This window comes from Pantoea sp. S61, from assembly GCF_016625145.1.
Taxonomy (GTDB): Bacteria; Pseudomonadota; Gammaproteobacteria; order Enterobacterales; family Enterobacteriaceae; genus Pantoea; species Pantoea rwandensis_B.
In genome coordinates, this window is sequence record NZ_JACVUO010000027.1 from 1 (window position 1) to 46,572 (window position 46,572).

A 46,572-nucleotide genomic window follows, 5' to 3' on the forward strand; every position below is an offset into this window, starting at 1 on the left:
CATCAATGCGGGCTATGTTAATGACATCGCCGTTTTTGGTCCGCTTTATATCCCGGGAAAAACCGGCTGTTATGCCTGCCATTCCTCCGTTGGCGATCTGCCAGAAATAAAAGACAACACTATACACGATGCATGCAGGGCAATTAATAACAACTTCAAGGTTGCGACTTTTCCACCGGTGAATGCTCTCTCTGCTGCCCTGTGCGCAAATGATGTCCTAAAATTTCTTGGCGGCTATGGCCAACCTCTGTCAGTCAATCGTCGCATCGGGATCTGGAGTGACCGGCTTTTTACCGAGGAACGGGCGCTTGATAAGAATCCACACTGTGCCATCTGTGGTGAGCATTCATGAATGTCCCGAAAACTCTGGCAGTGACTTACGGTTCATATAATGCCGTACGTATGCTGATAGGTGTTTACCACGCTGTATTTCTGTTATCCACCGGTGTCAGTCTGCCGCAGCTTGCCTTGCTGCAGGTCATTTTTTCAGTAACAATCCTCACCCTCGATTTTCCGTGTGCGGTTCTGGCGGATAAATATCACAGAAAATACTCTGTCGTTGGAGGGGTTGTTCTCACGGCTTTATTCTATCCCCTTTGCCTCCAGTCGCCGGATATGGTTTACCTGGCTGTCTCTGAGGTAGTATATGCGGCGGGGATCTGCCTTATCACGGGGGCAATCGACGGATGGGTATACCATTCTCTTGAAAATGAAAAAGACCGTTTTTCTCACTACGCTCATCTCTGTCAGAAGGTTAACTCCTTCGGAAGCGTTATAACAGGCATCGCCGGCATTGCCACAATTTATTTTTCAGGGAATTTTGCCACCGGATATACAATTTCCGGGTTAATGATGATTGTCATTGCGTTTGCCTTTATTGCCACTCCGGAAAAAAACAACATCATAAATGAGGGAAATAAGAATAAAAGTTTCATTCAGAATGCTCAGGAAACATTATGGATATTTAAAAATACCGCCGGCGGCTCCCTGTTTATTCTTCTGACCTGTTTTTTCAGCGCTGGTATCCAGATCATTTTTCATTTCTGGCAGCCAATCATACTGTCAAGGCAAAACACCGGACACCTGGATACCACACAGTTGCTGGTTCTCATGCTCTGTCACATAGGCGCATTCTCAGCGCAGTACGTTGCTAACGCATTTATGTCCCGGCATCACGTATCGGATCATAAGTATACAAAGCTGATTAAGCACTTTTCATTTATAGCTTGCATTATGTGCATTGCTTTATACGGACTGGTCATTGCCGGGCAGACCTATTTAGCCGTCATCGCGTTCTCCCTGATTCATGGCTTTATCTGCACCGTACCGGTCGGTGCCAAAAGCCTTTTCTTTTCCGAGCTCAATGACCAGCAGACGTCGTATGTCTCGGGAATTGTCGGCGCGGTCTCATTCAGTGGCCGCATTTTTTCAGTCATCGTACTGAGTATCATTTCATTTCTGCCTGAAGAAATCCCGCCAGTCAGCTATCTCATCTTACCGACCGTTGCCTTTTTACTCTGTGGCCTGGTAATGGTTCGCTGGTTATCCGTCATCAAGAAGCAATTCAATGAGGAAGTGACATGAACGAACAAGCTCATAAAGCTATTACCCCTGAATTTCTCCGCTCCATGAGCTATCCGGATTTTGTGGCCCTAATGAAGCAGGATAATACGCCTCCGGGTAGCGCCTACACCGTTGATTACTGGATCGAACATGCGGGCATCAGCAATAATTCGGTCCTGCTGGATCTTGCCTGTTCAACCGGTTACAGCTCCCGGTACTGTTTCAGCAAGACGAGCTCTTCTGCTGAGGGAATTGATATTTCTGAAATAGCCATCAGCACCGCCCGTGAAAAAGCAGCCGCGATGGGCGCCCAGGATAAATTACGCTATCAGGTGTCTGACGCTTGCAGTCTTCCTTTCAGCGACGACACCTTTACGCATATTCTCGGTGGATGTAACTTCGCGTTTATTCAGGAAAGAAGTAAAGCGCTGGCTGAAGTGGCACGGGTGCTGAGACCACAAGGCGTAATCTGTACGTCAAATTTTTACTACAGGAAACAACCCGGCCAAGAAATCATCAACAGTGTTTACAATGCGATAGGGTTCAGACCCGACCCTGACTGGACACTTAAATACTGGCATGATTTTTTTGCACGAGAAGACCTTGAGTTATATCACGAAAAAAATCACGAGTTGTCGTCTCAGCCCCAGGAGGAGCTAAAAGAAAACCTGCTGCGCTATGTCTCCGCTGAGAATGAATTTACCCGTGAGTTAGACGAAACCACTCAAAATGCTTTTTATGAGCGCTATCTTGCTATCCGCGAACCTCTCAACGATCAACGCGACTATCAGGGGGTAACCATACAGTTATGGCGCAAAAAATAGTTAACCAGCGCATCATTGCGGCAGCTCACGCGCTTGCCGCACGACCGTCCCATGCGGAACGCCCTTTTTTTATTTTTGATGCTGATACGGCCCTGAAACAAGCCCGGCATATGACTGCGGCCTGTAAAGCGTATTTCCCGGATGCCGTTATTGCAGTTTCGGTTAAGTCATGTTCTCTGGGGATATTTCTTCGCCTGATTGCAGAAGAGGGACTGAGCGCAGAAGTCTGCTCTTCAGACGAGTTTAAGCTGGCCCTGAAGGCCGGCTTTACCGGCGATCGAATCATTCTTGACGGCCCATATAAAAACTCAGAGGATCTTAATCTGGCACTGGATAAGGAAGCCCTGATCCATGTCGACAGCGCCCATGAGTTAAGTGAAATTAATCAAGTACTGTGCGGTCAAAACCGGAAGGTCGGCATTGGCATAAGGCTGTCACACTTCTACAGTGACTCACAGCGCTCCCGCTTCGGTGTAACCGCTGAAGAGTTCAGGAATGAAATCATTCCTCTCCTGACCACCTGTCCTGATATCAGCATCAGGGGATTTCATCTGCACGCCGGGTCCAACCTTGAGAACCCATCAAAAGTTGCGGACAGCCTCCGGGAATGGCTGCCGTTTCTGATAGAAAACATGCCAGAGGGGGGCCATCTTGATATGGGCAGCGGATTCCCGGCGGACTCGTTTTCACCGGATCCGGATGCAGCAACTGCGCAACCTGAAGAGTTTTTCAGGGCTATTTTTAACGTTCTGGCTGAGTATGATCCTGCTTTACCTGCGAAGTGGAAACTTATTTTCGAACCCGGAAGAGCCCTCAGCGAAGACCACGGATATGCGGTTGGGAAAACGGTCAGTATGAAAAACCGCTATGACTCAGAGGTCATCCAGACAAATCTCGGGATCAACTGGATACCTTCCGTGCATAACTGGCACCATTCCCTGTTGCCGTTAGGCAACAGGGAGTGCTCCTCGAATGATACTGCGCAGATACTTGCCGGTTTCAACTGTTTTGAGAACGACTGCCTTTTCCCCAGAGGGGCGCTTCATCTTGGTGAGAAGCAGTTATTTATTATCCGCGGTTGCGGTGCATATGATTTACAGACGGCTAACGAATGGACCCGGACTAAGCCTCCGGTTTATGCCCTGCTGAACGAAGAAATCATCACTGCAAGGCTTCCGTCGCCAGCCTTACCTTCTGCCATACTGGATCTTATGCATGCTGAACAGTCCATCTGCGTTGATAAGAATATACAACTGGCCCCGGCCTCTTCCCGCTTTGCCGCAGAGCTTTTCAGCGTGGTTGATAACAACCGGGAAGAATTCAGCAAATTTATGGCATGGCCCCGGTTTGTTAAAACGGTAGATGATGAGTCCTGCTTTCTTGACGCCTGTCTTTTGGCTCATCAGAAAAATGAGGGAAAAACGTATGTTATTTTATACAACGATGCGGCAGTGGGCTTACTGTCATTCAACAGTATCGACAGCGCCAATAAAACCGCATATATCGGATACTGGCTCGATATGAGGGTGCAAGGTCAGGGGGTAATAACCAGAGCCCTGAACGCGCTGGTAAAATATTATTCTGACCGAAAATTAATGAACCGGTACGTAATAAAGTGCTCAGTGAATAACAAAAAAAGTAATGAAGTCGCCAGACGCTGCGGTTTTGTCCTGGAAGGAAAAATGCGGAAGGCCGAGTTACTTAACGGAACTTTTCACGATCAGAATATATACGGTCATATAGCGCCGTGACGGGGCCCCCATAAAGGTCTCTTTAACCCTCCGGTCGCGAATAAATGAGTTTTTCAGAGCGGGTTAACCGGTGCCGGTGCCCGGGCATAACCTTATTGTCCTGATTGGAGTGATTCTTCCCGGGCGAACCTCGCCCGGAAAGGGTATCGCGCGGGGTAATCTTAAATTTTTTGGGCATTTTGCCCGTAGGATTTTAATGTCCGGGTGGTTGAGTTGCTCGTGACCATCTGATGATACCGCTCAGAGCTTAATATCTACTCTGGAATCAGCACCCTGATGCGGATTGGTTCACCTCAGGTCCATGTAAGGCCTGTATAAGGAGAGACTCTGAAAACTACATATTGTTTCACAAATAATCGCTTCAAAAGGGTTTTAGAGGTCTCGTGCAGTATGAATTTCAGGCCTGTTCAATAAAAGCACCTTCTGTTTCGGCCTGTAAGTAGTGTTACCAGGCTTCCGAAAACTTCACAACACATGTAGGGCATGCATCAAAATCACCTTAATATACTGATTTAAATATATATTTTATAAAATGGCATTTTTAACTTCTTGCCTCTGAATTTTTCCTTTGGGGCCACTTTCCGGATCCCATAATGAGTATGTAAGGTGCTAAGCCGTCCTCAATCCTCCATAAATTCATAAACATGGGCTCTACACCGCTTCCGCCTTTTTCCGGATCTAAGCAGAAGAAGTGAGCAAATTGTTAGTACATTATTAATTCTATGGAAAATTAACAGCGCTTCCAAAATGTTCGCCGTGCTTTTGTTCAGCTATGTTCAAAACGGGCCACTAATGGCCCGGTAATATCCATCTCCATTTCCCAGAGCGTTTTCATAACACCTTCAAGTGGATCGGCGCTGCTGCGGTAGAAGGTGTTGAAAAGGGTTCCATCCGGATACTTGAACAGCCTGAGTTCACCAAAGGATTCAGCTCTGACCATGAGCGAAAATTCCTTTTCAGAATTGTGGACAAGGTAAATAAGGCAGTTATTTATTCTGACTGGCAGAGAACCGATACCTCTGGCGTGAACATCTACATGTATGCTTAATGCCTCATGCCTTTCCGGCTGATAGACCAGCTCCCTCAGCTCTTCGTTGAAGCGGGAACCATAGATCACCAGAAAGTAATTATTCTGCTCTGCGGAAAGTTTCGCCACTTCCATTAACAGCTTTTCGAGGGCATTAACCTGCATCGTTAATTCGGTCCTTGATTGCCACAGTAAATAATGCAGTCTATGGAGAATATTTCTCTTCACCTCAGATACAGAGGGGAACTCTCCGTATACATTCTGATTAATTTCTCTGGCAACATAGTCTTTGGGAACAGTCACAGGAATATATCTCATGATCCAGTTGCGATCACATTCTGAACTTTGAGAAAAGATTATATTTTTAAGTAAAGTATCATCGGATAGTGCTTCCGGAAGTTCTCTTGTCAGACGATTGTCGATATTTCTGAGTCGTTCAAGGTCAACCTCAGCAGCAACGATATCTGCCGATTTGCTACGATTGAAGACTTCAATATATTTATCCAGAACATCATTAAAGAAAACCACATTCGTTGCATATTCTGCTTCTGAAATGATGTAGCCTTCATAAGGGATTGATGGGTCCCGCTTCAGTCTTTCAAGAATAAAAATAATTCTTTCTTTACCGGAATAGGAAAACAACCCCTCCGCAAGGGCTTCATTAAGCCGCTGTGTAACATGTTCAGCAGGTTGGGCCAGCTTGATAGCAAGCAAGGAAAACGCTCCGTAGAGGCTTCCAAAATCCTCAATATTAGATGTATAAATACGCCCATGAATGTAAGGTCTTTCATTATAAGAGTTCATAACCTCTATTGATTGTGATAACCCGCCATACCAATTTTTTTCAGTTTTAAGGCGACAGTGTTCAATTCTCAGTATCATGTCAATGATATCGACAGACCTTCTGAACGCAGGTGTCAACGTATCATGGGTGTCTCTGTCTTCATATAATTCAGACGTAATGAGATGATTAACAAGATCAGCTAAATCTATTTTCTCTTGTAGTTGGAAATGCGCAATCAGATAGCCTGCCATCAGCAGGCGTAAGTCAGATAAGGCATTTGCAAACATAATGGATAAGGCGGCCTCTCTGCTATAAGGAGTTCCCCTGAGTAGAACTGCCCACTGCGGTTCTGTTTCCTCCAAAGACAGATAATCGGGAGTCAGGAAGAAACTGTGCCAGCGGTATTCTTCCTGCCAGTGTCGTGAGAACCGGCTCTGGTTCAACCACAGACAGAGAACGTCGTTAGCGTGTCGTGCGGAGTAAGCATTATCTGCAACCACAGATGGGATGAGCAACCGTGCTGTGTTATGCAGATGATAGACAAGGCGGCCTGTATAATCTTCGTTTCCGGGTTTGCCAATGATCGAGCCCATACTCCAGCCCTCCCAAAGGCCAATAAAATTGCGGACTAGTTCCTGATGCGTCTGCTCCTGGCTGGCAGAAAGGGTGACGCCTAGTCCTGATTTCCACTCGTTTAACACATGCCACACTCTGAAAAGCGAGAGTAAAAATTGTCTAAAATCGGTAAAACGCGTGCTCTGTGTTTGTATGTATACATGCAGTGGTATTTTCATTGATTCATGAAAATATTCGCCTGAAAACTCTGTTGATTTTACGGATTCACTAACAAACCTTCTCAAATCATAATGGAAGGAATCACTGAATGTATGGCTCACTCCCGATTCTTTTACTTCATCCAGATAATTTTTATCGATCCCGTAATTGTAACTTCTTTTGATAGAGGTATAGGTATCTGTTAATCGCTCAATTCCTGCTCTGAAGACGCTAATATTTTTATCGTTAAGTGCATCGTATACCTCACCAAAGAAATCAAAGGTAATATTATCCAGATTACTTTTTTTCTCAGAATACCCCATCACAAAACAATGCCTATATAACCAGCGCCATAAACTTGAAACAGGCATGACTCCTTTCGATGATAGCAGAGTTATTTTACCAGAATTTCGCCCAAAGGAAGGAAGAAGAATAATCGACGCATCATATCCACTCATCGATTTAAGTCGTCTTAACAGGAATAAAAGAGGTTTTAAATAGATATCTTTGACAACCTCGTTATTGCGTATAGCAAATATAACATGGGTCATCTCTTCTTTTTCAGGGAAAGAGTATGGAAGTATTTTAATACTACGCAGGTAATTTTCACCTATGTAACCCCCCGGATAGCGGAGCCATTGAGTAATATATTCATCCTTAATGTAATTATCGACCACCTGTGACAAGAAATACTTATTCATAAGACGATCACGTTTTCTCTCATCCAGAACATTTAAACTGGTGACGAAAAACCAGATTGACAGGAAAATGTTTAATAACATCCACAAAAAAGCTGTTACGGCGAAAGAAGTATTAAGATATCTGTCTCCGAGAGATAACGTCATACCGCCTAACACAATAAACGCTGCAAGTGAAAGGCCACTCAGGCCAGAAAACATATACCCGGAATGAAGCTGATATGCGGCTTGGATATGGATCCTTGCTGATTTCTTTTGAAACAGAACGCTTATAAGACCTACGACCAGCGGAAAAACAATACCGATAATAGTCAGCTGGCTCCCCAGTAAATTAGACATCCAGTCCGAAAGCTTGGTAATGTCCTTAAAATGCTGCTGAGCGAAAGGTTGCAATACAGGGCGAAAATACTGCACCACTCCAACCGACCCGAAGGCTGCAGACCAGAGAACCAGCATGGCGCGGATGTAGTGGGTGGAGCAGGCAATAAGTACTTTCTCCGCCGGGTTCCAGCGGAGCTTTTTGTAATCACGATTCGACTTCAGGCTCCGGCGGAATTCAGTTCTGACCTGCCATGAGATACTTTTCAGAATTTTTCCAAACATAGTTATCCTGCGTCTTCCATAAGAAATTCCATGAATAATATGCGTTAGGTACTATTTTTCCAAGATAATGTGCCCCGATGCCCTTTATGTAAAGTTAGTCACCCTATTATCAAATATACCCTTTTCCGGATCCTGTGGCGGGAAACATCTAAGTTGTTATTTAGGTTCATAAAAAGAGGGTTATTTTCTGCATGAATCACATATAAGTCATTGTGAGCTTGACGAGTTAATGAAAAGGCGTACAATGTACACCATGATTAAGCAGGAGGCTCAATTGAGTAACGCGATCGAATTTATTGAAACACCAATGTTTACGCGCCAGATAAAGGATATCGCCACCGATGATGAACTCAGGGAACTACAATGCGCTTTGATTGAGCATCCCGATAGTGGAGACCTGATTCAGAAGACCGGAGGGCTTAGAAAAATCCGGATGGCAACAGGAAATCAGGGAAAGAGTGGCAGTGCTCGTGTCATTTACTTTCTGGCTAGTGCAGAAGTGATTTTTCTGGTTTTAGCATATCCTAAAACTGTTAAAGACAGTTTGACTGAATCAGAAAAGGTGGTTTTGAAAAAGCTTACTAAACAGTTGAAAGGCGAGGTATAAAATGAATTTTTTTGAAGATCTTAAAGCTTCGCTCGAGGAAGCGGTGGAAATACGCAATGGAAAGAAAGCTCCATCCCGGACGGTTAGATTTGAGCTGGCTGACGTAAAAGCTCTCAGGGCCAAGCTTAATGTTTCACAAAGTGAGATGGCCACTGTATTAGGAACCAGCGTTGACACAATCAAAAGCTGGGAGGCCGGGCGAAGGAATCCGACAGGTTTGGCGGCTAAAGTTCTGGCCACAATTCAGGCAAACCCAGAATTTTTCAGAGAACTGGCAGCCCACTGAAAATCATCTACCAGATAGATTAATATACACAGCGGCCTATAGTCATAAATAGATGAGTATAGGCCACTGCACTTGTCATTTTTTAGAATTATCAAACCTTCTTTTTTTCAGTCTTTGACAATGCGTATCCAAGTTTCATTTTCAGAGGATTTGCAGTCTCAGTAAGTAGGCGATGGAAATTTTCGTTATTTAATCCCGCAATAGTATAGAGATGAAATAGAATTACAATTTCAAGAACAAATATCAGCTTTACTAATGCTTCACCATTTACCGCCTCTCGTTTACTTAATGGACTATAGTGAGTTAGATAATTTCTTGTTGCGGTAGTTTTCCTGGCTATTTTTTCAACCCCTCTTTTTCCGCCTAAGTGTTCATGAAAAGGCATAAAAAGATTAATTAGCCGATTATTGAGACTTAACTCATTACCAGTCAAAAGCCTTCCCATTAACCATTTCCTGTGCGTCTCCGGACAGTTTTCAATAAGCGTGTTTACTAGTTCATCGTACTTTCCCTCGTCAATATACTTCTCTGATGTTGTGTTTCGGTGCAATATCTCAAGTGACTGAGCTAAAGTCAGAAATCTGGCCTCAATTAAAGTCTGCCGACCCGCAATATATGAAAAATACAATTGTATTGCTGACTCGATTTGAGTGTAGGAATTAATCCACTTATTAAGAATGCAATTAAAGGAAGCGGCAATGTTTTTATATTTAAAAAGCATGTCATTTGCATTTATTTTTCTTTTATTTACACTCGATAAACTTTTATAAAATACATTAACGCATATTGAATTTTTACTTTCTTTATTTCCCATAATGCAAGAAAAGCTGGTTATCTCGCTTAATCCATTGTCTGGCAGAGATAGCGTTATGAAGTTAGATAACTTTGCAGCAAAAGAAGTGAAGTATGATAACTCCATACTTTTAATCGGTATTATCTTAATAAAAGCTTGTTGTGTGTAGCCTGCCTCTTTCAAAACTGGATATCCAGGCAAAGTGTATTCATAATCAATTTGGACTATCGTTCCATCTTCTAAACTGGACGAAATAGCTTTAGGCTTCGAGTAAGATATTGTATGTTTCTCATCAGGATATTTTGTATCTACTGTAATACCTGGTGTATCCATCCACTCATCAAGATAATCGCATTTTAATCGACATTCTTTGAAAAAGTTTTTTTCCGGCTCAGTTAAATGAACGCCTGAATAAATCATATTTGTGATAATTTTTGAACGATTAACACCCGAGAAAGATATGTTGAAAACAGATACGAATGAATTTAAAAGAGTCAGTTCACCGAGTTTCTCTACAACTCCGAGTATTACAGGATATCTCTTTGATTCAGAAGAAAAATTACCTCGTTCAAGAAATCCATATAAGTCAACACGCATAGCTTCTTCATTGTTGATTATAATTTTACCAATAACACGGTAGTCATCACTATCAGGAAGCCAGAATTCTCCCTCACAAATAATTTCTTCCTCAATTCTCATCTTTAACACGTCCTTTAATATTGTAATCAGGCTTAATGTGGCTGAAAGACGGTTTACTTTTTAAGTAACACGCTTTAAAACCAACCTTGCTCTTTTCAGGCCCAGCGGTCGGGAACGCCGCCTCGCACTCCCGCGTGCCCCAAAGCCCGGCGAACCGGACGGGGTATATTTTCTTTGCCGCCATAAGCTGAGCCTCCCCGCGCCGCAGTCATGCGATTGTCTTTTCACCCCGGTTGATCCGGAAGAGTACAGCGGTCAGCAGCACCAGTCCCGCACACAGGGAGAGAGTCAGCACGTCTGGCTGAGTAACGCTGGCAAGCCCGCGATACGCAATGGCGGCCAACGGGCCTGCTATAATCTGAAGAATAATCGTCCTGCTTCCACCGCTGTAAGTGGACAGTATAAAAGGGAAGATGCCGGAGACAATACCGGCTATCAGGAATAATGCTGTTTCATACGTTGTCATATTATTTTCCCTCTCCTGTTGATTTATTTCATTCAGTCCGCGGACAGGTGACCGGCACGGATTCATTCCAGAGCCGGTTAAATTCTTCCTGATACTCACGGGCGATACCGGGTTCATCCTGAATGACCAGCGCGTTCTCCGCATTTCTTTTTTCGGCAGAAAACGTGTAATTAAATGAGCCGGTTTCCACCGCGCTGCCGTCGGTTATCATGAACTTATTATGCATGATGCTGTACATGCCATTAAGGCGGACGTCCACGCCAGCGCACGCGAGCTGTCCCACCAGAGACCAGCGGTCACGACTTTTCTTTTCGTCGGCGACCAGACGGACCTTCACGCCGCGCGCGACCGCGTCGGACAGCGCCTGCGCGACCGGACGGCTCGTGAAGTCATAGGCCGCCACGTCGGCGCTCTGCCGCGCGCTGCCGGTAAACTGCAGTATCAGGTCCAGCGCCGTCCCTCCGGGTGAAAAGCCGGCCGTTACGGAAGCCTGCGCACCCTGAATAACGGAAACGGTGACGGATAAAGCCATGAATAACGCATATTTATTTAACATCATCTGTCGCTCTGAAATAAGCTTATACGATTTTACTATCCTGCATGATTTTATATAAACCGGTTTATGTTAATCCATTATAAACTTTCAATTACCGCTGAAGAATCCCCGAAAAATGACGATAACAGTTAAGTATCAGAGAGCAGGTTATATGAACGAATTTCACGAATTAAATATCATGACCTCACGCGGCGATATTCTCGGCGCCTTTTCGCTCATCCGAAACTGGCATGAAAACGTCGCCCGGAAAATCATGAAAAAAGCGGGCTACACGGTGGCGCCGCACACGGGCCGTGCGTTCTGGACGTGGGTGCAGGAGACCCTGACCCGGGCGGCCCGCGAGCGTCGCTGCGGTTACCAGGCGCGCGCTGAACGTCGGGCACCGGTGCGCCGCTGGCGGGAGCAGGCTGCGGAAGACTTTGAAGCGTACGCGCGGATGATGGCGTCAGACGCCGCGCCGCAGACTGAGACTGCCCCGGAGGGAAATATAGCGGCCCTCGATGCTGCTCCTGAAAAAAACGTCGCCGTCCGCGGCCGCGCAGAACGCCTGATACACCTTTGCCGGCACCGCGAGCCAGCGCCGGCACGCGCCGTTCCGGTACTCCAGCTCCAGCACGCCGGTGGTCGGATCGTAGCCCGCGCTGCGAAACAGCTGCGACGTCACTTCATGCCTTTTCATGGTGTACATCCTGTCGGGGCCATCGCTCACGTGGCCGCTAAAAAAAGTGGGGTGCCGCCAGGCAGCGCCCCGTTCAGGGAATGAAAACAAACGATTTATTATTCTGCTTACGCGGGTGTTATCGGCCGGCCGCCCCGAAACCTGAGCTAGTGCGTAGGTTCACTGTAGCCTGTAACGTCCGTGACCATTCCAGCCCGCGCATCACGCTGCGCTGAATCCGTCCGCAAGCAGGTGGTGCAGATGCTCACCAGCCCCGCCGGCCGCTTCCCGGCGCCACCCCGAGCGCTGCAGCAGCTTATCGAGCGCGGGCAGCTCGCCGGTAATGCGCGCAGGCAGGGGAATGCGCTGACGCCCGCGTTCGTCAAAGCCTGCGTCCAGCGCGTGACGGTTCAGGTAAATGCCCGATACCGACGGGGTCAGGCGCAGCTGCCGGCGGCCACTCCATTCGCTCTCTGCCAGCACCATGTAAATCCACCCGGTCAGCTTCACCGCGTGCAGGGCGTGCTGTAACCGGAACAGGTCGTTCTGCGCCTGCAGATGGCCACTACTGGCGCGCCACAGGTAGTCGAGCTTGCCGGGCAGGTCGGCGCGCAGGCCCTTTTCCCGCCCTTCTTTCAGCAGCCAGCTGATGTCGCTGGCGAGCGCACGCGGAAACCGGCGCTGCTTTTCGGCGGTGGCCAGCCAGCGGGTCAGAAACAGGTTGTCCTGCGCGGGCGAGGTCGTAATACCGTCCTGCCGGGCGGTATTCAGCGCAATCAGCCCGCACCAGGCGAGGTGACTGACGTTCAGGTTGTCGTTATCCATAAGCCGCGTCCTTCATGCCGGACCACAGGAAAAAGTGGCCCTGAAATCCGGCATTTTATGACATCACCCGCCCTCAGAGAACCCTGCCATCTTCGTCGCGGTGAAATTCCACCTTATCCCTGTCCGGAAGGATTTCCAGCATATCGATCACATTCTGCATGGCCCGCATGATGCCCGGCGACCATTTACCCGATATGGCCAGCTCCTCGCGAAAGTAACCGGCAATCCGTAGCCGGGTGGTTTCAAGACCACAGTCGGCCAGCGCGAGCACGACCGCTCCCGTCATCCGGTAAACCTCTTCCGAATCCGAATCCGAATCCGGATCCTGGTGCTGCTGTTCAGTATTCTGCATAGCATTAACCTCTCAGACGTAGCCGGACGGGCGAGCAGTGCGCAGCCTGTCCTGTGAATGCCGCGTGAGCGGCATGGAGGCGCCAGAAACCGTTCAGGACGGCACCGATGCCATCGGGCGCCGTGAGCCCGGCGGAGCCGGTTACAGGGCCAATGGTGGCAAAAGCCCAACCCCGCCCTGACTGACGCCGTTTAAGCAGCAGCCTGTCAGCAGCTTATCAGTCTGATGGTCGCAGACGAAAGAAAGAAACCGCAGGCCTCTGGCCATACAGCAACTCAGACTCCGTAGTTACAGCATCCATTTATCAGCCACTGCAGTTCCGGCCCGTAGGGCCGGGCGGCGGCGGCTGGTCAGTGGGGGCAACCGGGCTTCAGGCCCGGCACGGTTCTGGGCTGAGAGGGGCGGGGTGGTGCAGAACTGGCTGACTGCAGTGAATTCTTTGTCTGTTGTAACTAACTGCACGGTCCGGGGCCCGCGTGAGCGGGAGCTGCTTAAAGATTCTGAGCGGCGCGGACGCCTGCGGCCGCTGCAAGCGAAGGCCTTATTTATCTCCGCAGAATGCCTGCATGAACACCTTATTTATCTTTTTGATTATTTCTTTCTGACGTAAGTCAGGAATGTCTTGCGGGTAATTTCAGGTCTGTTTGCAGGTAAGTCACGCTTTACGATTGCGGGTAAGTGTGGATAAAAAAATCCGCGACCGGAGAGCGGCGCGGATGGGGGATATCTTGCGGGAAAATCAATGCCGCGGCGGGCCGGAAACGCGCGGTTTACTCTGCGGCACAAACGCCTTTACCGCCAGTCAAGGCGGTAAAAGTCGGAGGGATACGTCAGTGAACGACGTCGGGCGGGGCGGGCTCGTAGCCGAGACCGAGCTCCAGCTGGTTGAGGTTCTGCCACACCAGGCGGTCAAAGGCGTCCGCGTCGGTGTTCATCAGCTCGTGGTTCGGCAGCGTGCGGATAAGCCAGCTGGCCATCGCCGTACGGCGCTCGTCGAGCGGCAGTTTGCGCAGCTTTTTGCGGCGCTTCTCCTTCACGGCCTTCTCACGCCGCTTCAGCAGCGTGGCCATGCGCATGTTCTCATACCAGCGCCGGCGCGCAGCGCGCACCGACTCGTGCGTGCCCGGCTCAGTGATGCCTTCCGCTTCCGCCTCAAGACGCTGATTGCGCTGGACGTAAAGTTTGTCCATGTTGACGCCACACAGCTGCCAGAATCTGTCGGTGAGTACGATATGGCGCGGCATCCAGTACGCTTCGACCGGATCCCACTCAAGGTCCGGGAGCTCAACCAGCCCGAAGCGCTGCAGCTCGGGCAGCAGGCGCGACAGCCGGGCCGGCTCTACCCGTGTGCCGGGGATGACGTCGCCGTTCTCATCTTTCGGGCTGAGTTCGGCGGCCAGACGCCCCACGTTCATGGTGACCACCCAGGTGGCCATGTCGGCGCGCTGGACCAGCAGCGGGATCAGGGCGTCGATGAGTGCGCGGCGCTCCGGCCGGAAGTCTCGCTCGCGGCCGGCCGCGTGGCGCAGCCTGACGAAATAGGGATTACGCGAGAGCCGCTGGCTCAGGCGAAGCTGACCGGTTGATTTGTCCCTGGCGACGAGCCGGCGCATGGCGTGACCGAACTCACCCGGCAGCGGGCGATAGGACTGAGGCGCAAACCACACGGGTTCAGGGCACTTGCAGAGGACGGAGTGATCGCCGCGATGGCGCCCGTCGGATTTGGGGTTCGGGCCGTTTAACCCGATTAAAGTCTGGTCATTCACCCTGTCCCGTACTTATGGCGGACAGGGGTTGTCTTATGAACTGCATGCGTTATAATCCTTTGCAGGCGCAGCGCCTGCTTTTGGACCCCCTGATTTCTGAATCCTCCGCCAAGATGATGACAGATTTCGGGGGGTTTTTGCATTCAGAGCCCGGTCAATCCCGCGCTCCGTACCCTGGACGTTTTTACGGATACGTCCCATCCGGTTGATTCTTCCCCGCGCCGCGCATGTCCGGCCACAGGTTTTCGCACGTCCTCATCGTCGACCACCACAGTACTCAGATAAGGATCAAAATAAGATCGCCGCCCGGCGAATTCTGAAAAGAATACCCATCTCAACCGGTTAAATCCAGCACAGATTGCACATAGCACGAATCGTATGGATAAAAAAAGTTCACCGATAAATTTTACCGTGATCCTCTTCACATCTGCGGGCTGACCTGACTCCGTTCTGCGCCTGGCGGGGCGTAGGAAAACATCAGCAGGCACGGGAAGGGGATAAGGTTTCGTTACTCAGCGAAACGATCGCGGACGATCTCTGTTCAGGCGACGGGCAGGGCGGTCAGGCTGAGGCGTACCGCAGCGGCGCGAGGAACGAACAGCCTGAATGACGTGGCCGTCATGAAGTAAAGGTTCTGGCGGAACGGCCGATACTTCACATAAGGCCGGCGACTCCACTCGCAGGACCGCATTGATGAATCCATTTTCCCGGCACACGTGCCGGGATTTTTTTGGACATCTGAAAGGGTTACTGAGCGTTGCCGGACGCACGCGCAATGGCCTGCTGCAGCACCTGCTCACTGACCACGCCCGGGATGACGGTGGTGTTGTCTGCCGTGGCATTTTCAGCGGGCATCACGATAATGCCCGGCGTGCCCGTCAGCCCCAGCATCTCCGCCAGCGCGTCGTTGTTTTCGATGAGCCTGTCAGAAGCGGCACTGTCATCACCGGAAGCCGCTCCTGCGCCGGCGGCGGTGGCCACCTTTTCAATATCCTCTGCCGTGAGTTTCCCCTCGTTGTGCCCGGTCCGGTAAATGCCGTTGTGGTAGTTCATATACGCCTCAGCCCCCTGCCTGCGGTAAATGCCCAGCCCGCGGTGAGAAGCCTGCGTCGATTCAGGATAGCGGGCGGCAAAGATGGTCCAGTCGCGGAACGCAAAGCGCACGCCGGCGTTCGCGGCCATGACCTTTTCCATCACCGGCGCCATCATGCTGCAGGCAATGCATTCGTAGTCAAAGAACTCCGTCACGATAACTTTTGAATCCCTGGGCCCGCTGACGGGCACGCCGTCGAGCTGCATCAGCAGACGGTGGGCCTTCAGCGCGGACTGGACGTAAGCCTGCTGCTGCATCGCCTGCTGGCGCGCCTGCAGCTTTTTGCTTACCTCGATCAGTACGTCAGGGTGTGCCACCAGGTAGTCTGCGGCAATTTCCCCGATGCGGGCCTGCTGTGCGGGGGTAAAGTCTGCTGTGTCAGCCGCATCCGATGCGGCTGAGGGCAATGCGGTGCTCATGGCCAGCACGACGGCGGCCAGTTTCAGGAATGGTTTCATGATTTCTCTCATAAGCCTGCACGGGCAGGTGGAAGGTGAGGTGGCCGCACAGGGCGTGCAGCAGTAATTAACGTTCTTTCTGGATATGACGGGTGATTTCTGGCGCCGGCAGCTCTCTGTCCGGCTCCCGCCCGCGGGGTTCCGGCGGCAGGCTGAGTTGAGTCTGGCGCTCAATTTCGCGGGCAGTATTCGCCAGGACCGCGGGCGTAACAGCCGGTTGCCTTTCCCGGGTTGCAGGCGTGACGCTGACGTTGGCAAACGGGTTGAAGCGCAGCGTCTCGCCGTCCAGGTAGGACCCGCCCGCCTGACGGCAGTAGTTTTTATAGCTGCCCCCCATGTCGATAACCCAGGCGAAACCCTGCGCGTTCAGGACCTCGCGCAGGATCCCCTGTATCAGGAAGCTCTTGCCCGCCCCCGACGTGCCCGTCACGCCGATGTTGAAGTTGGTCGAGCCGTTCTCCTCATCGAACATGTCAAAGAAGGCCAGCTGATTGCGGTAGGTGGCCAGCGGTATGCCGCGCGGCGACATCTGACGCTCGGCCACCACCGGCATCAGGTTCACCGCGTTAAAGCTCTTGCAGCGCAGGGTGGCGTTCATGTGCTTCATGTCGTCCCACAGCCCCTCCTGCATCAGGAACGGCAGCGACGTCAGCCAGTTCCGGAGCTGCTGGTAGCGCGGCGTGGACATCTCCAGGTCATTTTTGCGGAACACGTTAATGGCCGAGAGCTCACAGCGCTGCTGCTCGCTGTCGCTGTCGGGCGTGAACAGCGTCAGGTTGAGGTTAAAGCTGCACATGGCAATTTCGTTGCTGGCCAGCCCCATACGCAGGTCACGCCACTCTTCGTAGGTGCGCTGCGTGTTGGGGAACAGCTTGCCGTAGGAGGAGTTGGCCTTCTTGCCCATGTCCTGCTCCTTACGGAATGCCTCATTCTGGCTGCTGACCTGGTCTTCCACGCAGATGGTCCAGCTCAGCAGGAAAGGACAGGGGATGCCTAGGTCCGGAAAGCGCATGTTCTGCAGGTTGTCGGCCGCCTGCCAGAGTGCGAACTGCTTCGGCGCTTTGGTCAGCTGCATGTTCACGATGCGCGTGCTGGCCACCGCGGATGCCGTGCCATCATCAACGGCCCGGTCGCCGGGCTGACGTGCGGTGGTGAGCCGCAGGTGGTCCGGATGCACCTCCATCTCGGTACTGGTGTCGACGCACTGGCGGTGCAGCTCCTGCTCCGGGTTCCAGTGCTCGCTGGCCGCGCTGACCTGCCCGGGTCGGTAGTTCAGCTGCTCACGGATGACGGACAGAAACTCCGTCGGCCCCACGCGACGGGTATCCATAGACGCCGACATCAGGGACACACGGACGGTCTCACGCAGATGCGTCACGGCGTCCATCGACTTAATGCCGCCGGTGCCGGGGTGCGCATACACCAGGAACACCCGGTAGTTGCGCAGATAGAGCGGATACTCGCGCTCGTTGGCGAGCCCCTTCAGCGCCGAGCGCTCCCAGAAGGCTTTAGTGATGGCGTTCAGGCGCGGCGCCATGTCGCCTTTCCACATATCGCGGCTCAGGCCATTTTCCAGCATGTCGCCCACGCACTTGCTGGCCACCATCAACACCGTTATCGGTGTCTTACGCGGGAGCTTTTTGCGCAGCAGGTCGTCCAGCGCCTGCACCACCTGCTGATTGGCGCCGGCGAGCGGCGCCACTTCCATAATGAAGCCCACCGAGCGGGTATTGATGAAGAGATCGGTCTTCTCATCAAACTCGCGCCACGGCAGGAGGCTGGTCAGCGAGGGGTAGTTAAAGCTTTCCTGCAGCTTCCGGCGGGCAAGCTTTGCGCCGCCCTCGTCCCGGCTGCTGCTGAGAATGCCGGCGAGGTGATCGATAACGTTACTGATCATGCTGACCTCCCGCGCGCTCTGTTTTAAGCGCCGCGTTTATCAGGGTATGGAACCACGCGGATTTTCCGGCGCCGGGCCGACTCAACGCAAAGACGTGTCCATAAGGGGGTTCATCCACGAACGTCAGTCCGGGCCTGACCCGGTGGTGCAGTGCGGCCGCAGACGCTGCGGACGCCGGCTGCTCATGCCCATCGCAGAAAGAGAATCGTTTTTTCATTATTCCCCCTCGCTGATGACGCGGAAGTCTTCATCCCAGCGCGATTTTTGCTTCACAAACTCGACCACGGCGGGCTGATGGAAGCTGTCCTGCTCGTCGACCCACGGCGCAATCCACAGGCGCTGCGTCGCGTCCGGAATGCGGCGGGCGTCCACCTGTCCCGGACCGCTGTAGTCTCCCGGCACCACCGGTGCCGCTGCGCGAACCGGCACCGTGGAGGCCCGGAGGCTGTCTGCGCTCAGCGTCTGACCGGAGACAGGACGGGGTGTAAGCGTCGCCACGCTCACGGGGCGGTAAGGGTTAACGGCGGGCTTCACGTTGCCGGGCGTCGCCAGCGCCTCAGCGGCAGGCTTTGGGCCGGCCTCCTTCTGGGCGATCAGGTCGTCCAGGCTTTGCCCTTTCGATGCCAGCTTGCTGGCATCAGACATCGACAGGCACTGGTCGGTGGCGGTTTTGTTGCAGTCAAAGTCAGAGTTCATGCCGGCGCAGCCGGTGAGCGCAGCGCACAGCAGTGCGCACGCAAAGAGTTTTTGCATGGGGATGTCCTCAGTTGCGGCCGGGCCGCGATGGATGATGGTTGAGAGTAAAAAGTCTTGATGAAGCGAACCGGAACTGCGCAGAATTGCCGTGCCACCCCGATGTTCAACAGTTCAGGAGTTTACCTGTGACGCTGATGCGCATTATCAGAGATAAGAATGCACTCGAAATCGTAAGAAACATCATCAGAGAGACTGCGCTGGGCAACGTGACGGGCGGCCTGCTTTTTTCACTGGCACTGCCCATGCTGAAATATTCAGCCCCCGTCGTGCTGTTCGCCCTGATACTGATAACAGCCGCCCTGATCATTTTTATCTGGATGACGTGTTATGTGTTGATTTACTTCCGTGAGCTTGAAGCCATATATCCCCGCCTCAGCAAAGCCATCATGTTTTTCTGGGCCGTCATCTTTGAGATATCAGTGATTGTCGGGGTCTGGAAAATATCCCCCCTGATACACTTATCCCGTTAGCAGAACCCACCAGAGGAGTCCGACGCACAGGAAGGGTGTGACACACCCGGCTAATGTTCGCCCGACAAATCCGAACCGGGGCTGCCCGTTGCTGATGTCATAGCTCAGCCCGGGGCCGATCATGGCAAAGTACATACTGAACACGCCCATAGAGATGAGTCTGAAAGACGGTTCAGGTTCTGCAGGGTAAACATAAAATCCCAGCGTATTCATAAGCGTAATTATCAGCACATTGGCCGTCAGCATTTTTCGGCTGAAAAATATCCTACCTGCAATCAGGGTTATCAGTGCGGGTACCAGATACGCGACTGAAAACCAGATAAGCGGTGGGTGACCCGTTTCGCTGCAAGCCGTCAGCAGGCTACACAGCACTACGCACGCAAAGCGTTTTGGCATGGGGATGTCCTCACTTGCAGCCGGGGCGCTGAATAAACTGGAGCATGCTCACCCTCGCACGCCATGCTGCAACGATCCTCAATAGATAAGGTTAAAGAACGACGCCTGACAGGTGGAGCAGCAGTGCCGCGCCAGCCAGAAAGGCGCTGGCGGCACTTGCAATGGCCAGCCGCTGAAAGCTCATCTGCATACGGCCTCCTTCTGAGTACTGTCCGCGGCCAGACAATGCTGAATCGCCTCAATTTCAGTGAGCAGCGCCGCGAGACTGCAGCTGCTCGCCTGCGTCTTCCACGCCTTCCGGTAGCGGAGCTGCAGCGCGCAGAGGCGGATACGCTGTTCCCTGCGGGTACGTTTATTCATGGCTGCTCCCGTTACCCACATAAGGTGAATGACTGCCCGTCCGGTACGCGGCCATCATGCGCATCCGCCTCAGCTGGCGACGGCGGCGCTTTTCCGTTGAAGCGTGCATACCTCCTCCTAAAATATCAGGACCATTAAGGTCATCAGGCAGCAGAAGAACGTGGATACCACGCACGGGAAAATCAACCAGGCGGGGTCCATAACCGGAAAATGCCCGTTCCACAGTGCAACCGCGAGCCAGCCTGCGGGCAACAGTGCCCAGCAAAACGTCATGATGCAGGCAATGATGACCGTATCGATACGGTCAGCGGCCCAGTGTAATCTGAGGAGTACGGGCGAAATCACCAGTGACAGACGCCAGGGTGACCAGCCCGGCCAGTCTGATATCCCCGCATGCATCAGCCAGGCAACGGTGGCCGTATTGATCACCAGCAGCAGGGCGATGGCATAAAACCCCGGGCGCTGACATGTTTTCATTCGGCCTTTAAATATCCTGATCATGCTGCCTCCCCGCGCGCGGTGATGTGAAAGCGCATAGGGCTTTCCACCGGCACGCGCACCTGCCGGTTCATCAGGGTCAGCAGCAGGATGGCGCGCTTCATACCGTCGGGTTCACACCACACCGCTTCCAGCCCTTCAAAGGCCCCGTCCTCAATCATCACGCGGTCACCGTCCTGCGGCGCGTCCGTGGTGAGCGGCACGCCTTCCCAGCCGGCCTCCAGCTGCGCGATGACGCGGTCGGGCACTACCGACGGCAGGCCGCCGAAGCTGATGAGAGTGGAAATCCCCCGCGTGCCCTTGATGGCGGTGGTGTGCACCACCTCCGGATCGAAGCGCACAAACAGGTAGCCCGGAAAGAGCGGCTGCGGCGTCACGCCGCGCACCCTGCCGTTGCGCAGGCGGACGCGGGAGAATACCGGCAGCAGGCAGGTGACGCCCTGTTCGGTAAGATGCTGCTGCGCGTTTTTCTCCTGCGCCCACTTCGTCTGTGCCACGTACCAGTTTTCCATCTCTCACTCCTGTCAGTTAATGGTGTCGCCCAGGCGCAGCTGGCTGGCCTGACGCAGAACTTCGTCGGGGTTTAACACCGGGGCGCTGTTGCCGCCGCCGCTGGTGACCGGCTGGTTCGCCGCGGTCTGCTGCACCACCGGCTGCGGCGCCTCTTTCTTCGCCTTCTCGGCCTCGGCGTCCTCAAGCGTCTCCAGGCGGAAGCCATCCTGGAACACCACGGTCACGGCGTTGCCGGCCCCGATATCTATCACCGGGTGATACTGCTCGGCGCGCTTGATCCAGTACTGACTCAGCGTGTCCGCCGCCTTGCTCGCCCCACCACCAAGCCCCTGCTTAAAGATGTCGCCCGCGCCGACCGACGCGCTGCCGCCGAGTCCTACCGTCGGCGTAGCCGCGGACTTGATGCCCTCACCGAAGCCGGACAGCAGGCCTGCCGCCCCGGCGTTGGCGATGATGGCGCCGTTACGCATCACCGGCTTGCCGCGTATGCCTTCTTTACCCTGGTAGGCAACATGCCCTTTAAACGGCATGTCGATGTGCTTCCCGTTCTTCAGGATGCAGCTGATGTTTCTGGTGCGCACCTCGCCGCGCTCGCTGGAGATGTCACCCCAGATTTCCCCGGTGACGCGACACTGGTCCATGCTGTACGTTTTGCCGTTTGGCATCGAGACATCACCAACCAGCGTAATCACCACTGCGGCGGTATTCTGCTGACCAGTCACGCTGGCGTTGGCGTCCGCGCCCTCAATCATCACCGCCTCGGAGAAGGAGCCGGAGGGTATCCAGGGCAGCTTCGTTTTCTTGTCGGTGAGCGAGGCGTAGGTGAAGGTGTCGCGGCTCAGGCCGCCCGGGCGCACCGTGCCGGCGCCGGGATAGAACCCCTGCCCCTGCGGCTGTCCCTGCGAGGGATAGAACTGTGCGCCCTGCCCGGCGGCCGGGCCGCTGCCGGGGTTATTAATGTTCCACTGCGCCGGTCCGGACGGGCCGCCGGAAACCGGACCGCTGGCGGGCGGCGTCGCGGCCGGGCCGTTTGCGGGCGCTTTATTGCCCTGCGCCTGCTGCGTCTGCAGCGCCGCGATGGCATCAGCCATCGTGCTGAGCTGCTTTTTCAGATCGTCGTTCTGACTCTTCAGCGAGCTGGTCAGCGTGCCGAGGTCGCGCTCAAGGCCGGCGGTCTTGTTCTGCTGCTGCTGCAGCGCCGCGGTGGCCACGCCCTCGGTAAAGGAGGTGTTAATCAGGCCGCCGGTCAGGTTCGGCGCGGCCTTCGGTGCGGGCCTGTTCAGCTCCGCCTGATGGTGCGAGTACGCCCAGATGCCGCCGCCCACCGCCAGCATGACCGCGGCAGAGACGCCTGCAATCACCCACTGGCGGCGGCGCGTGGCGGTGTTGATGTTGCTCATGACCCGCCCTCCGCGTCAGTGGAGAAAATCACCCACACGAACCCCTCGCCGTTTGCGTACAGGGTGCGGGTAGACAGCATCACGCCGCGCACGCCCTTCTGCCAGAACTGCTTTTCGCTGAGCGCGCGCGTGATGTAGCCGGTGTTTTTCATGCGGTAGCGCATCACCCTCAGGTGCGAGCCGGCCAGCTGGCGCTCCGGCGTCAGCTGCACGCCCGCGGGCGGGTTATACGCCGGACCGCGCGAAGCTTTCACCTCGGTGTAGTTCTCCGGCACGTCGCCGTTCACGACGCTGCGGGCCACGCTCACCAGCGTTTTCTGGAAGGGCTGGCTCTCCTCCCACACCTTCGCGTCCGGGTTGGGCTTCAGCGGCACGTCCGCCGGGATGAGATGCAGCGTGCGGCCGTTGCCGGGTTTGGGGGAAACGTCGATCGAGACGCCGACGCCGCCGGCGGTTTCCAGGAAGATGGTGAAGTCCTGCCCGGTGAGCGGCGTGATGAGCAGCGCGCCGTCGGCGGTGTTGGCCTTTGTATAGGCGTTGTCCGGTCCGGTGATGCCGGTGATCAGCTCGCCGTCGATGATGATTTTGTTGGGGCTGGTGTTGCTCATCTGCGCCTTCAGGTGCGCATTGTTCTCAAACGGCGTGCCGGCCGGACCGGGCACGGCGGCGTGCGCGGCGGGCAGCAGCGCCAGCGCGCCGGCAGCGGCGATGGCAGAAAGGGTTATTTTCATGGGTTCAGTCCTGTTGCGGGCGGCGTTCAGGTTGGGTCCAGGGCACCTCGGGGAAGGCCGTCAGGCGGATAAGGCCGTCCACGTAGTGCACGCTGAGCCGGTAGGCTTTATGCGCATCCGGAAGCGAAGTCTTCAGGTTGCCGTTGATGGTGCTGGCGCTCAGCGTGCCCTGCGCGATGACGTCGCCGGTGGTGGTGTCGGTCATTTCGTCATCGATGCGGAACACGGAGGAGACGCCGTTCTTTTTGATGTACTCAGCTTCGGCGGCAAGCTGCTTTTTCATGTCGTCACGGTTTTCTGCGGGAACGAAGCGCAGCAGGGCGGCGTGCTGGCTGTCCACGGTTTCCGGCGTGACGGAGAGGCGGAGGTTAATGAAAGAGCGCACCAGCATGCCGTTTAAGGCCGCGTCTCCGGAGGCGGAGTCCGAGGTGTACGGGCGGTCAAACATCATCGGAATGGTCTGCGTCCTCTGCGTTTTTGCAAAGTGCCACGCCAGCGCGCCGGTCACGACGTTGCTGGCGGCGAGAATAAACACGAGCAGCGAAAGCGCGCACAGGGCCAGAATGATTACCCGGTTGCGCCCCTCCCGGACCTGATACTTCATAGCGTTATCCTTTTAATAAGCGCCACCCGGGGGCGGCGCGCGGGTTACTGCATCCAGTGCCGGTTGCCCGAGTCGGGCACGCGGCGGAACTGCAGCCGGAGCAGCGCGGTGGGCAGGTACCAGTAAAGAAGGTTCAGGAGCCACCAGGTGCCCTGCCCCTTCTTCAGGTGGCGGACTAACAGCCAGAGCGCGCCGGCCACAATCAGCATCACGATGAACATGTCGCACACAAAGCCGATGATGCCGCACGCAATAATAAGCACGGCTTCCTCCGTGGGGAGTCCGGCGAGGCGTTTCTGCTGATTGAGGGTTTCCGGGAACTGGTACTGAAGCGATTCCCTGTCCATGACGGGGTCAGCCGGCGAGGCTGAAGAACACGCGGGTGATAACGATAAGGAACGGAATGCCACCAACAAGAATCATCGGGTTGCGCACCTTGATGTAGGCGCCAAGTGAAAGAATGATTTCGGCGATGTACAACCCCCATTCGACGGTGCTGCCATGGCCAAACGTATCCTTGGCGTCCCCCTTCTGACTGGCGAGCAGGTCTTCGGCGCGTACCAGGTGCGGCAGCGCAAAGGCCAGCACCGCAAGGCAAATCAGCAGGGCGTTCGCACGGTGACGGTAAAGGTGGTTGTAAATAAGCCTGAAGGCGACGCGGGCAGTGCCGATAAGTCCCTGTGGCGCCGCCTCGCTGAGCGCCGGGCAGGCTCCCGCAGACCCCTGCACCGGCGCAGGGTGTGACGTGACAACTTTCATGTGTAAAACCCTCGATTTGAGTTAAAGAAATGTCAGTGTGCGTAAACAGACGTAACGCGCCGTAAGTGTACATTTTCTCAAAAAAAAAAAATCTGTGACGCATGTCACACTTTTAATGACTCTCATGCATTTTTTTAGGATTAATCCTGAAAGGGGGTGGCGTACGCTTGCTGCCTGTCCAGGGTGAGCCTCGTAAGGAGGTGATAACGCATGAAAGTAAAAGAAAAGATGGGCGACGGTCGCGGACGACCGCGTAAATATGCCCGCGGGGAAATGCAGTACCGGAAACTGTGGCTACCGGAAAATCTTCTGATGGAATTACGGGTGGCGGCGCGCGTCAGGCGATTTACCACCAACGACGAAATCATCAGCCGGTTAATAACGTCGATGCAGTTTTCTCCGCGTCGTCACGTGATTAAAACCGATGAGGGTCAGCGGCTGGTTGCGCTGGCCAGAATGTTCGATGAGTTTATTCAGGGGCGTCTGGATATTATCCGGAAAGAATACAGCGAAGATGAAGGCGCTCACGCAGATAAAAAAACGTTTATTCCCGGTAAAAACACGGCGTTCAGCAGCAGCTTTCCGGAGAATTTACGGCGGGACATGGAAATCAGCGCCCGCTTTAACCGCCGCAGCGTCAATATGGAAATACAGGCGCGCCTGCTCGGGTCGCTGAATTATTTAACGGAGCAGCAGCTGCCGGAGACCGAGGAGGTAAGAAGGCTGCGCGAGCTCGCCATATTATTTGATGAGTTTATTCTGGAGAAGGTCGTGGTGGCGGAGAATCCTCTGACAGGTAAGCAGCAGGACCCCTGATTAAAAATCACCTGACAACATCTTATTTAATAAATAATCACTTCTGTCCTGCTCTGTCATTTTAACTTCACAGCGAACCGCTTTCATCTGTGGTCGCCACACGGATAAATACTCCCGCGTGGCGACATGAAATCATAAAATCAGCAGAGCCGCCTCTTCACACTCAGGATAATCAGCAGGGAGGAATTAATAACGACTCAGCACAGTACCTTGTATGAACACAATACACCTCATCCCGACGGGCAAACCACCTGAAAATTCAGGACTCAAAACGTGAACTCGTTAGCTTCCGGCTAGCATAAATATAACCTCCTCATTCATTCTCAGTATTTCTATCGAACAACAATCATCACTCAAAATAAATTGAGAGATACCAGAAACAATGAGCAGAGTGGTCACGATAACCTTGATAAATCGCGTAATGGGGTGAGATAAACATTTCGCTCCGGAAATCAGTCAGCGCATCTTAAAGTAAATAAGTAAGGATCGATGCGCTGCCGACTTTGAATGACTGTCCGGAGAGGTTTATTCCTCCAGAATAAAGTGCTTATTTTCGGCTTTATCTTCAGCCGCGCTCATGCCGGTAAGATTCTGGTCAATCATCTCTTCCAGCGCCTGCGCGCCCGACTCTCCGCGCAGGTGCAGATACATTTCGGTGAGCATCGCCATCATAATGCTGGTGCCTTCCCGCGTCCCTGCCACGCGGCGTATTAAGTCGCGGTTAAACTCTTCCGTGTCGAATTTATTTCCCTCTCCCTGATGTTTTTTTACCATCAGGCCAATACCGACGAGTTCATTCACGATGGAGGAAAAGTTAACTTCGCCGTGGCTGGCGCCGTTCTGCAGCTCAATCTGCACCAGCTCCTGCACTTCCCTTTCCGTTTTTTCTTTGAAGTAAATGTTCCTGCGTGACATACCGGGGTTCCTTATTGGACAGGCATTATTTTTCCCTGCCATTCTGATTTATTTATCAATATCTTCCTGTCGGCTATGGCCTGCCTGCCGCATTCGGATAAACCTTTCCTGTCCGTATTATTTACACCAGGTTCAGTGTGTGTCAATCCGGCACTGTTCATTTAATCGGACAGGTGTGTTAATCCGGCACCGCACATCGCCTGGATGTGTGTTAATCCGGCACCACCACCCTTTCTGATGTGTGTTAATCCGGCACTACGCCCGCTTTTGATGTGTGTTAATCAGGCACTACCCCCCTTTTTGATGTGTGTTAATTCGGCACTACAGCCCTGTTTAATGTGTGTCAATCCGGCACTGCGAGGTTAATTTTATATCTTAATTATATGTTTTTATTCAATAACCACAATTAACACACATCACAGTGCCGTTTGCAGTGCCGGATTAACACACAAAACGGCACTGCAATGACACACAATCAGGCACCTCATTAACACACAATTCGGCACTGCAATAACACACAATCCGGCACTGTTTTGTGTGTTAATTCACACACAATCTCACTGACACCTCTCAAAAACAGCCACAAAATCACGTTAACATCATGTTTTTAAACCACTAAACTGCAAGATAACATCTTGCGTGGGGTGTGATGAAATCTTACCTCTCAAAAGCGGCTTGTTAAATATTGCTATCTTCCTGAATTCTTTATATCCCGGACGATGTTCATCACCTCCCCGTCAGCGCATCGTGCGCGACTGTAACGAATTATCTTGCCAGGGATTACCTGACCGCGTATTTTTCACACGAACCCGCCCGGCGCATTACGCGCATGCACGTGAGATTATCAGAATGAAATGGTTTGCTGCTCTCGGGCTTGCCGCTGTATTCAGCGCGCAGGCCGCACCGGAAATGTGCTTTACAAAAGCCGGTCAGGATTTTGGTATTGATCCGCGCCTGCTGATGGCGCATTCCATACAGGAGTCACGCATGCGTAATAACGCACTGAATACCAAAAGCAGCGGCGGAACGCACGACGTGTGTAATATGCAGATCAACAGCTCTCACTTTAATCAGCTGAAAAGATTTGATATTACGCGTGAAAGGCTGCTCAAGGATCCGTGCATCTGCATTTACACCGGCGCATGGATCGAGGCGCGCAACTTCAGGCAGTACGGCAGGAACTGGGACAGCGTCGGGATGTATAACACCGGCCCCAGTCCGAAGCTGATAAAACAGCGACGTGAATATGCGGCCATCATAAAAAGCATTTACCGCGTGCTGATCGCCCGCGATGAGGTTTACGCCGCCATGTCACAACAGAATAAAAAAACGCCCGCGCCGGAAACCTTTCTCAGCGCGGACGTCAGCACCGCATCAAAATAACCCCGGCAACCGGGGTTAAACATTACGACTTCAGTTTTGCGAACTCTTCCGCCATTTTCCACAGCGCCTGATTCAGCTTAATATCGCCATCAATGCCCGTTACCGGTCGGGTGGTGGTTCTTTTTCCCTTCGCCGTTCTGCCGGTGACGCCGCCCTTAATCAGGTTTTCCTGCACGATATTAAACGCGGTCCACAGGTCAGTGCCTTTGTCATACCAGGCGCGCGGCTGAATAATCCGCTCAGCCGTGACCGGTGGCTCCTTTCCGTCATATTTGTATTCAAGTGCCAGCTGTCCCAGCAGGCGCCTTTCCTCGCTATTTACCTGAATGGCTTTCATCGTGTCGATATTATTTTCCACCTTATCGAACACGCCGAGCACCTCATAAGCACCTTCGATAACCTGCGACACAATATCGCCTTTATGCGGCACGCTAATTTCACCGAATGATTTCCAGCACACCAGGCCGTTGCTGCACACCTTACGGAAAATGCCGGGGATCATCTTATAACTGCTGGAACCGTCGTGGCTGTTCAGTAATACAATTTCGGGAACCTCTTCCCCGCCGTTGTTATTCCCCCGGCGCAGGCGGATCATGTGTTTGGTAAAGTCGCGGCGCTCCGGGTCGCGCACGCGGGACTGGCTCGCAAAATAAGGCTGAAAACCTTCCTCGCGCAGTTTATCCAGCAGCGTAACGGTCGGAATATACGTATATCGCTCTGAGCGTGAATCATGTTTTTCAACAGAAAATGCGCTCGGCACGACGCGCATTAACTCATCATTGCTCAGCGGATTATTTTTACGCACGGAGGTGGGCGCAGCGTAGCGGGTTGATAAACGGACCATATTAATATTCCTTAAATAAAATGAGAGAAAATGAATTCAGTAACCGGGCTTATTGCCCGGCGGCGTAGTATTTGCGGACCACAATAAATCCGGTGTCGTATTCCTGGACGGCTGCGGGATACCCGTCGCGGACGTAGATCTTCAGGGCCTCGGGCTCCGGTGTGGGCTCCTCGATCAGCGTCATTTCTGCAAACTGTGCCCAGTGCACGCCCGCCACGCCGGTAAACTCACCGTTTGCACGGATCCAGCGGTACAGGTCCGCAAACTGAGCCAGGCTCAGGTCGATGCTTTCCTGTCCCTTAACCCCTGTTTCGGTAGATTCGGCAGCGGCGGTTTTGACGTTCTGTGTGTTCATGCTGGTTCTCCTGTTGTCGGTTGCTGAAACCATGTTTCGGTGAGTTCGTTGCGGCGAAGGGCAAAGGAGCAACGGCGAAGAGAGGGCATAAAGGGGCGGCGACGAAAAGTTTTTGCGGCACCAGGCAAAAAGTTTTTGGCGACGTGCACTTCACCCCTTTTTGCCCGAACCGGCGGTGCTACGACCAGCCCTCCGCAACGGGCTGGCCGTAACATGCGCAGCCAGAGGGGAGATGAGCACGAACACACCCCGGACGGCTCCGCCGGTCCGGGCTTCAGCGGCCACGGCTTTATGTGGCTAGTGAACGCGCGGGCGCAAGCCCGCTGCAGCCGTTGACCTTAGCCATCAGACCCTGGCCGCAGGCCCGGAACGCGGCCCTTTGCGGTCCGGCGGAGCTTGCCGGCTTTGCCGGTTAGCGGAGCAGGGCTCGACGACCCGGCTTGCCGGGGAGCCGAAGGTGGCCATGGTCCGTGACCTTATGGGGGTTATGGTTCAGGGGAACAGCAAGAAGAAGCGGAGCAGCAGGAAGAAACCAGATAAGACGGAGAGAAAAGCAGACGCCTGGAGACCGCGCAGGCAAACAGTGAGGGACGGTGCGTCAGCACCGCCCTTCACCGGCAAAGCCGGGATTTACCGCCGTGTCCGGCTTCTGATGCGGTACAGTGCCACGGCCACGATGGCGGCACCCGTTACCATGGACAAAACGGGCAGCAGCCGCCCGTAAGATGCGGAGTACAGCACGTCAGCGCCTTCCTGTCCGGCCGCCGGGTCAGCCAGCAGGTTCATGCCGCCCCATACGCACAGGAGCACGCCCCCTACCGGCACGGCCAGCGCCAGGATCTTAATTACTGCCCGGTCACCTGCGGGCTGCGGATGCTTTGAGGCCAGCAGACGCGCCAGCACGAAACACATCGCGTAGCCGCACCAGTATGCCAGGCTGCTTATCTCGCCCGGCACCACGTAACGGAAGGCCAGCGCATAAATCAGGCTCAGCAGGGAACCCAGCATTAAAAAACTCATCATCGTCTCCTTGCGACGCACGGTCAGGCATTGCTGACATCAGGTTTTGCCACTCCATGATGGCCAGTTGTGATCACGGTATCATCCTCCGCCCGGCCCGGTGCTATAGTTTTCAGTGGGAACACCGGATGTTTCCTCAAGGTAAGCTGCAAAAACCGCCCGTTCAGCCCTGTTCAGGTGGTGAAAGGAGGCAGGGGGTCTCCTCCCCTGCCTTTTTTTCGCGCTAGTCTGTGACCTTCCGGTTATACACCACCTTCCATTCATGGTACGCCGCGCAGTCACGAAGCGAGTCAATGCGCACCACGTTCTCCGCCACGCCGTTCATCATCAGCACGCGCTCGATGCCCGTAAACCAGCTTTCTGTCGGGTCAAGCGGGAACCAGAGGTTACTGTTGATACCGCTCAGCAGCGGATCGTTGCACACGTGGATGCCGCGCCCGTAGCGGGTCTCGCTGCCGGTCACAATAAGCTCGCCGCGCAGCTCGCGCGTGATGGCGCAGCGCGCCAGCTCTGTCACTATGTCATCCCAGCACCACTCTTTGTCCTCCGGCACCGGGAGCTCGACGCTGCGCAGATGCCTGCTGCCCGCCCGGGCGGTACGCTGTGCGAGCCCCTGCACCGACGGTTCATTACTCTCGCCGTCCGCACCGGTGAGCCAGAATCCGTTGTAATAAAAGGCCTCATCGCCGTTATCAAGCCGGATAAAGCAGAATTCGCCCAGCGCGCGCGTGATATCAGCCTGCGTCACCGTTTGCAGCGCAACGTCCGGGGACAGGTTTTTTTGTACGCTCATGACTGCACCTCCAGCTGCTGACGCACGGCGCGCATGAAGTGCGGCCAGTTGCTGAATGTCATTTTAGGAACGCGTACGCCGCGACCGCTGTTAAAGCCTTTTACAAACGCCTGCGCCTGTGCGACGATTTGCGGGTCAAAATTCATATAACTCTCCTGAGCTTTTGGTTTTGATGAGGTCGTCAGCGGTATCTGGCGACCGTGGAGAAGGCAGGGGCAACCCTGCCTTTTTTACGCCTGTGGGTTGCCGGGCTCCTGCCGCAGGCTGATATCCGTCAGGCGCGCCGCCAGCGCGCCGCTCGCCCGCCCCCACACCACCTCACCCCGGCTGCCAAACTGCGCGTGCACGATATGGCTCGCCACAATCCACGCCCGGAACGAAGACAGCGGCAGCACACTGTCCTGCACGGTGTCGGCAATCTGCTGCGCCATATCGTGCAGCGTGAACCACAGGTGCTCGTGCTCCTCGCTGGCGCTGAGGCGGTGCTTTCCGAGCGCCGTCAGGGCCGCCAGGCTTTCTGCCAGCCCCGGCGTCAGGCCCGGGATTTCTGACTGCGTGGCCGCCAGCGTGGCGGCGGTGTCATGTTCTTTCATCGTGATGCTCCTTTTTTCGTTGACGGTGTGTCTTTGCCGGTTTCAGTACACGTCTGCCACGTGCATCGCATATCCCGCTTTCAGCATCAGGCGCAGGTCACCCATTGCCGACTCCCACGCTGCATCGCCATCAATGCCCGGCAGTCCGTGCGCCATAGCCTTCGCCGCATCCCATGCCTGCCAGGACGCCAGCGGCAACACCGGGCGGGGCAGCGACCAGTCGGTCACGGTATCGGCCATGCGCTCCGCCAGGGTGCTCAGCGAGCCGTAAAGCAGCTCCAGCCGCTCATCCAGCGTCATGCGTTCGGTGTGGAGCGTGGAAAGCAAGTTCAGGCTCGCGGCCAGCGCCGGATTCAGGCCCGGAATGCCCTGGCCCTTCCCCCATGTTTTGGGAGATTCTGGCGTGGCGGTGTTGACGTTGACGTTGTGTGTGTTCATGGCATTTCTCCTGCTGAGGTGGGTTGTCATGTTTCGGTCGATCCAGTCGCGGCGAAGGGCAAAGGAGCAACGGCAGGCGGCAGATGCAAGGGCGCCGCAGGCGTTCATTTCACCCTTGCAGCTGACGAATGACGGTGCTACGAAAAGCCCTCCGCGCCTGGACTGACCGGAACAGGCCCGCCGCGCGCGAAAACGGCACGAACACACCCGACACGACGGAACGGCGTGGCGACCTTGAAGGGCGCAGCGCGCCCGGTGAACGCACCGGCGACAGCCGGTTGCAGCCGTTGAACCTGGACATCAGACCGAAACCGCTTGCGGACGAAACCCGCAGGGGTTCGGCGGCGCTTGGCGGCTTGCCGCTTAGCGACGTAGGGCTCGACGACCCGGCTTGCCGGGGAGCCGGAGGGGGCCCGAAGTCGGGCTTTCTGGTTTGCTCTCTGACTGAATCAGCAAACGAAAACGGCAGCAGATTCGTAAAAAAACCGACTCAAAAAACCGTTTCGGTGCATAAAAAACGGCTTAACTGACTCGTTAACGCTGTTTTACAGACTGACCACTGGGTGCGGAAAACGGCGCCGGTAGGCGCGGTTCTCCCGCAGGCCGCCGGAGGCGGCAGGGTGTTTTCGCGGCCGGAGAGGGGCGGCGGACTTCCCTACCCTGCCCCGCCTGTTATTCCAGTGCGGCCATCATCGCTCTGATAGCCTCATGTTCCTGTGGCCAGAGGCGTTTTGCCGTTCCCTTGCCTCCCTGCGCATCCTCAAGGCGCATATAATCGCCCGCCACGCGCAGCACCTGTGCCAGCGCGAAGGCGGACACCGTGACCTCCCGCGTCTGTGCGTCCTCCTCGCGCAGGTTTGCCAGCATGTCCCGCACCGCTTCCCGCCCGATGCCATAGCGGCGATGGTCGCCATCCTCCGCGATGTACTCCAGCACCCTGCCCGCTTCTTCCCCTGTGATATCCATGCATTCCGCGCTGTCCAGCACGTCTTCCAACGTCCAGACCAGTACCGCAACCGGGCAGTCTTCACCGAATGACTCCATCAGGCGGGTACACACTTCTTTAACGTTACCGTGCATCATGTTTTTTCTCCTGAACCGGAGCGGCCCGTGCCGCCCGGTAGGTTAATCAGTCCAGCGCGCGAAAAATTGCGGCGGCTTCCGGGTGTTCAAAGGCGTAATCGGTCAGCTGGCGATGACGGCGGCAGTAGAGCGCACACAGCTCACCCTCGTCGTGACGGTCATACATCCAGCTCCGGTGATTCAGCACCAGTGAAGTGATCACGATGCCCGCCGCCTCGCTGCTCAGGCGAACATCGCTGTAGTTTGCCGGGTTAACGAAACGCCAGGTTTCCTCCGCTGCGGGCTTCATGAAGCCACCGCCGGACGGCAGCAGCGCGAAGTCCCACACGCCGCCGCCGTAGTCCGTCAGGAAACGATCGGCGTACAGGTACACGTTGTTTTCGGCGCGCATGAAATCGTCGCCAAACAGCGCGGGCAGAAAACGCAGGCGCGCATAGCCGTCGAGGACGCGCGCGGACTCAAAAGCAGGGATGGCAGTATTCATCAGAAATCTCCGCAGTCAGTGTGGTTAACCGTTCCGGCCTGTGCCGTGACTGAATGACAGCCCGGCGAAAAGCGGAGTGTTCACGAGCACCGCCGGAGGCCGCAGCGCAAGCGAGCGCGAGGCGGGTTTACGCACGGCGGTGACGCGAAGCATGAGCGGAGGCGCGACGGGAGTAAGCCCGCTGAGGCGAGTGCGAACGGGTGAGGACGGTGAGCGAAGCGATCTCTTGAACACGCAGCGGCCGGGCTAAAGTGAAGTCACGGCACCGGCCGCAGACCGCACGGACGTTTATTCCCGCACGCCGCCGGCGTGCATAAACGGCGGAGCGTGGCGACATCCTTATCCCCTTGTCCACATCCGGGGTGCATATCCGCCCCGGAACCCTGTGGATAAAGCTGGCCCTGCCGTGCGCCGGCAGGGATACAGCATCGTGCTCTTTTTTTAATCAGTCACGCCCTCAGGTGCTTCTGTATCACGGCCGCGCGTCGGTAGAGTTCAACCAGGTCGCTGTCAATCCCCTCAATCAGCAGGCCCGTCATGCGCTCTTCCCTACTGGCGCCGTGCCAGAGGTGGCGCGCAATCATGTCGCGCAGGCGCAGGTGAAACTCATACAGCGATTCTTCCAGGTCAGCGACGTCGGCCGCCAGGGTGTCGGTCTCAGGGTGCATAGTGTGATCGTTCATCGTCTTGTCTCCGGTTATCAGGCCGCGCGGGCGTCGCGATGGGCATACAGGCGGCGCAGGCCGGCTGCGTGGTACTGCTCCATCAGCTCGATACCGATCCAGCGGCGCCCGCATTCCTGGGCGGCCACGCAGGTTGAGCCGGAACCCGCAAACGGGTCCAGAACAATGGCACCGGGCTGCGTGAAGGTTTCGATTAATGGGCGCAGGGCGCTGACCGGCTTTTCGGTCGGGTGATAGCGGTTGCCGGTGTACTCCCACGGCATCACATCGGGCAGTGGCTTCGCCGGCAGCGCAGGGCGCCCTTTGGCCAGCACGTACGCGCTTTCGTGCTGATAGCCTACAAAGGCCGACTTTGAGGCGTAGGGTTTGGTGAACACGATATGGCCCACCACGCGGAACCCCGCCGCCTTCCACGCCTGCATAAAAATGTCGATCCGGTTCCAGCCATAGAAGCTCACCGCCAGGCTGTTGTCTTTCAGCACCCGGAACATTTCGTTGCTCGCCGGCTGAACCCACTCGCTGTTAACGTCGTTGGCAATTGACCGGCCGGAGCGATCCTTAAATCCGACGAGGTACGGCGGATCGGTGAGGATGAAATCAATGCTTTTATCCGGAAAGCCGCCCATAACCTGTACGCTGTCGCCGTGCATGAATCGAGACATAGTGATGCTCCTGTGTATGAAGGGGCACCGGTAGTGGTGCCGTGACCTCCACACAGACGGGCGACCAGCGGAGCAAACAGGGGCGGATGCGCAAGCCGCACGCGCCGCCGGAGCGGACTGAATGTCCCGCGCACGGCGGGGAACGGGTGAGCCGTCCGGCGACAGCTTCCCTTGTTTGCGAGGCCGCCCGGCTACCGTGAGGGCACGGCACTTTATGACCGCCGTTTTCCGGCCGCAGGACGGAGGACGGCATGAAGGCGGAGCGCAGCGACAACCTTTTTTCATTCCGGCAGTGATGCCGCCGTGACCGGCGACATCAGAGGATCTGCAACTGCACTTCGGGCAGCGCTATTCCCCCTCCCCCTCCCCCTCCAACATGACAGCATCGATGGCCATCTCCAGATGCCACCAGTTGACCCCCTCATTGGCATCATGGTGGTCTTCGGCATACTCCATGGCCGCCGCAATCTCCTGCGGCGTCATGGCCGGGTTAATGCCGAGAAAATCCTCTGCCAGCCAGAAGGTGCCGCAACACAGCTCGTCATCGCCGACTGCTGCCAGCCGCGCCCGGAATTCACGTACGGTCATTGTTCTCATTACCTGTCCGGCGGATTGTCCCGCCGCCTCCGGTTGTCTGATCATCAGGCAGGGTCTTTTTCAACCCGTGCGGCAAGGATGGTGTCGGCGCAGTGGCGCAGGAAATACCAGCTGAGGCTCGTATCCGCATCGAGCGAGGCATCGGCCAGCGCGATCGTGGCCAGCACCTCGTCGGGCGTCAGCTCCGGCGCCACGTCTTCGAAATCATCGGCCACCCACAGGTGCACCACACAGGGTGTGTCGGGAGCAAAGCGCAGCAGCTGTTCGGCCAGCTGGCCAGTGGTGAGAGATTGATTCATGGTCACTCCTGTCTAAAGGTTGCACGGCATCAGCGCCGTGACGTCACGGCAGCCGGGCTATGGCGCAGGACGCAGGGTCGAAGGACGAAGCCGCACGCGCCGCCTGAGCGGACTGAATGTCCCGCGAACGGCGGGGAACGGGTGAGTCATGAGGCGAAGCCTGCCTTGCGGACGAAGCGGCCCGGCTAAGGTGACGTCACGGCGCAGCCCGACAGACGGAGGGAGGTTGCATGCATTTTAAGTGCGCTTAGCTGCTCTTTTGAAAAGTACGAACATGACCTCTCTCATGAAACGCTGCCGGCAGCCGAAAATATGATGTACACAACAGACAACTGTGAGTCATCACTTATGGCCAGAGCCCTGCCCCCGACGTATCTTCCCGTTTCACCTTCCTGCCTGGCAGAAAAGCTCCGCGAAATTGCAGACATGCTGGAAGTCCGCAGCCCGTTTATCCGATCGGCTGAGCGGCATTACGTCACGGGAAGCCGCGGCGAACCCGTAACAGTCATACGCATTGAAATTCTGGAGCAACCGGAGTGAGGTTAAAATGGCAGGACTGACATCGAGGAGTGTCTGTTTGCGGGGAGCGGGTCACTGGCACACTAAGCCTGTAGTAACGCTCTCTGAAAAAAAATGCCCGGAAGATGCTAAGCTCAATAAGCCGGTACGAGAAGCCGGCCTACCTTAACAACTCCTTTCCCCTGCGGCGCCCGCCTCAGGGGGATTTTTTTTTCTCACAGCCTTCCCTTATTAAATTCAAGCGTGCTTATGGCCAGCTGCAGATAAGCCTGACTGTCCTCATCGCCGATTGTCCGGGACAGCGCCAGCCGGTCGTAAAGGCACTCCATCAGGGTATCGTGGTTTATCTCATGACCTGCCTGCCAGATACGGATTGCCGCATTTCCGACCGCGTCCCGCGCGTCGGCATATTGGATAATATGGTCGCGCATCTCATGCGCTCGCTTACGTTCTTCTCTGCTGAATGATGTGAAACCGTCAGCATTCATTCCTGCCCCCTTAACAAAGTTAGCCAGACTGAGAACGCCATGCGGATGCCCTGGACACAGGAGGCATGGCCGGGAGGATGCCGGCACGGATACAGTTTATTTACCCCTGGTGAATACGGATAAGATAATCCCGTACCGGCACCTGTTAATTTAGCACAGCGGTGTAACGTCGCCGCCGGCCGCTGCGTCTGCGTCGGGCTCCGTCCGCATCCAGATGGCCTGACGGGTGAGCCAGAACCCGGGGGAGTGGAAAACGATGCCCAGCTGTTCTGCCAGCGTCTGCGTTACCGGCAGACGACCCGCAAGAAAAGCCCAGACGATATCGCTGTCGAGTCCGCTGCGGTCACACAGCTGCGTCACGGAGACATCGTGCTCAGTCAGAAGATAAGCAAGAAAGCGTGCGGGTGAGGTATGGCCATCCATAGGTTACCCCGGAAGGTTAAAAGGCGTTTCGTCCAGATTAGAACGGTCCGTCAGTTCTGCACAACGTGTCGCGGAAAAAAATACCGGCCGTTAACTGTCAGCCCGCAGCGCTCGCCGCAGACACGGCTGAGGCGTACCGCAGCATCGCGAGGAACGAACAGCCGTATCGAGGAAGCGTCACGTCACCGATGTCCGCAAAGACTGCTTACGCTCCGGTGCCGAAGTAAGGGAAGGAGAAGGAGCCCGGCCGCGGAAAGCCAGGCTGCTGATGTACAGCCTGAGAACGCATCCGTACGCATCCCGGGCCCGCTGTCAGCATAGATGCTCAGGATGCAGCCAGTTGAAAATATTTTTTCCCTGCGCTCAGCCACATAAATCTGTTTCCGGGCTGAGCGGCCCGGCTTGCTCTTGCCAGATAAATCCCGCTCAATAATACTGTACGTATAAACAGTATTATTGGAGGGAAATTTTATGCACGACTTACATACAGCACTCACCCCCACATCAGCTCCCGGGAGCATCCTGTGAAGCCCGCAGTCTACAGCTCCGGCCTGATGCTGCTCTGGCCCCCCATCTTCACGCCGCGTGTCCGCGTGCCGCTGTTTGCAGACCCCTGCGCTGCAGGATTCCCCTCCCCTGCTCAGGACTATGTCGAGGCCGAGCTTGACCTGAACGAGCTCTGCATCCGCCGGCGCGCCTCCACGTTCTTCGTGCGGGCGAGCGGCAGCAGTATGCAGGAGCTGGGACTGTATGACGGCGACGTCATGGTGGTCGACCGGGCAGAAGAGGCGTCCCACGGTGATATTGTCATTGCGGAGGTCAACGGGGAGTTTACGGTCAAGCGCCTGCAGCTGCACCCCCGCCTCGCCCTGCTCCCGATGAACCCGGCCTACTCCACCATTTATCCCGAGGAGCTGCAACTGCTCGGGGTGGTGACCTGGTTCTTCAACAGTACGCGCGCCCGCCGGAGGTAATCATGCCGATGTTTGGACTGGCCGACGTCAACTCATTCTATGCGAGCTGCGAGGCCCTGTTTCGTCCGGACCTGCGCGGCAAGCCGGTGGTGGTGCTCAGCAACAACGATGGCTGCGTGATTGCCCGTTCAGCCGGCGCCAAACTCCTGGGCATCAAAATGGGCGCACCGTGGTTTCAGATAAAGAATGAAGGATATTCAGAGAACATTCATGTGTTTAGCTCTAATTATGCCCTTTACCATTCGTTATCGAACAGGGTCATGACGGCTCTGGAGGAAATGACGCCGAAGGTCGAGCAGTACTCTATCGATGAAATGTTCCTCGAAGTGACCGGCATCGATGGCTGTGAGGACTTTGAACATTTTGGCCGGCGCCTGCGCGCGCACGTCCTGTCTACGACCGGTCTGACGATCGGCGTGGGCATGGGGCCGACCAAGACGCTGGCCAAAAGCGCGCAATGGGCGAGCAAAGAATGGAAGCAGTTTAAGGGCGTGCTGGCTCTGACTCCCGGTAACCCGAAGCGTACCGAGACGCTTCTGCAGAACCAGCCGGTGGAGGAAATCTGGGGCGTTGGCAGGCGCATCGCGAAAAAGCTTAACATCATGGGCATTGAAAACGCCCTGCAGCTGTCGCGCGCCCACCCTGCCCTCATCCGGAAAAACTTCAGCGTGGTGCTGGAGCGTACCGTCCGCGAGCTGAACGGCGAGTCCTGTATTCCGCTGGAAGAGTTTGCGCCGGCGAAGCAGCAGATCGTCTGCTCGCGATCGTTTGGCGAGCGCATCACGTCAAAAGTGGCCATGCAGCAGGCGCTATGTCAGTACGCGACGCGCGCGGCGGAAAAGCTGCGCGGAGAGCGGCAGTTCTGCCGCCGTGTGGGCATCTTTATCCGCACATCGCCGCACGCACCCGGCGAGGTGTTTTACGGCAACAGCGCCGGAGAGAACCTCAAAGTCCCCACGCAGGACACGCGTGACATCATTGAGGTGGCCATGCGCAGCCTTGACCGTATCTGGCTGGAGGGGCGTCGCTTCATGAAGGCCGGCATTATGCTTGATGACTTCACCCCGAACGGCGTCAGCCAGCTGAATCTGTTCGATGAAGATGGCCCGCGGCCCAACAGCGCGCAGCTGATGAAGGTGCTGGACGGTATCAACCAGTCCGGACTCGGCAACCTGTGGTTCGCGGGTCAGGGTGTTAATACGGAATGGAAAATGAAGCGGGAGATGTTATCCCCTTCTTGGACCACGCGATGGAGTGACATCCCCGTGGCGCGTGTTAATTAGCCTCCTCTGGCAGATTAAACAGGAGCTGATTCCAGCCGTCATCCTGACTTTTTATAAAAAAAGCCAGAACTCATCCACGATGTACAGAGATTGGTGGTTGCTTTCCGCGGAAGTATTGACCGCGGAACGGACTGAGCAACCGCCGTGAGGTTTACATAAAGGGCCCACGCCTGTTAAAGAATCCCTGCATTTCCATAATTTCGCATCCGCTTTGCTGTAGATTTCAGCGTGATTTATTTTTCTTCCAGGTATCATTGGCCATGAACGCTGCGCGTGACACGCAGGCCCCCCACAGCAGCTGCAGCCCAATTTTAACCAGCTCGCTGGCATGCGGCAGAAAGAAGAGTGGCACGATAAATACCGCACTAATCAGGAACCCCCACTCGGCGGCGTTTTTTTTATCTTTGGCACTGAGCTTTTTAATGCCTGAAAAACCCAAAGCGAAATCAATGATATGCACACAACCTCCAAAATGAAATCATGCTATAATGATTTCATTGTTTAATGATTTCATTTGAGCTGTTAACCACCGCGCGTTTCGCGCAGCATACGGTATCCCTCAAGAAGCATATCCGTCATAGATATACCCTGCTCTGCTGCATACGCTTTCATCTCTTTATGACGCGCCACCGAAACTTTGATCTGAATGGGCTTGATGTCTGAATCGGGTCGGGCCCCTTTTCCCGTCACATCGAGCGTAGGCTCGCTAACCGGCGGGGGCGAGAGTTTTATTGCACTTTTAGGTTGCTTCACGTGAACTCCTGAGCATTAACTCATTAAAGAATGATTTCATGCATTAATGATATCATGAATTTCCTCAACCATCGCTCTTGCCTCATCGTTGAGCGTTTTGAACGGGGTTTCAAACAGCGCTCTCCCTCCGTCAAGGGCCTGACCGTAAGCCGGCTGGAAACGGATTGTCGCGTCAAGGACCTTGAACCCCCAGGCACCAATGGTGGCCTGCGCCTTTTTTCCTTCCGCAGCTGACGGTGTTTTCGCAACGAGAAACACGATTTTTTCACGAGGAATGCCTTTCATCGTGAGTTCCCTGCCGAGCTCAAGAGAAGGCTCAAGGTCATCAATCGTCGGCCCGGTAGAAACGATGACAACGTCGGATTCCGAAGCAACATCCATGGACGTCGTTTCTGCGGCCGGACGTCCGTCAATAATCAGGAGATGATACTGATCCTTCACTTTTACAGCCGTGTCCACGCGGCGGTAAAGGCCGCACTCTATGGCGGGTAAGCCCGCCTCCTCACGCCGGCGGCACCATTTCATGGAGGTCTGCTGTTTTTCATCAATATCTGCGAGGTGAGTCTTCCATCCTGCTTCAGTAAATCCCGCTGCCAAGGTTCTGGCCGTAGTGCTTTTCGACCCGCCGCCTTTTTGTCCTATACAAGAGATAATCGTCATGATTTCATCCTTTCATTATTTCATTTCTTTCGTGAGCATAATATGCCACGGTTCACAGCTGAATGAAAGCATGATAGCATCAAATCATGATAGAATGATTTAATGACAATTCCGCGGGGTTACACTGAGATGAAACAGACTTACTGGGTAAGCATCTATAAAGGAAGGAGCGATGAAGCTGAGTCCCGCGCCTTTGCACCTGAACATCAGGATAGGGCGCTGTTTCAGGAATGGCTTAGCGAAGCACGCGATATGAAGGGAAGCGGCGCTTGCCGCTGCAGGTTTGGTGAGGAACTGCCTCTCAGCATCGTCCGGCGCGGCGATCGTTGCCATCTGGCAAAGTACCGCTACACCGGCGCACACCATAAAGAAGACTGCCGTTTTTACAGCAGAATCACGGGGGAAGGCGGTCAGCAGACTTACCGGCATGCAGCGCTGCGCGAAACACCTTCGGGTACGCTTATGGTCACGCTCGACGTGCCGCTAAATAAGCAGGGGCCGGAGGAGGAAGAACCCACGCACACCCCGTCTCCCCGACCTGCGGGTAAGTCGGTCAAGCGAAACACGATGACGCTGCTTGGCCTCTTACATCTGCTGTGGGAAACCTCACGTTACACGGAGTGGCACCCGGCATGGGAGGGAAGCCGTAACGGCCCGCTGATGGGCTGGCACCTCCGGAAAGCCGCCGCCCATATCCGGGCGGCGGGCTTTCGTCTTTCAGACCTGTTGCTCACGCCGTCCGGCCTGAAGGGCGACAGGGATGCGAAGCGCAATCAGGATTGCGTCAGTTTTTCACGCCTGTCGAAGACGCGTCTTATCGCCGTGGCGGAGTTAGCTGCCTGGCAGCCTGCTTTCAGTACCTGTCCGGATCGCCTTCCAGTCAGGGATTTTCACGGCATGCCCTATCTGACGGTGACGCCCGCGCTCTGGCGTTCACTGTGCCACAGTTTTTCCCGTGAGCTCAGCGCATGGAAAGAGGGCGCCAGAACGATTGTGATAGCCTACGTCGATCCGCATGCTTCCCGGGAAAAGCTTGTCAGGCAGGCTGCGCTGATGACCGTCAGCCCCCGCTATATTCCGGTTGATTCCGGCCTTGAGATGAAGCTCGAAGAGACTCTGCACGCGGCAAAGCGTAAGTTTATGAAGCCGCTGCGCTACGATGCGGGTAAAGACGAATACCTTCCTGATTTTTACCTTACCGATCTGGCATCATCCGAGGACAACCTTTTTCCCCTAGAAGTCTGGGGCATGGACAGCGAGGATTACCAGCAGCACAGGGAAGAGAAAACGGCCTGGTGTAACCAGACCTTCACGCCGGCGGGGTGGTGGTCGTGGGACGCGCGCCGTTATCCTGACAGCATCCCTTCACTACCGGATCCTGACGCGCTGCTTGACCGCCAGCATAACACCCACACCGAATGAGAAGTTTGATAATGAAAGCATGATTACATGCTTTCATTATCAAAAGTTATACCAAGCCTAACTAAAAAATCACTACAAGACCCACTCATGACATCATGACATCATGACATCATGACATCATGATGTCATGATATTCAAAGGTAGTTGAAAAATAGCATTTTTTTCCGATGATTAAGCGCCTTAATATCATAAATGTCAGTTAGGCCGTCGTGCATTCTCGCTTAAATATTAAACTCGACATCACTCTTTCTTTAGCATTGCCACAGCCTCATTACCCGGCATCTGAAACTGCACCCGGTGCCGGGCCGCCACGTCCAGCGCGAACACCCGCGTATAAATCTCCGTCGACTTCGCGCTCTTGTGCCCGAGCAGGCTCTGCAGCGCCTTGAGCGGCGTGCCGGCGTAGAGCATGTGCATGGCGTAGCTGTGCCGGAAGGTGTGCAGGGTGACCGGTATCGAGAACGTTACCCCCTCTGACGCCGCCGCCTTCACCGCCTCGTTCAGCCAGGTGCGCGCCGTGCGGTCGGTGACCTCCCACAGGCGCACCTTTTCCGCCCGCCCGGTCTTCTCGCTCTTACGCTCCAGCGGAATGCGCAGGGTGGCGATCATCATCTCCAGCTGCGTCACGAACTGCGTGTCGGAGAGCGGCACCAGGCGGTGGGGCACGACGCCGGCGGCCGGGCGGCCGGCGCGGCGCTCCGCCTTCACCTCGCGCTGCTTGAGCGTGGCCAGCTGCACGAACGGGTACTGCTGGCGCAGCAGAAAGTCTCCCCGCGTCAGCGCCAGCGCCTCGCTGATGCGGGCGCCGGTGTTCCACAGCGTGGTGAACAGCATCTTGCGCCGCAGGTCGGGCATGAAGTGGAGCAGGGCGCTGACCTCCGGCGCCAGCAGGTACTTCGGCAGGTCGTCGACCAGCGCGGCCATCTGTCGCAGCGCCAGCGCCGCAGGATAGTCAATAGCAACCGGTAGTCGCTCAGTTGTTAGGTTAGCTTCTCCATATAACACTGGATGATGTGTCAATTATAAGTCTCACAGTCTGTTTGTTCGGTATGAGGTTAGTTAATTTCCTCACTGCACAAGCTCATTGCACAAAAGCTATATATTGATAGCCGGTAACTGTTTACGGTGACGAATCGACTCATCAGTCGCAGACCTGCGCTGTTGTCGCCATGCTGCCCATAATGTTTCCCCGACGCTAAGGCGGTCTCTCATTAAAGGTGAACTAGCCATTGAGCAGTGCTTGCGCAGTAGGGCTGCATAAAGCATGGCCAGAAGTCCCTGCCGTAAAAAACGTCTTTGTCGGTAAATCAGCGACCTCGACATCTCTGTTGAATCCCGGGGATCAGACGCTTCAAACCATGCGCTAATTCCACTGCAGGCACGATCATGTTGTGCTGAAAGATCACGGACTTTGTACAATAGTCGAGAAGGAAGTACACGCCAGTCAGCGGTGACATTGAGTAGGTTAAGCGCTGGAATTGGATGAATGAATTCAGCAAAAGCGTCACCTTCCCATATACCTTGATCAATACCAACATAAGCACATTTTTCAGCGTACTCTTCGAGGCGAAAAACTAATTCGATGGCTAAAAAATAACACTCACGTCGGTCTTTCTCTTCCTTGTCTGCCAGTTCCCGCTTATGGCGCTTCTCCGCTGTTTCTTCCTCACGCTCAAGTGCGAAGCGATGATTTTGACGGTTAATGAAAAACTGTATTATGCCGGTCAGCCCACTCCCCGCTAGGACTGAAATCACCGGCACCCAAACAGAAATCTCGTTCTCCATGACACTGTGCTCCTTAGATCCAGTAACATCCCGCCAATAATTACAATCCTGCAAAACTCAGCATGCCTTCAATTCCTTCTACATCAAGATAAGTATCAGAAGAAGGGTAAAGATAAATTTCATCACATGGTTCATGAGAAACGGTGCGACCAATCTGAGACAGGTCGGAAAGGACCCAGCAGTTGTAATCAGGTAACCATTCTGCGATGGCCAATGCTGGCCCCGTAACAATTACCGGCTGTCCTCGGTAATTTGAAGCTTTTAAATTTTTCTGATATCTGGTTGGCCAGGCTCTGTATTCAAGCCACAAATGTTTATGCTGAAAAGTTCCTGTGAGCACTGCCCATACATGTTCAATCCCCTGATACATAGCTCCTCGCTAATAGTCCCGTCCTGAAACCATCTTTCCCTGACGCCTGTATTTTCAATTCATATAGTCGCTCAACACAAAAATAACCCACCTGATAATAAGCAGTCATATAACCACACAGATAAATTACCCAATCGCTGTCTTCCACGGATCCGCTTTCTTCTTAATTTGCGACTTTCCCGGAAGCGTAGCACGCCCGCAGCGTGCCACAAAGCCCCCGTTGCCACGCCAGCTTTTCCTGACGCACCCCATATGCTGCGCGTGAGGAATTGAACAATGCACTATATGTTGTGGTCAGGCCGGAAACCCGCCACTGGCGGCGGAAGATCCGGTTCCACCCTTTTCCGGATCTGCGGGACCTAACAAAAGGGAAACGTGCAGTCTGCAGTGAATCAGGCGGGAAAAGTCCGGCTAACGGGAAAAAGGGCCTCAAGACATTTAAAGTGGTTGCAAGGATAAAACCTGCATATCGGGGAGATTTAACCCCGTATGCAGGATTTAGCTTCACATAAGGTTATTCATGGCGGAACGCCGGACTGTTGTGTGGCATGGACCGGTAGCGCCCCTTTTGTTCTCCAGATGCAGGCTCGTCTCTGCTCTCATAATGGTGCCCGGCTTACGCCCAATCCCCGTAAAAGCGGTTTTTGCAGCTGTACGCGGACAGAACACAGTGCCGCATTCATGTTATTTCTTCTGCGTACTGCTAAGGCGACTATGCTCACCCTGGCTCCCCCGGAAGACCTAAAGTCCAGTCCGGGTTATTGAGGGCCTCGGAACTCAATGGGAGATGAACACCCGAAAACATTAATGTAAATAATTAATGATGTTATAAAATTTCCAAAAAACAGAGAAAATTAAATGCATGAAAATTGCAGCACAAGCTAAATAGCTGACTTATATGATATTTATTTTTAGAAATACTCTCACCAAAAAAATAACATTGACTCCAGAAATAAATTCACTAAAGAAACAGTTAATCTTTTTTGATGCATAGATCACAAAACAGACAACCTGCCTGTTTACTCAGGCAGGCAAACATTCAATGATTATCGCGTCACATAAGTGGCAATTTAATGAAACAAGATGATTAAGGAGGATTCCATGGATCATTCAAATGCTAACTAATAAGTGAAAGAAACCGCCCTCTGACAGAACTGTAGAGGGCGTCCATTTTCTCAGCATTAAGGTAAGAGGGACGCATGGAGCAGAAATATTTATTAGGGAAATATACCCGGGTGCTTTTACGTCAGGATGATGCAATCTTTGGTGCCGGTTCAAAACAGCATGTCTTTACTGACAGAGCTTGCTGGGAAAACCTTGTGCTGGCAGCTGCACAGTGGACAGAAAAAAAAACGGCCGCAGAGGCATACGCGCATGTTGCCCAACGGATGAGTAAAAAGGAATTTGAAAGCGCATTCGACTTCCTGATATCAAATCACTTTATTATGCCCGCTGAAACCTCGGAAAATATATTCCAGAGCCGGTACTCCCGCAATCATCTTCATTATCAGAGTTACGGGGTCGATCCAGAAGTTATACAGAACAGACTCTCGGGAAAGAAAGTCGTAATTTTAGGATGCGGAGGGATAGGAAATCATGTTTCAGCAATAATGGCTACCTCAGGCGTTGGCGAAATCATACTGGTAGATAATGATGAAGTAGAAATGACGAATCTTACGCGTCAGATTATGTTTGCCGAGCGTGATATAGGCTGCCCCAAGACGACTGCGCTTATGCGGGAATTAAAGGAAAGAAACAGCAGTGTAGCCATATCTGAAATGAAAATGACTATCAGAGACAAATCAGATATATCACAACTGCCGGAAGCCGATATATGGATAATTTCAGCGGACGAGCCTTATTATCTTGTGCCGTGGATAAATGAATGGTGCGTTAAAAACAGTCAGGCATACATCAATGCGGGCTATGTTAATGACATCGCCGTTTTTGGTCCGCTTTATAT

At 54.3% G+C, this 46,572-nt stretch carries 56 protein-coding genes and 2 pseudogenes; 15 read left to right on the plus strand and 43 right to left on the minus strand.

Features of this window, described 5'->3' with window-relative positions; genetic code table 11:
* The 4 genes and pseudogenes from IAE30_RS27490 to IAE30_RS27505 form a co-directional block, all read left to right on the plus strand.
* Positions 1–352: pseudogene (locus IAE30_RS27490) on the plus strand (ThiF family adenylyltransferase); the annotation flags it as partial.
* Complete coding sequence (locus IAE30_RS27495; RefSeq protein ID WP_200681375.1) at positions 349–1,584, plus strand: MFS transporter; 1,236 nt, start codon at positions 349–351, stop codon at positions 1,582–1,584. The pseudogene IAE30_RS27490 and the gene IAE30_RS27495, both read left to right, overlap by 4 nt.
* Positions 1,581–2,387: a class I SAM-dependent methyltransferase gene (locus tag IAE30_RS27500; RefSeq protein ID WP_200681376.1), complete on the plus strand. Its 807-nt coding sequence runs from the start codon at positions 1,581–1,583 to the stop codon at positions 2,385–2,387. Before IAE30_RS27495 ends, IAE30_RS27500 begins: the two co-directional genes overlap by 4 nt.
* On the plus strand, positions 2,372–4,138 hold the full coding sequence (locus IAE30_RS27505; protein WP_200681377.1) for a GNAT family N-acetyltransferase: 1,767 nt from the start codon (positions 2,372–2,374) through the stop codon (positions 4,136–4,138). The genes IAE30_RS27500 and IAE30_RS27505 overlap by 16 nt, the downstream gene beginning before the upstream one ends.
* Before the next feature lie 766 nt (positions 4,139–4,904).
* On the opposite strand, the gene IAE30_RS27510 is transcribed toward IAE30_RS27505, so the two are convergent.
* The gene (locus IAE30_RS27510) at positions 4,905–8,024 is read right to left on the minus strand and encodes a hypothetical protein (protein WP_200681378.1); all 3,120 of its coding nucleotides are present in this window, start codon (positions 8,022–8,024) and stop codon (positions 4,905–4,907) included.
* Between the two features lie 274 nt (positions 8,025–8,298).
* Here IAE30_RS27510 and IAE30_RS27515 point away from each other — a divergent pair, with 274 nt between their 5' ends.
* Together IAE30_RS27515 and nadS are read left to right on the plus strand one after the other, a co-directional pair.
* Positions 8,299–8,631 (plus strand): type II toxin-antitoxin system RelE/ParE family toxin, encoded by a 333-nt coding sequence (locus tag IAE30_RS27515; protein WP_200681425.1) that lies wholly within the window; start codon positions 8,299–8,301, stop codon positions 8,629–8,631.
* Between the two features lies 1 nt (position 8,632).
* Positions 8,633–8,917, plus strand: a complete 285-nt coding sequence (gene nadS, locus IAE30_RS27520) for a NadS family protein (RefSeq protein ID WP_200681379.1) — start codon at positions 8,633–8,635, stop codon at positions 8,915–8,917.
* Between the two features lie 91 nt (positions 8,918–9,008).
* Here nadS and IAE30_RS27525 read toward each other — a convergent pair whose 3' ends face one another.
* From IAE30_RS27525 to IAE30_RS27555, 7 genes are all read right to left on the minus strand, one after another.
* Positions 9,009–10,409 (minus strand): HEPN domain-containing protein, encoded by a 1,401-nt coding sequence (locus tag IAE30_RS27525; RefSeq protein ID WP_200681380.1) that lies wholly within the window; start codon positions 10,407–10,409, stop codon positions 9,009–9,011.
* On the minus strand, positions 10,399–10,593 hold the full coding sequence (locus tag IAE30_RS27530; RefSeq protein ID WP_200681381.1) for a hypothetical protein: 195 nt from the start codon (positions 10,591–10,593) through the stop codon (positions 10,399–10,401). The genes IAE30_RS27525 and IAE30_RS27530 overlap by 11 nt, the downstream gene beginning before the upstream one ends.
* Before the next feature lie 24 nt (positions 10,594–10,617).
* Positions 10,618–10,875, minus strand: a complete 258-nt coding sequence (locus IAE30_RS27535; RefSeq protein WP_200681382.1) for a hypothetical protein — start codon at positions 10,873–10,875, stop codon at positions 10,618–10,620.
* A gap of 28 nt (positions 10,876–10,903) precedes the next feature.
* Positions 10,904–11,434: a phospholipase D family protein gene (locus IAE30_RS27540; RefSeq protein WP_200681383.1), complete on the minus strand. Its 531-nt coding sequence runs from the start codon at positions 11,432–11,434 to the stop codon at positions 10,904–10,906.
* 442 nt (positions 11,435–11,876) lie between these two features.
* Entirely contained in the window at positions 11,877–12,110 is a 234-nt protein-coding gene (locus IAE30_RS27545; protein ID WP_200681384.1) for a KTSC domain-containing protein, read from the minus strand.
* A gap of 201 nt (positions 12,111–12,311) precedes the next feature.
* On the minus strand, positions 12,312–12,914 hold the full coding sequence (locus IAE30_RS27550) for a DUF2913 family protein (RefSeq protein WP_150059851.1): 603 nt from the start codon (positions 12,912–12,914) through the stop codon (positions 12,312–12,314).
* Between the two features lie 73 nt (positions 12,915–12,987).
* Positions 12,988–13,266: a DUF2767 family protein gene (locus IAE30_RS27555; protein WP_200681385.1), complete on the minus strand. Its 279-nt coding sequence runs from the start codon at positions 13,264–13,266 to the stop codon at positions 12,988–12,990.
* 409 nt (positions 13,267–13,675) lie between these two features.
* Here IAE30_RS27555 and IAE30_RS27560 point away from each other — a divergent pair, with 409 nt between their 5' ends.
* A complete protein-coding gene (locus tag IAE30_RS27560) occupies positions 13,676–13,876 on the plus strand; it encodes a hypothetical protein (RefSeq protein WP_200681386.1) in 201 nt (66 codons plus the stop codon).
* A 220-nt stretch (positions 13,877–14,096) separates the two neighbouring features.
* Here IAE30_RS27560 and repA read toward each other — a convergent pair whose 3' ends face one another.
* The 4 genes and pseudogenes from repA to traV all read right to left on the minus strand — a co-directional run bounded on the left by repA (position 14,097) and on the right by traV (position 19,233).
* A complete protein-coding gene (repA, locus tag IAE30_RS27565; protein WP_200681387.1) occupies positions 14,097–15,032 on the minus strand; it encodes a plasmid replication initiator RepA in 936 nt (311 codons plus the stop codon).
* 747 nt (positions 15,033–15,779) lie between these two features.
* Positions 15,780–16,583: a DsbA family protein gene (locus tag IAE30_RS27570; protein WP_200681388.1), complete on the minus strand. Its 804-nt coding sequence runs from the start codon at positions 16,581–16,583 to the stop codon at positions 15,780–15,782.
* A gap of 166 nt (positions 16,584–16,749) precedes the next feature.
* Positions 16,750–18,480 (minus strand): annotated as a pseudogene (locus IAE30_RS27575) (TraC family protein); the annotation flags it as partial.
* A 216-nt stretch (positions 18,481–18,696) separates the two neighbouring features.
* Entirely contained in the window at positions 18,697–19,233 is a 537-nt protein-coding gene (gene traV, locus IAE30_RS27580; protein ID WP_200681389.1) for a type IV conjugative transfer system lipoprotein TraV, read from the minus strand.
* Positions 19,234–19,361: 128 nt separating this feature from the next.
* On the opposite strand from traV, the gene IAE30_RS27585 reads away from it, so the two are divergent.
* Positions 19,362–19,706, plus strand: coding sequence for a hypothetical protein (locus IAE30_RS27585; RefSeq protein WP_200681390.1), 345 nt, complete (start codon positions 19,362–19,364; stop codon positions 19,704–19,706).
* Here IAE30_RS27585 and IAE30_RS27590 read toward each other — a convergent pair.
* From IAE30_RS27590 to IAE30_RS27630, 9 genes are all read right to left on the minus strand, one after another.
* Positions 19,695–20,102: a hypothetical protein gene (locus IAE30_RS27590; RefSeq protein ID WP_200681391.1), complete on the minus strand. Its 408-nt coding sequence runs from the start codon at positions 20,100–20,102 to the stop codon at positions 19,695–19,697. The two genes, IAE30_RS27585 and IAE30_RS27590, sit on opposite strands and share 12 nt — an antisense overlap.
* Positions 20,103–20,282: 180 nt before the next feature.
* A complete protein-coding gene (locus IAE30_RS27595; protein ID WP_200681392.1) occupies positions 20,283–20,462 on the minus strand; it encodes a hypothetical protein in 180 nt (59 codons plus the stop codon).
* Positions 20,463–20,579: 117 nt separating this feature from the next.
* Entirely contained in the window at positions 20,580–20,939 is a 360-nt protein-coding gene (locus tag IAE30_RS27600; protein WP_200681393.1) for a hypothetical protein, read from the minus strand.
* Positions 20,940–20,959: 20 nt separating this feature from the next.
* Positions 20,960–21,472 (minus strand): transcription/translation regulatory transformer protein RfaH, encoded by a 513-nt coding sequence (rfaH, locus tag IAE30_RS27605; RefSeq protein WP_200681394.1) that lies wholly within the window; start codon positions 21,470–21,472, stop codon positions 20,960–20,962.
* Between the two features lie 12 nt (positions 21,473–21,484).
* Positions 21,485–22,873 (minus strand): F-type conjugal transfer pilus assembly protein TraB, encoded by a 1,389-nt coding sequence (traB, locus tag IAE30_RS27610; RefSeq protein WP_200681395.1) that lies wholly within the window; start codon positions 22,871–22,873, stop codon positions 21,485–21,487.
* Positions 22,870–23,604 (minus strand): F-type conjugal transfer protein TraK, encoded by a 735-nt coding sequence (traK, locus tag IAE30_RS27615; RefSeq protein WP_200681396.1) that lies wholly within the window; start codon positions 23,602–23,604, stop codon positions 22,870–22,872. Before traK ends, traB begins: the two co-directional genes overlap by 4 nt.
* A 4-nt stretch (positions 23,605–23,608) precedes the next feature.
* A complete protein-coding gene (locus IAE30_RS27620; protein ID WP_200681397.1) occupies positions 23,609–24,208 on the minus strand; it encodes a TraE/TraK family type IV conjugative transfer system protein in 600 nt (199 codons plus the stop codon).
* Between the two features lie 44 nt (positions 24,209–24,252).
* The gene (gene traL, locus IAE30_RS27625; RefSeq protein ID WP_200681398.1) at positions 24,253–24,555 is read right to left on the minus strand and encodes a type IV conjugative transfer system protein TraL; all 303 of its coding nucleotides are present in this window, start codon (positions 24,553–24,555) and stop codon (positions 24,253–24,255) included.
* Between the two features lie 7 nt (positions 24,556–24,562).
* A complete protein-coding gene (locus IAE30_RS27630; protein WP_200681399.1) occupies positions 24,563–24,967 on the minus strand; it encodes a conjugal transfer protein TraA in 405 nt (134 codons plus the stop codon).
* A 210-nt stretch (positions 24,968–25,177) separates the two neighbouring features.
* Between IAE30_RS27630 and IAE30_RS27635 the strand changes: the two genes are divergently transcribed.
* Positions 25,178–25,783 carry a hypothetical protein gene (locus IAE30_RS27635; RefSeq protein ID WP_200681400.1) on the plus strand — a complete coding sequence of 202 codons (606 nt, stop codon included), beginning with the start codon at positions 25,178–25,180 and terminating at the stop codon, positions 25,781–25,783.
* A 525-nt stretch (positions 25,784–26,308) separates the two neighbouring features.
* Here IAE30_RS27635 and IAE30_RS27640 read toward each other — a convergent pair.
* Complete coding sequence (locus IAE30_RS27640) at positions 26,309–26,698, minus strand: relaxosome protein TraM (protein WP_200681401.1); 390 nt, start codon at positions 26,696–26,698, stop codon at positions 26,309–26,311.
* Positions 26,699–27,547: 849 nt separating this feature from the next.
* Here IAE30_RS27640 and IAE30_RS27645 point away from each other — a divergent pair.
* On the plus strand, positions 27,548–28,081 hold the full coding sequence (locus IAE30_RS27645; RefSeq protein ID WP_200681402.1) for a lytic transglycosylase domain-containing protein: 534 nt from the start codon (positions 27,548–27,550) through the stop codon (positions 28,079–28,081).
* A 22-nt stretch (positions 28,082–28,103) separates the two neighbouring features.
* Here IAE30_RS27645 and IAE30_RS27650 read toward each other — a convergent pair whose 3' ends face one another.
* The 7 genes from IAE30_RS27650 to IAE30_RS27680 form a co-directional block, all read right to left on the minus strand.
* Positions 28,104–28,925: a DUF932 domain-containing protein gene (locus IAE30_RS27650; RefSeq protein WP_200681403.1), complete on the minus strand. Its 822-nt coding sequence runs from the start codon at positions 28,923–28,925 to the stop codon at positions 28,104–28,106.
* A 49-nt stretch (positions 28,926–28,974) separates the two neighbouring features.
* Complete coding sequence (locus IAE30_RS27655) at positions 28,975–29,280, minus strand: hypothetical protein (RefSeq protein ID WP_200681404.1); 306 nt, start codon at positions 29,278–29,280, stop codon at positions 28,975–28,977.
* Between the two features lie 630 nt (positions 29,281–29,910).
* Positions 29,911–30,303 carry a hypothetical protein gene (locus IAE30_RS27660; RefSeq protein ID WP_200681405.1) on the minus strand — a complete coding sequence of 131 codons (393 nt, stop codon included), beginning with the start codon at positions 30,301–30,303 and terminating at the stop codon, positions 29,911–29,913.
* Between the two features lie 220 nt (positions 30,304–30,523).
* The gene (locus IAE30_RS27665) at positions 30,524–31,093 is read right to left on the minus strand and encodes a hypothetical protein (protein WP_200681406.1); all 570 of its coding nucleotides are present in this window, start codon (positions 31,091–31,093) and stop codon (positions 30,524–30,526) included.
* Positions 31,090–31,239 carry a succinate dehydrogenase flavoprotein subunit gene (locus IAE30_RS27670; protein ID WP_155288038.1) on the minus strand — a complete coding sequence of 50 codons (150 nt, stop codon included), beginning with the start codon at positions 31,237–31,239 and terminating at the stop codon, positions 31,090–31,092. Before IAE30_RS27670 ends, IAE30_RS27665 begins: the two co-directional genes overlap by 4 nt.
* A gap of 84 nt (positions 31,240–31,323) precedes the next feature.
* Positions 31,324–31,686 (minus strand): hypothetical protein, encoded by a 363-nt coding sequence (locus IAE30_RS27675; RefSeq protein ID WP_200681407.1) that lies wholly within the window; start codon positions 31,684–31,686, stop codon positions 31,324–31,326.
* A 42-nt stretch (positions 31,687–31,728) separates the two neighbouring features.
* Positions 31,729–32,124, minus strand: a complete 396-nt coding sequence (locus tag IAE30_RS27680; RefSeq protein WP_200681408.1) for a hypothetical protein — start codon at positions 32,122–32,124, stop codon at positions 31,729–31,731.
* 128 nt (positions 32,125–32,252) lie between these two features.
* Between IAE30_RS27680 and IAE30_RS27685 the strand changes: the two genes are divergently transcribed.
* Positions 32,253–32,654 carry a hypothetical protein gene (locus IAE30_RS27685; RefSeq protein ID WP_200681409.1) on the plus strand — a complete coding sequence of 134 codons (402 nt, stop codon included), beginning with the start codon at positions 32,253–32,255 and terminating at the stop codon, positions 32,652–32,654.
* A 142-nt stretch (positions 32,655–32,796) separates the two neighbouring features.
* Here IAE30_RS27685 and IAE30_RS27690 read toward each other — a convergent pair whose 3' ends face one another.
* From IAE30_RS27690 to IAE30_RS27725, 8 genes are all read right to left on the minus strand, one after another.
* Positions 32,797–33,207, minus strand: coding sequence for a DUF1380 family protein (locus tag IAE30_RS27690; RefSeq protein ID WP_200681410.1), 411 nt, complete (start codon positions 33,205–33,207; stop codon positions 32,797–32,799).
* Positions 33,208–33,253: 46 nt separating this feature from the next.
* Positions 33,254–33,691, minus strand: coding sequence for an antirestriction protein (locus IAE30_RS27695; RefSeq protein ID WP_200681411.1), 438 nt, complete (start codon positions 33,689–33,691; stop codon positions 33,254–33,256).
* Positions 33,692–34,140: 449 nt separating this feature from the next.
* Positions 34,141–34,374 (minus strand): hypothetical protein, encoded by a 234-nt coding sequence (locus IAE30_RS27700; RefSeq protein ID WP_200681412.1) that lies wholly within the window; start codon positions 34,372–34,374, stop codon positions 34,141–34,143.
* 17 nt (positions 34,375–34,391) lie between these two features.
* Positions 34,392–35,036, minus strand: coding sequence for a DNA methyltransferase (locus IAE30_RS27705; RefSeq protein ID WP_200681413.1), 645 nt, complete (start codon positions 35,034–35,036; stop codon positions 34,392–34,394).
* A gap of 348 nt (positions 35,037–35,384) precedes the next feature.
* On the minus strand, positions 35,385–35,624 hold the full coding sequence (locus IAE30_RS27710; RefSeq protein WP_200681414.1) for a hypothetical protein: 240 nt from the start codon (positions 35,622–35,624) through the stop codon (positions 35,385–35,387).
* Between the two features lie 53 nt (positions 35,625–35,677).
* Positions 35,678–35,932 carry a hypothetical protein gene (locus tag IAE30_RS27715; RefSeq protein WP_200681415.1) on the minus strand — a complete coding sequence of 85 codons (255 nt, stop codon included), beginning with the start codon at positions 35,930–35,932 and terminating at the stop codon, positions 35,678–35,680.
* 734 nt (positions 35,933–36,666) lie between these two features.
* Positions 36,667–36,939 carry a hypothetical protein gene (locus IAE30_RS27720; protein WP_200681416.1) on the minus strand — a complete coding sequence of 91 codons (273 nt, stop codon included), beginning with the start codon at positions 36,937–36,939 and terminating at the stop codon, positions 36,667–36,669.
* 150 nt (positions 36,940–37,089) lie between these two features.
* On the minus strand, positions 37,090–37,362 hold the full coding sequence (locus IAE30_RS27725) for an XRE family transcriptional regulator (RefSeq protein ID WP_200681417.1): 273 nt from the start codon (positions 37,360–37,362) through the stop codon (positions 37,090–37,092).
* Between the two features lie 554 nt (positions 37,363–37,916).
* Here IAE30_RS27725 and umuD point away from each other — a divergent pair.
* Together umuD and umuC are read left to right on the plus strand one after the other, a co-directional pair.
* Entirely contained in the window at positions 37,917–38,336 is a 420-nt protein-coding gene (umuD, locus tag IAE30_RS27730; RefSeq protein ID WP_200681426.1) for a translesion error-prone DNA polymerase V autoproteolytic subunit, read from the plus strand.
* 8 nt (positions 38,337–38,344) lie between these two features.
* The gene (gene umuC, locus IAE30_RS27735; protein ID WP_200681427.1) at positions 38,345–39,619 is read left to right on the plus strand and encodes a translesion error-prone DNA polymerase V subunit UmuC; all 1,275 of its coding nucleotides are present in this window, start codon (positions 38,345–38,347) and stop codon (positions 39,617–39,619) included.
* Positions 39,620–39,842: 223 nt separating this feature from the next.
* On the opposite strand, the gene IAE30_RS27740 is transcribed toward umuC, so the two are convergent.
* The 3 genes from IAE30_RS27740 to IAE30_RS27750 form a co-directional block, all read right to left on the minus strand.
* The gene (locus IAE30_RS27740; RefSeq protein ID WP_200681418.1) at positions 39,843–40,079 is read right to left on the minus strand and encodes a hypothetical protein; all 237 of its coding nucleotides are present in this window, start codon (positions 40,077–40,079) and stop codon (positions 39,843–39,845) included.
* 62 nt (positions 40,080–40,141) lie between these two features.
* A complete protein-coding gene (locus IAE30_RS27745; protein WP_200681419.1) occupies positions 40,142–40,372 on the minus strand; it encodes a hypothetical protein in 231 nt (76 codons plus the stop codon).
* A gap of 36 nt (positions 40,373–40,408) precedes the next feature.
* Complete coding sequence (locus IAE30_RS27750) at positions 40,409–41,032, minus strand: ParA family protein (protein WP_200681420.1); 624 nt, start codon at positions 41,030–41,032, stop codon at positions 40,409–40,411.
* 129 nt (positions 41,033–41,161) lie between these two features.
* Here IAE30_RS27750 and IAE30_RS27755 point away from each other — a divergent pair, with 129 nt between their 5' ends.
* Entirely contained in the window at positions 41,162–42,454 is a 1,293-nt protein-coding gene (locus IAE30_RS27755) for a DUF1173 family protein (RefSeq protein WP_200681421.1), read from the plus strand.
* Positions 42,455–42,694: 240 nt separating this feature from the next.
* On the opposite strand, the gene IAE30_RS27760 is transcribed toward IAE30_RS27755, so the two are convergent.
* The 3 genes from IAE30_RS27760 to IAE30_RS27770 form a co-directional block, all read right to left on the minus strand.
* On the minus strand, positions 42,695–43,459 hold the full coding sequence (locus IAE30_RS27760) for a site-specific integrase (RefSeq protein ID WP_200681428.1): 765 nt from the start codon (positions 43,457–43,459) through the stop codon (positions 42,695–42,697).
* Between the two features lie 90 nt (positions 43,460–43,549).
* Entirely contained in the window at positions 43,550–44,239 is a 690-nt protein-coding gene (locus IAE30_RS27765; protein ID WP_200681422.1) for a hypothetical protein, read from the minus strand.
* Between the two features lie 40 nt (positions 44,240–44,279).
* The gene (locus IAE30_RS27770) at positions 44,280–44,609 is read right to left on the minus strand and encodes a hypothetical protein (protein WP_200681423.1); all 330 of its coding nucleotides are present in this window, start codon (positions 44,607–44,609) and stop codon (positions 44,280–44,282) included.
* A gap of 1,199 nt (positions 44,610–45,808) precedes the next feature.
* On the opposite strand from IAE30_RS27770, the gene IAE30_RS27775 reads away from it, so the two are divergent.
* Positions 45,809–46,572 (plus strand): ThiF family adenylyltransferase (locus IAE30_RS27775; protein WP_200681424.1); only part of this gene is annotated, 764 nt, incomplete at its 3' end.

Coding starts and splice junctions, on each gene's coding strand:
- traK (WP_200681396.1), bottom strand. CDS start 23,604: ATGAAAATAACCCTTTCTGCCATCGCCGCTGCCGGCGCGCTGGCGCTG.
- IAE30_RS27750 (WP_200681420.1), bottom strand. CDS start 41,032: ATGACGATTATCTCTTGTATAGGACAAAAAGGCGGCGGGTCGAAAAGC.
- IAE30_RS27655 (WP_200681404.1), bottom strand. CDS start 29,280: ATGAACACACAGAACGTCAAAACCGCCGCTGCCGAATCTACCGAAACA.
- IAE30_RS27600 (WP_200681393.1), bottom strand. CDS start 20,939: ATGAAAACATGTCAGCGCCCGGGGTTTTATGCCATCGCCCTGCTGCTG.
- IAE30_RS27550 (WP_150059851.1), bottom strand. CDS start 12,914: ATGGATAACGACAACCTGAACGTCAGTCACCTCGCCTGGTGCGGGCTG.
- IAE30_RS27630 (WP_200681399.1), bottom strand. CDS start 24,967: ATGAAAGTTGTCACGTCACACCCTGCGCCGGTGCAGGGGTCTGCGGGA.
- IAE30_RS27495 (WP_200681375.1), top strand. CDS start 349: ATGAATGTCCCGAAAACTCTGGCAGTGACTTACGGTTCATATAATGCC.
- IAE30_RS27675 (WP_200681407.1), bottom strand. CDS start 31,686: ATGAAAGAACATGACACCGCCGCCACGCTGGCGGCCACGCAGTCAGAA.
- IAE30_RS27770 (WP_200681423.1), bottom strand. CDS start 44,609: ATGTATCAGGGGATTGAACATGTATGGGCAGTGCTCACAGGAACTTTT.
- IAE30_RS27570 (WP_200681388.1), bottom strand. CDS start 16,583: ATGAAACCATTCCTGAAACTGGCCGCCGTCGTGCTGGCCATGAGCACC.
- IAE30_RS27555 (WP_200681385.1), bottom strand. CDS start 13,266: ATGCAGAATACTGAACAGCAGCACCAGGATCCGGATTCGGATTCGGAT.
- IAE30_RS27660 (WP_200681405.1), bottom strand. CDS start 30,303: ATGATGAGTTTTTTAATGCTGGGTTCCCTGCTGAGCCTGATTTATGCG.
- IAE30_RS27685 (WP_200681409.1), top strand. CDS start 32,253: ATGACGGTGCTACGAAAAGCCCTCCGCGCCTGGACTGACCGGAACAGG.
- traL (WP_200681398.1), bottom strand. CDS start 24,555: ATGGACAGGGAATCGCTTCAGTACCAGTTCCCGGAAACCCTCAATCAG.
- umuD (WP_200681426.1), top strand. CDS start 37,917: ATGCTGCTCTGGCCCCCCATCTTCACGCCGCGTGTCCGCGTGCCGCTG.
- IAE30_RS27530 (WP_200681381.1), bottom strand. CDS start 10,593: ATGGCGGCAAAGAAAATATACCCCGTCCGGTTCGCCGGGCTTTGGGGC.
- IAE30_RS27645 (WP_200681402.1), top strand. CDS start 27,548: ATGAAATGGTTTGCTGCTCTCGGGCTTGCCGCTGTATTCAGCGCGCAG.
- IAE30_RS27700 (WP_200681412.1), bottom strand. CDS start 34,374: ATGAACGATCACACTATGCACCCTGAGACCGACACCCTGGCGGCCGAC.
- IAE30_RS27670 (WP_155288038.1), bottom strand. CDS start 31,239: ATGAATTTTGACCCGCAAATCGTCGCACAGGCGCAGGCGTTTGTAAAA.
- IAE30_RS27620 (WP_200681397.1), bottom strand. CDS start 24,208: ATGAAGTATCAGGTCCGGGAGGGGCGCAACCGGGTAATCATTCTGGCC.
- IAE30_RS27510 (WP_200681378.1), bottom strand. CDS start 8,024: ATGTTTGGAAAAATTCTGAAAAGTATCTCATGGCAGGTCAGAACTGAA.
- IAE30_RS27650 (WP_200681403.1), bottom strand. CDS start 28,925: ATGGTCCGTTTATCAACCCGCTACGCTGCGCCCACCTCCGTGCGTAAA.
- IAE30_RS27720 (WP_200681416.1), bottom strand. CDS start 36,939: ATGAATGCTGACGGTTTCACATCATTCAGCAGAGAAGAACGTAAGCGA.
- IAE30_RS27680 (WP_200681408.1), bottom strand. CDS start 32,124: ATGAACACACACAACGTCAACGTCAACACCGCCACGCCAGAATCTCCC.
- traV (WP_200681389.1), bottom strand. CDS start 19,233: ATGCAAAAACTCTTTGCGTGCGCACTGCTGTGCGCTGCGCTCACCGGC.
- IAE30_RS27755 (WP_200681421.1), top strand. CDS start 41,162: ATGAAACAGACTTACTGGGTAAGCATCTATAAAGGAAGGAGCGATGAA.
- IAE30_RS27525 (WP_200681380.1), bottom strand. CDS start 10,409: ATGAGAATTGAGGAAGAAATTATTTGTGAGGGAGAATTCTGGCTTCCT.
- IAE30_RS27715 (WP_200681415.1), bottom strand. CDS start 35,932: ATGAATCAATCTCTCACCACTGGCCAGCTGGCCGAACAGCTGCTGCGC.
- IAE30_RS27500 (WP_200681376.1), top strand. CDS start 1,581: ATGAACGAACAAGCTCATAAAGCTATTACCCCTGAATTTCTCCGCTCC.
- IAE30_RS27710 (WP_200681414.1), bottom strand. CDS start 35,624: ATGACCGTACGTGAATTCCGGGCGCGGCTGGCAGCAGTCGGCGATGAC.
- IAE30_RS27765 (WP_200681422.1), bottom strand. CDS start 44,239: ATGGAGAACGAGATTTCTGTTTGGGTGCCGGTGATTTCAGTCCTAGCG.
- IAE30_RS27640 (WP_200681401.1), bottom strand. CDS start 26,698: ATGTCACGCAGGAACATTTACTTCAAAGAAAAAACGGAAAGGGAAGTG.
- umuC (WP_200681427.1), top strand. CDS start 38,345: ATGTTTGGACTGGCCGACGTCAACTCATTCTATGCGAGCTGCGAGGCC.
- IAE30_RS27635 (WP_200681400.1), top strand. CDS start 25,178: ATGAAAGTAAAAGAAAAGATGGGCGACGGTCGCGGACGACCGCGTAAA.
- IAE30_RS27545 (WP_200681384.1), bottom strand. CDS start 12,110: ATGAAAAGGCATGAAGTGACGTCGCAGCTGTTTCGCAGCGCGGGCTAC.
- IAE30_RS27505 (WP_200681377.1), top strand. CDS start 2,372: ATGGCGCAAAAAATAGTTAACCAGCGCATCATTGCGGCAGCTCACGCG.
- IAE30_RS27690 (WP_200681410.1), bottom strand. CDS start 33,207: ATGATGCACGGTAACGTTAAAGAAGTGTGTACCCGCCTGATGGAGTCA.
- IAE30_RS27725 (WP_200681417.1), bottom strand. CDS start 37,362: ATGGATGGCCATACCTCACCCGCACGCTTTCTTGCTTATCTTCTGACT.
- IAE30_RS27590 (WP_200681391.1), bottom strand. CDS start 20,102: ATGCCAAAACGCTTTGCGTGCGTAGTGCTGTGTAGCCTGCTGACGGCT.
- IAE30_RS27665 (WP_200681406.1), bottom strand. CDS start 31,093: ATGAGCGTACAAAAAAACCTGTCCCCGGACGTTGCGCTGCAAACGGTG.
- IAE30_RS27540 (WP_200681383.1), bottom strand. CDS start 11,434: ATGATGTTAAATAAATATGCGTTATTCATGGCTTTATCCGTCACCGTT.
- rfaH (WP_200681394.1), bottom strand. CDS start 21,472: ATGGAAAACTGGTACGTGGCACAGACGAAGTGGGCGCAGGAGAAAAAC.
- IAE30_RS27695 (WP_200681411.1), bottom strand. CDS start 33,691: ATGAATACTGCCATCCCTGCTTTTGAGTCCGCGCGCGTCCTCGACGGC.
- IAE30_RS27705 (WP_200681413.1), bottom strand. CDS start 35,036: ATGTCTCGATTCATGCACGGCGACAGCGTACAGGTTATGGGCGGCTTT.
- IAE30_RS27535 (WP_200681382.1), bottom strand. CDS start 10,875: ATGACAACGTATGAAACAGCATTATTCCTGATAGCCGGTATTGTCTCC.
- IAE30_RS27595 (WP_200681392.1), bottom strand. CDS start 20,462: ATGAATAAACGTACCCGCAGGGAACAGCGTATCCGCCTCTGCGCGCTG.
- traB (WP_200681395.1), bottom strand. CDS start 22,873: ATGAGCAACATCAACACCGCCACGCGCCGCCGCCAGTGGGTGATTGCA.
- nadS (WP_200681379.1), top strand. CDS start 8,633: ATGAATTTTTTTGAAGATCTTAAAGCTTCGCTCGAGGAAGCGGTGGAA.